Source organism: Blastococcus sp. SYSU D00813 (genome assembly GCF_054050735.1).
Genome location: NZ_JBJGZX010000006.1, coordinates 1 through 56,644, shown reverse-complemented (window position 1 = coordinate 56,644; position 56,644 = coordinate 1). Strand labels below are relative to the sequence as shown.

Genomic DNA, 56,644 nt, shown 5'->3' with positions numbered 1-56,644 from the left:
GGCCGGGGAGTCCAGCGTCAGCCGGGCCACCCCCCGCTCGACGGACACCTGCAGCACGCGGTCGGAGGTCACAGCCCGATCCTGCCGGGCACCCGCGCACGGCGCGGCACACTGGGTGCAGATGGACGCCGCCCTGCCCCTCCTGCCCGCCCCGCCGGCCGCCCCGTTCGCGCTGCCCGCGTCGGCGCGCGAGAGCCTGGCGACGACGCCGTTCGGGCTCTACGTGCACGTGCCCTTCTGCGCCACCCGCTGCGGCTACTGCGACTTCAACACCTACACCTCCGACGAGCTCGGGCCCGGGGCCAACCGCGCCGAGTACGCCGGCACGGTCGTCGCCGAGCTGCGCCGTGCCGCCGAGGTGCTGGGGCCCGACCGCCCGGAGGTGTCCACCGTCTTCGTCGGGGGCGGCACCCCCACGCTCCTGCCGGCCGACGACCTGGTCGCCGTCCTGGCCGCCGTGCGCGAGCTGTTCCCGGTCGCCGCCGACGTCGAGGTGACCACCGAGGCCAACCCCGAGTCGGTGACGCCCGCGTCGCTGGCCCGGCTGCGCGAGGGCGGCTTCACCCGGATCAGCCTCGGCATGCAGTCGGCCGCCGAGCACGTGCTCGCCGTGCTCGACCGCCGGCACACCCCCGGCCGGGCCGCCGAGGCCGCGCACGAGGCACGCGCGGCCGGCTTCGAGCACGTCAACCTCGACCTGATCTACGGCACGCCCGGGGAGACCGACGCCGACTGGGCCGCCTCCCTCGACGTCGTCCTCGCCGCGCCGGTCGACCACGTGAGCGCCTACGCCCTCATCGTCGAGGAGGGCACCCGGCTCGCCCGGCGCATCGCCCGCGGCGAGCTCCCCGTGCCGGACGACGACGTCCTCGCCGACCGCTACGAGCAGGCCGACGCGGCGCTGCGCCGCGCCGGCCTCGAGTGGTACGAGGTGTCCAACTGGGCGACCGGTCCGGCCGCCCGCTGCAGGCACAACGAGCTCTACTGGGCGAACGCCAACTGGTGGGGCGTCGGCCCGGGCGCGCACAGCCACGTCGGCGGGCTGCGCTGGTGGAACGTCAAGCACCCGGCCGCGCACGCCGCGCGGCTGGCGGCAGGGGAGAGCCCGGCGGCCGGTTCGGAGCTGCTCGACGACGACGACCGCGCGCTGGAGGCCGTCATGCTGGGGCTGCGGCTGCGCGACGGGCTGCCGCTGGACCGGCTGTCGGCCGCCGGCCGGCTGCGGGCCGCGGACGCCGCCGCGCGCGGCCTGCTCGAGCCGGCGGCGCTCGAGGCCGGGCGGGCGGTCCTCACCGACCGCGGCCGGCTGCTCGCCGACGCCGTCGTCCGCGAGCTCACCGACTGACCGCGAGCACTCCTGAACCCTGTTCACCGGTCGCCGGAGTCACTACCGTCCGGCCTTCCGGACGCGACGGCGCGTTCCGGCGGGGCGCCCGCCCCGCCCACCGGCAGGTCGGAGGACCACACCATGGCAGGACGGGTCGAGGGCAAGGTCGCCTTCATCACCGGCGCGGCGCACGGCCAAGGCCGCAGCCACGCCCGGCGGCTCGCGCAGGAGGGCGCGGACATCGTCGCCGTCGACCTGTGCCAGGACTACGACACGGTCGGCTACCCGATGGGCACCGAGGCGGAGCTCGACCAGACGGTCAAGGACGTCGAGGCCCTCGACCGGCGCGCCGTGAAGGTGATCGCCGACGTGCGCGACCCGAACGCCATGAAGGCCGCGTTCGAGACCGGCATCGCCGAGCTCGGCAAGGTCGACGTCATCTGCGCCAACGCCGGCATCGCCTCCTACGCCGCCGAGCAGACCCGCCAGCACTACATCGACGTGCTCAACGTGAACCTGGTCGGCGTCGTCAACACGGTGCTCGCCGGGCTGCCGCACCTCCCGCGCGGCGGCTCGGTCATCGTGACCGGCTCGCTGGCCGCGCTCCTCAAGGGCGGCATCGGCGAGAGCGGCAGCGCCTACACGCTGGCCAAGCGCTCGCTCGTCCCGTTCGTGCAGGCCACCGCGGCCGCCGTGGCCAAGGAGATGATCCGGGTCAACGGCGTCCACCCGACCAACTGCAACACGAACCTGCTGATGAACGACGGGCTGTACCGGATCTTCCGGCCCGACCTGGAGAACCCGACCCAGGAGGACGCCCTCCCGGCGTTCGCGACCCTCCAGCAGATGCCGGTGCCCTACGTCGAGCCCGAGGACATCAGCGAGGTCGTCCTCTTCCTCGCCTCCGACGCCTCCCGGTACGTCACCGGGCAGTTCATCAACTGCGACGCCGGCGGCCACCTCAAGACCCTCGACTGACGACCGGGCCGGTCCCCCCTGACGGATGTCAGGGGGGACCGGCGACGTCCCGCACTACCGGCCGGCGGGCGCGCCGCAGCAGGCTCGGGGCCGTGGCCGTCTCCCTGCCGCTAGCGTCGCCGTCCGTGGACCGCCGGCCGAGCCTCCGGCGCCTGAGCTGGGCGCTGCCGTGGCTGCTGTTCCAGTTCTTCCCCGTGGCCGACCTGGTCACCACACCCCGGGCGGCGTGGGTGCGTGCGGTCGCCGCGGCCGGCCTGGCGGCCTTCACCGCCGCCTACCTGCTGGTCTTCAGCCGCTTCTTCGACCGGCGACCCGCGCCGTGGCGGTACCTGGTCGCCGTCGCCGTCCTCGGGGTGGCGCTGGCGGCGTGGCTGGGGCCGGCGTGGGCGGGCCTGCTCATCTACGTGTCGGCCGCCTCGGCGGGCGCGCTGCCCCAGCGGTGGGTCTGGCCGGCGGTGCTGGCCTGCGCCGGGGTCTGCGCGGCCGTGGTCGCGGCCGAGGGGGTCCTCGGCCAGCTCTTCGTCCTCCCGGTCATGTGTGTGCTGACCGCGTTCGCCCTCAGCGGCACGCGGGCGCTGGTGTCGCTCAACGCGCAGCTGTCGGAGGCGCGGGAGGAGCTCGCGCGCACCGCGGTCGCCGAGGAGCGGCTGCGCTTCGCCCGTGACCTCCACGACCTGCTGGGCCACAGCCTGTCGCTCATCGCGCTCAAGAGCGAGCTCGCCGGCCGGCTCGCCGACCGCGACCCGGCGCGGGCCCGCGCGGAGATGGCCGACGTCGAGGCCACCGCGCGGCGGGCGCTGGCCGAGGTGCGCGACGCGGTCGGCGGCTACCGGCAGGTGAGCTGCGGCAGCGCGCTGGCCGAGGCCCGGGCTGCGCTGTCGGCGGCCGGCGTCGGCCTCACCGCGCCGCGGACCCTGCCGGTCCTGCCCGGCGGGGTCGACGCCGTGCTCGGCTGGGTCGTGCGCGAGGCCACCACCAACGTGCTGCGGCACAGCGGCGCCCGGTCGGTCACCGTGACCGTCGAGGCCGGCGACGACGAAGCCGCGCTCACCGTCACCGACGACGGGCGGGGACCGGCCGGCCCGGCCGGTGCGGGACTGTCCGGGCTGGACGAGCGGCTCGCCGCGCTCGGCGGCCGGCTGGAGACGGGGGCCGGTCCCGGCGGGCGCGGGTTCCGGCTGTCGGCACGGGTGCCGGTCCGCACGGCGGTGGCGGCCCGGTGACCGGCCCGGTGATCCGCGTGCTCATCGCCGAGGACCAGTCGATGGTCCGGGGGGCGCTGCGCGCGCTGCTCGAGCTGGAGGACGACATCCGGGTGGTCGCCGAGGTCGGCCGGGGCGACGAGGTGGTCGCCGCCGCCCGCGAGCACGCACCCGACGTCGCGCTGCTGGACATCGAGATGCCCGGCTGCGACGGGCTCGAGGCCGCCCGGGCGCTGGCGGCGGAGGTCCCGGGCACGCGCGCGGTCGTCCTCACCACCTTCGGCCGCCCCGGCTTCCTGCGGCGGGCGATGGAGGTCGGCGCCGCCGGCTTCCTGGTCAAGGACGCCCCGGTCGCCGAGCTCGCGCGGTCGATCCGCGCCGTAGTGGCGGGGGAGCGGGTCATCGACCGCGACCTCGCCGCCGCCGCGCTCGCCATCGGCGCGACCCCGCTGAGCGGGCGCGAGGCCGACGTCCTGCGCGAGGCCGCCGGCGGCGCGACCGTCGCGGAGATCGCCCGCCGGCTGTTCCTCTCCGAGGGGACGGTGCGCAACTACCTGTCGTCGGCGATCGGCAAGACCGGGGCGCGGACCCGGGTGGAGGCGGCGCGGGTGGCCGACGAGCGCGGCTGGCTGTAGCCGGCGGGCCGGCTCGGCCCGACGGCGGTCCTACCTGGCCGGCTCGGCCGGCATGAGGGCGTCGAGGTCGAGCACCCGCACGTGGATGACGGTGCGCTGCTGGAGCGCCGCCCGCAGCGCCCGGTGGAGACCGTCCTCCAGGTACATCTCGCCGTGCCACAGGACGGCGTGCGGGAAGAGGTCGCCGTAGAAGGTCGAGTCGTCGGCGAGCAGCGCGTCCAGCGCCAGCTCGCGCTTGGTCGTCACCAGGGTGTCCAGCCGGATCTGCCGCGGCGGGATCATGGCCCAGTCCTTGGTCGACATGCCGTGCTCGGGATAGGGCCGCCCCTCGCGCACCGCTTTGAAGATCAGGGAACCGACCTCCGTCCGGACCGCCCCGCACCTGCTCCGCCCGCCGGCCAGCCTATCGGCCGCTCCCGCCGGCCGCCGTCGGCGGGAGCACCCCCGGTCCTCCCGCCGCCGCCGGTGGCGGGGCCCCGCCCGCCCGCGAGCCGCGCGACGGAGTGGACCCGCGGTCGTATGCTGGGCTGGCACTCCGTCCGTGCGAGTGCCAGCCCTGCCGACGGTGCGACGGAGCGGTGCGGCGAGGCACTGCGGCCCTCTCGCACGGCAGTCGACCGGTACGGGGAGGTGTCACCGTGGCGCACGACGAACGGCGCCTGCAGGTCCTGCGGGCGATCGTCCAGGACTACGTCTCCACCAACGACCCGGTGGGCAGCAAGGCCCTCGCCGAGCGGCACGACCTCGGCGTCTCGCCGGCCACCATCCGCAACGACATGGCGGTGCTGGAGGAGCAGGGCTACATCGCCCAGCCGCACACCAGCGCCGGGCGGGTGCCCACCGACAAGGGCTACCGGCTCTTCGTCGACCGGCTCTCGGCGGTCAAGCCGCTGTCGGCCGCGGAGCGCAAGGCCATCGAGCGGTTCCTCGACGGCGCCGTCGACCTGCACGACGTGCTGGGCCGCACCGTCCGCCTGCTGGCGCAGCTGACCCGCCAGGTCGCCGTCGTCCAGTACCCGACCCTGTCGCGCAGCGCCGTGCGCCACCTGGAGGTCGTCCAGGTGGCCGGCTCCCGGCTGCTGCTCGTGCTGATCACCGACACCGGCCGGGTGGAGCAACGGGTGGTCGAGTGCCCGGTCGACGTCGACCACGACACCGTCGCCGAGCTGCGGACGCTGCTCAACGGAGCCTTCACCGGCGCCAAGCTCGCCGACGCCGGCAGCAAGGTGCCCGACCTGGTGGAGTCGGCCCCGCCGCACCTGCGCCCGCTGGTCGCCGCGCTCAGCTCGACGCTGGTCGAGACGCTGGTGGAGCCGGGGGAGGACCGCCTGGTCGTGGGCGGGACGGCGAACCTCACCCGCACCGCCCTGGACCTCCCCGGCACGGTGCGGCCGATCCTCGAGGCGCTGGAGGAGCAGGTCGTCGTCCTGAAGCTCATCAGCGAGGTCGACACCGGCGGCACCGTCGTCGTCCGGATCGGCGAGGAGAACGCGCACGAGGCCCTGACGGGTGCCTCCGTCGTCTCCGTGGGGTACGGCTCGGCGGACCGGGCCCTCGGGGGCCTGGGCATCGTGGGCCCCACCCGCATGGACTACCCAACGAACATGGCCGCGGTCCGCGCCGTGGCCCGCTACGTCGGCCAGCTGCTGGCCGAGAGCTGAGGCTGAGACCCCTCCATGGCAACCGACTACTACGGCGTGCTCGGCCTGGCCCGCGGCGCCTCCGACAGCGACATCAAGAAGGCCTACCGCCGGCTCGCGCGCGACCTCCACCCGGACGTCAACCCCGACCCGGAGGCCAAGGAGCGCTTCCAGGAGGTCAACAAGGCCTACCAGGCGCTGACCGACCCGGAGAAGCGCCGCATCGTCGACCTCGGCGGCGACCCGTTCGACAGCGGCGGAGGCGGGGGCGGCAGCCCCTTCGCCGGCGCCGGCTTCGGCGGGCTGGGCGACATCATGGACGCCTTCTTCGGCGGCGGGATGGGCGCGCGCGGGCCGCGCAGCCGCACCCGCGCCGGCGGCGACGCCCTGATCCGCCTGGACCTCGACCTGGACCAGACGGTGTTCGGCACCACCGAGGACATCACCGTCGACACCGCCGTCCTCTGCGACACCTGCGCCGGCGCCGGCACCGCGCCGGGCACCCACCCGACCACGTGCACCACCTGCTCGGGCCGCGGCGAGGTGCAGAGCGTGCAGCGGTCCTTCCTCGGCCAGGTCGTCTCCAGCCGGGTGTGCCCCACCTGCGAGGGGACCGGCCAGGTCATCCCCGAGCCGTGCATGAAGTGCGGCGGCGACGGGCGGGTGCGGGCCCGGCGGAACATCACCGTCAAGGTGCCGGCCGGCGTCGAGGACGGCATGCGGATCCGGCTGACCGGCCACGGCGAGGTCGGGCCGGGCGGCGGCCCGGCCGGCGACCTGTACGTCGAGATCTCCGAGCGGCCGCACCCGGTGTTCACCCGCGACGGTGAGGACCTGCACTGCCGGGTCACGCTGCCGATGACCGCCGCGGCGCTGGGCACGACGCTGTCGCTGACCACGCTGGACGGCGAGGAGGACGTCGACATCCGGCCGGGCACGCAGTCCGGCACGGTGCTCACCCTCCGCGGCCGCGGCGCCCCGCGGCTGCGGGCCACCGGCCGCGGCAACCTGATGGTGCACGTCGAGGTGGAGACCCCGACGAAGCTGGACGCCGAGCAGGAGAAGCTGCTGCGCGAGCTCGCGGTGCTGCGCGGCGAGGACCGGCCCGGAGCTGCCCCGGAAGGGCAGGGCGGGCTGTTCTCCCGGCTGCGCGACGTGCTGAAGTGAGGGCATGAGCACCACCGGTACGGGCCTGCCCGAGCTCGACGGCGCCCCGCTGTTCCTGCTCGAGGAGCTGCCGCCCGGCGACGAGGTGCTCGTCGCCGGGCCGGAGGGCCGGCACGCGGTCGACGTGCTGCGGCTGGCCCCCGGCGAGCGGGTGCGGGTCGGCGACGGCCGCGGCACGGTCGCCGAGGGCGAGGTCGCCGCCGCCGGTCCCGAGGGGCTGCGGGTGCGGGTGGAGAGCCGGCTGGAGGTGCCCCCGGCGCAGCCGCGGCTGGTGCTGGTGCAGGCCCTGCCCAAGGGCGACCGGGGGCCGCTGGCCGTCGAGCTGGCCACCGAGCTGGGCGTGGACCGCATCGTGCCGTGGGCGGCGTCCCGCTGCGTCACGCGGTGGCGCGAGGACCGCGCCGCCAAGGGGGTCGCGCGGTGGCGCGCGGTGGCGCACGCGGCGAGCAAGCAGTCGCGGCGGCCGCGGCTGCCCGAGGTCGCCGAGCTGGCCAGCACCCGCGAGGTGTGCGGCGAGCTGGCCGAGGTCGACCTGGCGGTGGTGCTGCACGAGCAGGCCCGGGCGCGGATCGCCGCCCTCGACGTGCCCACCGACGGCACGGTCGCCGTCGTCGTCGGACCCGAGGGCGGGCTCACCGACGGCGAGGTCCTCGCCTTCCGGGCGGCCGGTGCGGAGCCGGTGCGGCTGGGCCCCGAGGTGCTGCGCACGTCGACGGCCGGGGCGGCCGCCCTGGCCGCGCTCTCGCTCGGGACCCGCTGGCGCTAGACGAGACCGAGCCGGCGCGCCGCCTCCTCCAGCCGGTCCAGGTCCGCGGCGGCGGCCGGGACGAACGCCCCTGCGCCGCACAGCTCCAGCACCTCGGCGTCGGCCGCGTCGCCGGCCGACAGCCCGGTGAACCACCCGGTCAGCCGGGTGCCGATGTCGTCGCCGAGCCGGCCGGGCAGTCCCGGGTGCATCAGCCAGCACGAGTCGGCGTAGGGCTCGGTCCGCGCGTACTCGACCAGGTCCGGCCCGGCGCCCCCCGCCAGCCGCTCCTCCCACGCGCGCTCGCTCACGACCCCGGCCTCCACGGTGCCGTCGGCCACCTGCTGCAGGACGGCGTCGTGCGAGCCGGCCAGCACCGGCCCGCCGGGGAAGCCCACCGGGTCCACGCCCTGCTGCTCGAGGAACCAGGCCGGCATCAGCCGCCCCGTCACCGAGGACTCCTGGCCGTAGGCGAAGCGCCGGGACGCCAGCGGGGTCAGGTCCGGCGACGGCGTCAGGCCGGTTCCTGCCCCGACGACGAACACCGACCGCTGGGCGGCGTCCACGTCGCGCCGCACCAGCGGGACGGCGCCGGGCGCCAGCAGCCGGGCGCGCACCCCGGCCAGCCCGGGGAACCAGGTCAGGTCGACGCCGCCGGTGCGGAAGTCGCGCATCGACTCGTCGTAGTCGGCCGCCGCCACGTACGCGGCCTGCAGCCGCAGCGGGCCCGACATCCGCTCGGCCAGCGCCCAGTACTGGTCGCGGAGCGCCCCGGGCTCCCCGTCGGGCAGGGCGCTGAGGCGCAGCGTCCCCTGCGGGCCGTCGAGGTCCGCGGCCGCGGGGCCGGCGCAGCCGGCGGCGGCCGCCCCGGCGAGGGCCAGCAGCCCTCCGGCGAGGAGCTCACGGCGGGTGAGGGACGGCACGGGCGGGTTCCTCCTCGGGGGTGACGGCGCCGGCCATCCTGACGACGAAACGGAACGAGCGGGATCACCCTCTAGGGTCGTCTTCCGTGAGCGACTGCCTGTTCTGCCGCATGGTCGCCGGCGAGATCCCGGCCGACGTCGTCTCCGAGACCGAGCGCACGCTCGCCTTCCGGGACATCAACCCGCAGGCCCCGACGCACGTGCTCGTGGTCCCCAAGGACCACCACCGCAACCTCGGTGCGCTGGCCGCCGCCGACCCCGAGCTGCTCGTCGCCGTGGTCCGCGCCGCCGCCGACGTGGCCAGGCAGGAGGGGCTGGTCACCGGCGACGGCGTCGAGCCGGGCTACCGCGTGGTCACCAACACCGGTCCGCACGCCGGCCAGTCGGTCGACCACCTGCACCTGCACGTGCTCGGCGGCCGCCCGATGGGCTGGCCCCCGGGCTGACGTCAGCCGCCGGCGACCAGGGCCGCGACGCCCTCCGGGTCCTCCTCCGTCGTGAGGTGGCCCAGGCCGGGGAGGACGACGAGCGGGTCGCCGCCCGGACGTCCACGGAGCGCGGCGGCCAGCCGTCGCGGCGCGAAGAAGCAGTCGTGCGCCCCGACCGCGATGCGCTGCGGGACCTCCCGCCAGGCGTCGGTGACCGCGTGCGGCAGGGGGCCCGGCGCCCCGGCCGCGCGGACGTGCCGCCCCACGAGCGCCAGCCACTCGACCGTCTCCGGCCGCGGGTCGTGGCCCGGACCGGACATGCGCGCGGCCAGGGCCCGGGCCGTGCGCGGGGACGGGCGCGTCAGCCAGTGGAGGGTCACGCCGAGCACGGCGGGGGAGACCCGGGCGGGCACGATCCCCGCGGGGTCGAGCAGGACCAGCCGGTCGACGCCCTCCGGCGGTGCGGCCAGGGCGACGGCCGCGCCCAGCGAGTGGCCGACGAGGACCAGCCGCCCGGGCGACGGCTGCGCCCGCGCCCAGGCGAGGACCTCGCCGGCCCATCGGCCGTAGGCCGCCATCCGGTCGGGACCGGGCCGCTCTCCGGTGCTGAGACCGGGCTGGCCCGGGAGGTCGGGGAGCACGACCCGCCCCCGGCGAGCGAGCGCGGCGACGACCTCCAGGCTGGTCGCGGCGTTGAAGTGCGTGCCTGGCAGGTACACGAACGTCTGCGGTCCCGACCCGGTCACCAGGACCGAGGTGGCACCGGCAGCGGTGGGGATCTCCACCCTCTCGTGCGGGGGTGCCGCCGCCTGCAGCCGGGCGGCGCACCACGCCCGGAGGATGTCCCGGCCCGCCGCGGACCGGTAGACGCTGCCCATCGCGGGAACGTACCGCCGGGTCGGCCGTCCGGGCCCGCCCTCGGCGCCGGTGCGGCGGGGGTGCCAGGGTGACGAGGTGACCGAGAGCCCCGTCCGCGTCGAGCGGGACGGCGACGTCGCCGTCGTCGTCCTGGACGCCCCGCCGCTGAACCTGTTCGACGAGTCCGTCTTCGCCGGCTACGAGACGGCGGTGGCCGAGCTGGTCGCGCTCACCGAGCCCGGCCGGCGCGACCGCGCCCGCGCCGTGCTGCTGGAGGCCCGCGGCAAGGTGGTGTCCGCCGGCGTCGACGTCCACCACTTCCAGGCCATCGCCGAGGGCCCGGACCCCGCCGGCGAGGGGACGGCGCTCTGGGCCCGGCTGATCCGCCTCGCGCAGACCCTGGAGGACCTGCCGGTCCCGACCGTCTTCGCCGCCCACGGCCTCACCCTGACCGCGGCCTTCGAGCTGGCCCTGGCCTGCGACCTGCTGGTCGCCGCGGAGCGCGCGTCCTTCGGGCTGGTGGAGATCGTCGTCGGGCTGACGCCCTCGATGGGCGGGCCGCAGCGGCTGGCCGAGCGGGCCGGGCCGGCCCGGGCCAAGGAGCTGATCTACACCGGCGGGCGGTACCCGGCCGCGGAGCTCGAGCGCTGGGGCGTGGTGAACCGCGTGCTGCCCGACGAGGGGTTCGCCGAGGCCGCCCGCGCCCTCGCCGCACAGGTGGCCGCCGGCCCGACCGTGGCCCACGCCGCGACCAAGCGGCTGGTGGGCACGGCGGTGCGCGACGGGGTCCGCGCGGCCGACGCCGTGATGCCGCAGCTGTCCGGTCCGCTGTTCGCCACCGCCGACCTGCGCGGCGCCGTCCGCTCCTTCCTGACCGACGGGCCGGGCAGGGCCACCTACGAGGGCCGCTGACCCGTTCGGGCGAGGCGGGTTCCGGAGGGCGTTGCGCGGGTATCCTCGACCGGTCCGATCGCCTCAGCAGGAAGGCAGGGTCGAGGGTTCTTGCCCGACTCCTCCCCGAACGTCCCCGTGCCGGGAGCCCCCACGTCGCGTGAGGCCTCGGCCTCCGCCGCCGCGGTGGACGGCGGCGCGGGCGCGTCGGCTCTGGCGGGCAGCGCGCCCGCACCCGTCCGCACCACCATCACCGTCCCCGAGAGCGTCTCCATGGTGGGGCTGCTCGGCTCCGGGGACGAGCTGCTCCGGCTGGTCGAGGCCGAGGTCGTCGCCGACGTGCACGTCCGCGGCAACGAGATCTCGGTGACCGGCCAGCCGGCCGACAACGCCTTCGCCGTCCGCGTCTTCGACGAGCTGATCGCGCTGCTGGGCACCGGCCAGGCGCTGCGGCCCGACTCGGTCCGCCGGGTCATCGGCATGCTGCGCAGCGGCGGCGCCGAGCGGCCGGCCGAGGTGCTCAGCCTCGACATCATCAGCCGCCGGGGCCGCACCATCCGGCCCAAGACGCTGAACCAGAAGCGCTACGTCGACGCGATCGACGCGCACACGATCGTCTTCGGCATCGGCCCGGCCGGTACCGGTAAGACCTACCTGGCGATGGCCAAGGCCGTGCAGGCGCTGCAGACCAAGCAGGTCAACCGGATCATCCTCACCCGGCCCGCGGTCGAGGCCGGCGAGCGGCTCGGCTACCTGCCCGGGACCCTCTCGGAGAAGATCGACCCCTACCTGCGGCCGCTGTACGACGCGCTGCACGACATGGTCGACCCCGAGTCGATCCCGCGGCTGATGGCGGCCGGGACCATCGAGGTCGCGCCGCTGGCCTACATGCGCGGCCGCACGCTGAACGACGCGTTCGTCATCCTCGACGAGGCGCAGAACACCACGGCCGAGCAGATGAAGATGTTCCTCACCCGGCTCGGGTTCGGCTCGAAGATCGTGGTCACCGGCGACATCACGCAGGTCGACCTCCCGGGCGGCGCGCAGAGCGGCCTGCGGGTGGTGCGGGAGATCCTCGACGGCGTCGAGGACGTCCACTTCGCCAACCTGACCAGCTCCGACGTCGTCCGGCACCGGCTGGTCGGCGACATCGTCGACGCCTACGAGCGCTGGGACGCCGCGCACCAGCAGTCGTCGGCACGTCCGGCCGGCCCGGCGCAGGGCGGCCGGACGGTCGGCAACCGACCGCGCCGGCAGGGGAGCTGACGGCCGTGCCCGTCGAGGTGGCCAACGAGTCCGAGATCGCCGTCGACGAGGCCGAGCTGGCCGGCATCTGCCGGTTCGTCCTGGCCGAGATGGGCGTGAACCCGATGGCCGAGCTGTCGGTGCTGTGCGTGGACCCCGAGTACATGGCGACCCTGCACGAGCGGTGGATGGGCGAGAAGGGCCCCACCGACGTGCTCGCGTTCCCCATGGACGAGCTCGACACCTCCCGGCCCGACGACCCGGAGCCGGGGCCCGCGCTGCTCGGCGACGTCGTCCTGTGCCCGTCGGTCGCCGTCCGCCAGGCCCGCGCCGCCGGCCACACGATGGACGACGAACTGGTGCTGCTGGCCACCCACGGCGTGCTGCACATCCTGGGCTACGACCACATGGAGCCCGAGGAGGAGAAGGAGATGTTCGGCCTGCAGGCCAAGCTCCTCGACGCCTGGCGCTCGGCCCCCCGGCAGCCGGTCACCGGGGAGCCCGCCGAGCGGGAGCCCCGCTCCCGGTGAGGCCGCGATGACCTCCTCCCAGATCGTGCTGCTGGTGGTCGCCGTCCTGCTGGTCCCGCTGGCCGGCCTGTTCGGCGCGATGGACGCCGCGCTGCAGCGGGTCTCCGCCGCGCGGGTGCAGGAGATGCGCCGGGAGGGCACCAAGCGGGCGGGCGCGCTCGAGCAGGTCCTCGAGGAGCGCGCGCGGCACGTGTCGCTGCTCCTGCTGCTGCGGATCCTCTGCGAGATGGTCGCCGCGGTCGTGGTGACCGTCGTCCTCTACGAGCTGTGGGGCAGCGGCTGGCAGGCGGTGCTCACCGCCGCCGGGATCATGACCGTCGTCAGCTACGTGCTGGTCGGCGTCGGCCCGCGCACCCTCGGCCGCCAGCACGCCTACGGCACCGCGCTGGCCACCGCCGGCGTCGTCCGGGTGCTCGGCCGGGTGCTCGGCCCGGTGGCCACCCTGCTGATCCTCGTGGGGAACGCGATCACGCCCGGCCGCGGCTTCCGCGACGGGCCGTTCTCCTCCGAGGTCGAGCTGCGCGAGCTGGTCGACATGGCCGAGGAGCGCGGCGTCGTGGAGTCCGGCGAGCGGAACATGATCCACTCGGTCTTCGAGCTGGGCGACACCATCGCCCGCGAGGTCATGGTGCCGCGCACCGACGTCGTCTACATCGAGCGCAGCAAGACCGTCCGGCAGGCGCTGGCGCTCGCGCTGCGCAGCGGCTTCAGCCGCATCCCGGTCATCGGCGAGAACGTGGACGACGTCGTCGGGGTCGTCTACCTCAAGGACCTGGTCCGCCGCTCGCAGAACCTCGGCGACGGCCGCGGCCCGCGGGTCGAGGAGCTGATGCGCCCGCCGACGTTCGTCCCGGAGTCCAAGCCGGTCGACGAGCTGCTGCGCGACATGCAGGCGCAGCGCATCCACATCGCGATCGTGGTCGACGAGTACGGCGGCTTCGCCGGCCTGGTCACCATCGAGGACATCCTCGAGGAGATCGTCGGCGAGATCGCCGACGAGCACGACGCCTTCCAGCGGCCGCCGGTCGAGGAGCTGCCCGACGGCTCGATGCGGGTCACCGCCCGGCTGCCGGTGGAGGACCTCGCCGAGCTGTTCTCCGTCGAGCTCCCGGCCGACGAGGGCGTCGAGACCGTGGGCGGGCTGCTCGCCCGCGAGCTCGGGATGGTCCCGATCGAGGGCTCCGCGACGGAGGTCGGCGGCCTGCGGCTGGTCGCCGAGAGCACCGGCGGACGGCGGAACCGGATCGACACGCTGCTGGTCTGCCGGGTGCCCGAGCCGGGCGCCGACGACGAGGCGGAGCCGGCCCGGCCGTCGGGAGCCACCCGCGCCGAGCAGCCGGCCGGCGTCGGGGAAGGCTGAGGGAGGACCCTCCAGCCCCCACCGCTCGCAGGCTCGCGGCGGGCCCCTGCGGGAGGGCCGGCCGGTCGATGGGCGAGGATGTCCCGGTGCCGGATCTCCAGCCCGAGGACGCCAAGCTCGTCACGCTCGCCCGCTCCGCGCTGGGCCGCACCGGCGCGCCGGAGGGGGCGGCGGTCCGCGACACCGACGGCCGCACCTACCTGGCGGCCACGGTGGACCTGCCCTCGCTGAAGCTGTCCGCGCTCCAGGCGGCCGTCGCCGCCGCCGTCTCGAGCGGGGTGACCGGGCTGGAGGCGGCGGCGATCGTGTCCTCCTCCGACGCCGTCGAGCAGGAGGGTCTGGCCGCCGTCCACGACCTGACGCCGTCCGCCCCGGTGTACCTCGCCGGCCCCGACGGGACGCTGCGCACCACCGCCTGAGCGGGCGCCGCGGGGTTCAGTCCAGCGCCTCGGTGAACGCCCCGGGGTCGCGCGCCCAGTAGGTGACGGCCCGCTCCGCACCGTCGTCCGCGGCGTACCGGACGGACACGCGGGACCGCCCCGGGAACCACCGGCCGGGGCGCGCCGCCGCCGGCCAGTCCGCCGGGGGCCGGCCGAGGTGGACCTCCCGGACCTGTGCCAGCGCCACGACGTCCGCGGCGTCCGGGCGGGTGCCGGCGGTGTGCGTGGACAGACCGTGGTCGGAGACCGTGGTCCGCCGGGTGTTGAGCACCACCACGAGCAGGCCGGCGCCCACCGCCCACGGCAGCTCGTCGCGCACCTCGCCCCACCCGCCGCTCCAGCCGAACAGCGCCAGCCAGCCGACGGCGAGCGCGGCGGCCAGCGCGAGCGGCACCGGGCCCGGCGCCTCGTACTGCCAGTAGCGCAGCGGCTGGGGGACGACGGTCGCCGAGCGCCGCGGGCCCCACCCGGCCACGAACCGGTACCCGCGGACCTGCTCCACGTGCTGCCGCCGCTGCCCGGCCCACGCCGCCGACGACCCGCGCCGCCCTCGTCCCGCCACGTCGCCATCCTCGCGCGCCGGCCGGGCGGCCCGGTCGCGCGGCCCTGTCGGTCGGCAGTGGGAGACTGGACCGGTGAGCACGCCGGAGCAGCCGCACCGCAGCGGCTTCGCCTGCCTGGTGGGCCGCCCCAACGCGGGCAAGACCACGCTGACCAACGCGATGGTCGGCGAGAAGGTCGGCATCGTCAGCAACCGCCCGCAGACCACCCGGCACGCCATCCGCGGCGTCGTGCACCGGCCCGGCGGCCAGTTGGTGCTGGTCGACACCCCCGGCCTGCACAAGCCGAAGAGCCTGCTGGGGCGGCGGCTGAACGACGTCGTCCGCGACACCCTGTCCGACGTCGATGTCGTGGTGTTCTGCGTGCCGGCCGACCAGCCCGTCGGCAGCGGCGACGCGTTCATCGCCCGCCAGCTGAAGGAGGTGACGGCGCCCAAGGTCGTCGTCGTCACCAAGACCGACGCGGCGAGCAAGAAGCAGGTGGCCGAGCAGCTGGTGGCCGCCAGCCGGCTCGTTGAGGCCGCCGAGGTGGTGCCGGTGAGCGCCGTGCGCGGTGACCAGGTCGAGCTGCTGGAGGACCTGCTGGTCGGCCTCCTGCCCGAGGGCCCGCCGCTGTACCCGCAGGAGCAGACCACCGACGAGGACGTCGAGCGGCAGCTGGCCGAGCTGGTCCGCGAGGCCGCGCTGGAGAAGGTGTTCCAGGAGGTGCCGCACTCGCTCGCGGTCACCATCGAGGAGATGAACCGCCGCCCGGACCCCAAGCGCGCCGGCGGCGAGCTGGTCGAGGTGCACGCGCTGCTGCACTGCGAGCGGCCCAGCCAGAAGCCGATGCTGCTGGGGAAGGGCGGGTCGGTCATCAAGGCGATCGGCACCGAGGCCCGTGCCGGCATGGAGACCCTGCTCGACGCCCGCGTCCACCTCGACCTGCACGTCACCGTGCTCGGCGAGTGGCAGGACGACCCGAAGAAGCTGAACCGGCTGGGCTACTGAGTGAGCACCACACCGCAGTCGCTGTACCGCGACGAGGGCGTCGTCCTGCGCACCCAGAAGCTGGGGGAGGCCGACCGCATCGTCACGGTCCTCACCCGCCGGCACGGCAAGGTCCGGGCGGTGGCCAAGGGCGTGCGCCGCACGAAGAGCAAGTTCGGCGCCCGGCTGGAGCCGTTCAGCCACGTCGACCTGCAGCTGTACACCGGGCGCACGCTCGACGTGGTCAGCCAGGCCGAGTCGATCCGCGCGTACGGGCAGGCGGTGGTCGCCGACTACCCGGCCTACACCGCCGGCACCGCCGTCCTGGAGACCGCCGACCGGCTGACCGCGGAGGAGAAGGAGCCCTCCCTGCGGATGTTCCTGCTCGTCATCGGCGCGCTGCGGGCGCTGTCCGAGCGCACCCACCCCGCGCCGCTGGTGCTCGACGCCTTCCTGCTGCGCGCGATGTCGGTGGCCGGCTGGGAGCCGGCGCTGACCGCCTGCGCCCGCTGCGGCGAGGACGGCCCGCACCGGCACTTCTCCGTGCCCGCCGGGGGCTCGGTCTGCCGCGACTGCCGCCCGACCGGCTCGGCCATGCCCAACCCGGTCACCCTCGAGCTGCTGGAGGCGCTGCTGTCCGGCGACTGGGAGCGCGCCGAGGCCAGCGAGACCGCGCAGCGCCGGGAGGGCAGCGGCCTGGTCGCCGCCCTGCTGCAGTGGCACCTCGAGCGCGGCCTGCGCTCGCTCGCCCTGGTCGACCGGTCGTGAGGCGCACCGCCGCGCGGCGCGAGGTGAAGCCGCCGAACCCGCACCCGTCCGGCGTCCGGCCGCCCGACCTCCCCGCGGACAAGGTCCCCGGCCACGTGGCGATCGTCATGGACGGCAACGGCCGCTGGGCCAAGCAGCGCGGCCTGCCGCGCACCGCCGGGCACGAGGCGGGGGAGTCCTCGCTGTTCGACTGCGTCGAGGGCGCGATCGAGCTGGGCATCAAGGCGATCAGCGCCTACGCCTTCTCCACCGAGAACTGGCGGCGCAGCCCCGAGGAGGTCCGCTTCCTGATGGGCTTCAACCGCGACGTCATCCGCCGCCGCCGCGACGAGATGCACGAGCTCGGGGTCCGGGTGCGCTGGGCCGGCCGCCGCCCGCGGCTCTGGCGCAGCGTGATCAACGAGCTCGAGGTCGCCGAGGAGCTCACGAAGGACAACGACGTCCTCACGCTGACCATGTGCGTGAACTACGGCGGCCGCGCCGAGATCGCCGACGCCGCCGCCGCGATCGCCCGCGACGTCGCCGCCGGCCGGCTCGACCCGGGCAAGGTCACCGAGGCCACGGTCGCCCGCTACCTCGACGAGCCCGACATGCCCGACGTCGACCTGTTCGTCCGCAGCTCCGGCGAGAACCGCACCAGCAACTTCCTGCTCTGGCAGTCGGCCTACGCCGAGTTCGTGTTCCTCGACACGCTCTGGCCGGACTTCGACCGCCGGCACCTGTGGGCCGCGTGCGAGGAGTACGCCTCCCGCCAGCGCCGGTTCGGCTCGGCTTAGGAACAGCCCGCAGGGCCTGCCGTTCGCGGCCCCGTCCGGAGGCTCGCGCCGAGCGTGCGAGGCGGGAGAGGGACGGGGTCCTTCCTCAGCCGAAGACCGTGACCTCCGGATCGGCCCACCAGTTGACCAGCTGCACGAGACCCTCGGTGCCGCCGTTGCGGATGCGGACGACCGCCTCCACCGCGTCCTCGGTCTCGGTCCAGATCAGGACGGCGTCGTTCTCCCGGTCGACGTAGCAGGCCACCTGGCCGGCGTTGCCGGCGTCGTCCTGCCACCGGCGATGGCCCTGGGACGCCGGGCAGTCGGCGCCGTTGACCAGCTCCGTGAGGTCGAGCCGCTCGACGTCCTCGCGGAACACGCGGTCGGCGGTCTCACCGTCGGGATAGAGGAAGAACCGGGAGGTGGCCGGCCCCGGCTGGGTGGCGCTGGGGCCGCAGTCGACCGCCGCGACCTCCCCGTCGTCGGCGGCCGGCGCGGGCCGGCACCCGCCCGCGTCGAAGTCCGCCGGCAGGATGGCCAGCAGGTCGTCCTGCTGCGGCCCGGCCACCGGTAGGTCGGGGCGGTCCCGCGCCGCCTCGCCGCCGTCGGTCAGCAGGAGGACGGCGACGAGCGCGGCGACCAGCGCGGCCGCCGTCCACACCGCGACCACCGCCGCACGGCCCCGGCCGCGCCGTCGGCCGCCGGTCGTGGTGCTGCCGCCGGGGGGCGTGGCGCCGCCGGGCGGGGGTGGCACGCCCCCGGACCGCACCGGCTCGGGCTCCGCCGCCGGCGTGGCCGGCCCCGTGCCCGGGGAGGTGACGAACGGCTGGACCCCGACGGCGGCCGGGGGAGCGGGGACGGCGGACGGCGCCAGCCGCACGGTCCCTCCCGCGGTGCCCGGCGCGACGCTCGGGATCCGCGACGTGGACGTCAGGACCTTGCGGGCGGCCGTCGCGAGCGCACCGGCGGAGGGCCAGCGCTCCGCGGGGTCCTTGGCCAGACCCTTCGCGATCACCTCGTCCAGGCCGCGGGGCAGTTCCGGCCGGGCCGCGGACGTCGACGGGGGCGCCTCGTTCAGGTGCGCCCACATCAGCGGCGCCAGGCCGGTGACCGGGAACGGCCGCCGTCCGGTCAGGGACTCGTAGAGCACGCAGGCCAGCGAGTAGACGTCGGACCGGGCGTCGGCGGGGTGCTCGAGGAAGCGCTCGGGCGCCATGTAGTCGAAGCTGCCGACCGCCGAGCCGGCCCGCGTCAGGGCCGGCTGCCCCGGGTCGGGCATCACCGGCTGCGCGATGCCGAAGTCGACGAGGTAGACGAACTCCTCCTCGTCGTCGTCCGCGTCCTCGGCGCGCGTGCAGACCAGCACGTTGGACGGCTTCACGTCGCGGTGCACCAGGCCCTCGGCGTGCGCGGAGTCCAGGGCGTGGGCGACCTGCGAGACGATGCCCACGGCCCGGCGCGGGGCGAGCGGCCCGCGGTCGGCGATGACCGCCGAGAGGTCGGCCCCGCGGACGAGCCGCATGTCGAGGAACAGCCGGCCGTCGATGTCCCCGTAGCGGTGGATCGGCACGATGTGCGGGTCGTTGAGGCGGGCCGCGGCGTAGGCCTCGCGGCGGAACCGCTCGCGGTAGGCGGAGTCGGCGGCCAGGTCCTCGGCGAGGACCTTCAGCGCGACCCGCCGCTGGTGGTCGGTGTCGAAGGCCTCGTAGACCACGCCCATGCCGCCGCGGCCGAGCAGCCCCTCGATCCGGTAGGGACCGAACTCCCGGAACTCCACCGTCGACCTCCCCGCAGACCCGCGCAGCCGAGCTGTTCCCCACGCGCGCGGGACGAGGCGCGAGTCTAGGCGCCGGCCGGCCCTCCGGGGCCCCGGACCTGCGCGGGGACCCCGGCGGAGGACGCCCGGTTCCCCCCTCGGAGGGGTCCCGGCAACGGTTCGCCACTGCCGCGGCGGATCCCGTTGACAGGGGTGGCGGCAGCCCCCGACAGTGCAGGCTCCCCGAGCAAGGACGGAACACCCCCGTGAGCGAGAGCACGATCGCGCCCCAGCACGCCCAGCCGCCGCAGCCCGGCGACCTGAACGACCAGCTGGTCAACACCCACGTCTGGACCGACCAGATGCTGGCCGAGGCCGGCATCCCGATCATCGACGTCCCCTTCGTCACCTTCGGCGGCGGCATCGGGTCGTTCGTGACCGTGGACTACCTGCGGATCTGTGGCGTGCCGACCAGCGCGATGCGCGTGCTCACCCCGCTGAAGACGCCGTGGGAGAGCTACGAGTACCTGACGACGGTCTCCCAGATCCCGCGCGGCGAGCGGCTGCGGTCGGACTCGGCGTCCACGCCGGACAACATCTGGGGCTTCCCCAGCTACGCCCTGCGCGAGGGCCCGAAGCAGTGGTGGAACGTCTTCCTCGAGCCGATCTTCAAGCGCTACTACACGCCCAAGGCCGGGCACGCGTTCACGTCCATGGAGCGGGAGATGTACCGGATCCGGTACCCCGAGATGGTCGTGCACGGGCAGGTCCGCATGGTGCGGCGCCGCGTCGGCGGCGGGTACTTCACGATCCTCACCCCGCCCGAGGGCGCGGCCGGCACCCGCCGCATCGCCTACCGCAGCCAGTGGGTGCACGTGGCCGTCGGCTACCCGGGCCTGAAGTTCCTGCCCGACCTGCAGAAGTACCGGCAGGAGTACAACGACTTCCACAAGGTCGTGAACGCCTACGAGCCGCACGAGCACGTGTACGAGCGGCTGCACAAGCGCCCCGGCACCGTGCTCATCCGCGGCGGCGGCATCGTCGCCTCCCGCGTGCTGCAGCGCCTGATCGACGACCGCGACCAGCGCGGGCTGCAGACGCAGATCGTGCACCTGTTCCGCACCTACGTGGACAAGGCCCACGGTCCGAGCATCTTCAAGCGCCGCCGCGGCGCCGACGGCTGGGCCTACCAGGGCTTCAACTACCCGAAGTCGGTGTGGGGCGGCCAGCTCAAGCAGCAGGTCCGCAAGAGCCACGGCGAGGAGCGCGCCCGCCTCTACAAGGAGATGGGCGGCACCAACACGCCGCTGCGCAACGACTGGCTCGAGCAGCTCGACCGTGGCCGGCGCGAGGGCTGGTACCGCGTGATGATCGGCCAGATCGACAACCTGCGGCCGGTCGGCGACCTCGTCGAGGTCGCGGTGAGCAGCGACCAGGGGCCGCAGCTGGGCACCTTCGACTTCGTCATCGACTGCACCGGCCTCGAGGCCGACATCCGCGAGCACCGGGTCCTCGCCGACCTGCTCGACCACTCCGGCGCCGGCCGCAACCCGGTCGGCCGCCTCGACGTCGGCACGAACTTCGAGCTCCTGGGCACGCAGAACGGCGGCAAGATCTACGCCTCCGGCAGCGCCACCCTCGGTGGCCCGTTCCCCGGCGTGGACACCTTCTTCGGCCTGCAGATCGCCGCGCAGGAGATCGCCGACGACCTGATCAAGCAGGGCTTCGCCAAGAAGCTCGGCCCCGGCCGCTCGACCAGCCAGTGGTGGAAGTGGGTCCGCAACAAGCAGATCTGACGCCCCACCGCTCCCGACCCACCACTGCCTGACCTCACGACCCGAGAGAGACCTCTGTGCTCCCCACCCTGAACGGCCGCATCCAGACCAGGATCTTCCTGCTGGTCGTGGTCGGCGGCCTCTGGACGCTGATCATCACGCCGATCCTGCCGACCGGCGTCGGCATTGGCGCCTCCTACGGCGCCACCTTCTCCGTCCTCATCGTGACCACCGTGCTTGGCGTGCTCTGGGAGCTGCTCTACCACGCCATCCAGCAGTTCCGGTGGGAGAAGGACTGGCCGACCCTCTTCGGCTTCCTGACCGGCATCAACGAGGGGCTGCTGGTCTGGTTCCTCTTCGCCGGCGGTGCCGTCTTCTGGCACGACGGCGTCCCCGGCCCGGCGTTCGTCATCCACTTCGTGACGACGTGGATCATCGTCTGGCTGGTCGCCAACGGCCCGATGCGCGTGCCGTTCATCCACTGGCGGATCAACGGCGGGCGGCTCGTCTGATGGCCTCGCCCGTCGTCCCCTCCGCTCCCGCCCCCGCCGCCGCGGCTCCCGCGGCGGCGGTCGGTGTGCCCCCGTTCGACCAGGTCGGCGTCGCCGTCACGCCCGGCGAGGACCTCGTCGTCCGGCTGCCCGGCGTCGTGCTCGTCGTCGCCGTCGAGGCCACCGCCGCTCCCGCGCCCGCGCCCAGCGCCGGGCTGGGCGGCTGGGGCGTCACGCCGGCCGCGCCCGCGGCTGCCCCGGCCGGTGACCGCCGGCTCGGGGAGCTCGTCGGGCTGTGCCGCCGCGTCTCCGCGGCCGGCCGGCGCGCGCCGGGCCGCCGGCTGCACGAGGAGCTGCGCGCCTGGCTGCCCACCGCTCCGGAGGTGCCGTCGTTCGCCGTCGCCGCCGCGACCGAGGAGGGCCTGGCCCTCGCGCTGCTCGGGAACGGTGTCGCCGAGGTGCCCGACCTCGGGCTGCGGCTGACCAGCGCGCAGGGCGAGAACCCGCTCGCCGACGGCCGGCCCTACCTGGACCGGCTGGTCGACTGGCCGCCCGCCGCGCTGCGGCTGTCGGCGGGCAGCGCAGGCGACATGGGCCCGCACCCGCTGGCCGACCTCGAGGCCGGCGCCGTGCCCGGCGCGGCGGCGGTGCTCTCCCCGGCACCCGCTCCGGCGACGCCGGCGGTGCCGGCCCCGCCGGTGGTCACGGGCGGCACCATGATCGCGCAGCTCCCGCCGCTCCCGGTCGCCGGCCGCGTCACCACGCCACCGGTGCCGGCCCCGGTCGCGGCGGCACCGGTGCCGCCCCCGCCGGCGGTGCACGACCACGCCGGCCACGAACACGCCGGTCACGACCACGCCGGTCACGACCACGCCGGGCACGACCACGCGGGGCACGAGCACGCCGCTCCGGCGGCCGCCCAGCCGCCGGCGCCCGCCGCACCGGCGGCGCCGGTCGCTCCGCCGCCGGTGGAGCTGCCGCCGCCGGCCCGGTCGGTGTCGTTCCTGCAGCCGCCCGCCGCCGACGAGGTCGAGCCGCCGCGCGAGCCGCTGCCGGTCGTGACCGACGAGCAGCCGCCGGCCGCGCTCGCCCCCCAGGAGGAGGGCGACACCCGGCCCAAGGTCAAGGGCATCCTCTGCAAGAACGGCCACCTCAACGACCCGCGGGTGCTCTTCTGCGCGCAGTGCGGCATCCGCACCACGCAGCAGACCGCGGTCTTCGTCGAGGGCGTGCGGCCGCCGCTGGGCCTGCTGGTGTTCGACAACGGGGCCACGGTGAGCCTCGACGCCGACTACCTGCTCGGCCGCGAGCCGGAGACCGACGAGCGGGTCCGCAGCGGTGGGCACCGGCCGCTGCTGGTCGTCGACCAGACCGGCGGGGTCAGCCGGCACCACGCGGAGATCCGGCTGGAGGGCTGGGACGTCGTCCTGACCGACATCGGCTCGGCCAACGGCACCCTCTTCGCCCGGCGCGGGGAGCTGGCCTGGACGTCGCTCATCCCGGGCCAGCCGGTGCAGCTGACCCCGGGCATGACGGTGCGCATGGGCGGGCGGCAGTTCGCCTTCGAGTCCCCGCACGGCGGCTACTGAGCCCACCGGCTCCGACGGCGCCCGCGTCCCCGCTGAGGGGGCGCGGGCGCCGTCGCGTTCGGGGGTCCGCCGGGCCGGGAGGGCCACTCTGCGGGCGTGTCCGTGGGGCGGCAGCCCGGGGTGCCGGCCGGCCGCCCTGCCGGCGTCCTCCGGATCTCGCCGGGCGGATCCGGCCCGCAGCGTCGGCAACCCGCCGGGGGAGTGGGTCCCGCCGGCCGCCGGAGCCGGGCGAGGACGCGGTCCCCGAACGAACGAGGGCCCGGGCCCCCGAACGAACGGAGGGCCCGGGCGCCGGAACGGCGACGGCGCCCGCCCCCGCAGCGGGGACGGGCGCCGTCGTGGACGCCGCGGCGGTCAGGCCGGGGCGGCGCCGCTGCTGATGCCGGCGAGCGTCTCGTCCATGTCGCGGTCGCTGTCCGCGGTGCCGGCGTGGACCACGAGGACCGGCGTCAGGTCGTCGGACGCGGTGACCGCGGCTCCGGCGGGCGCCACCAGCAGCGAGGGCAGGGCGCCGGCCTCCTCCTCCGCGGCCACCAGGACCCCGGCGCGCCGCAGGGTGTCGGTGACCCCGGCGGCCCGGCGCTCGGCCCGCCAGCCGTCGCCGGCCTGCAGCTGCAGCGCGACCGACCGGCCCATCGAGGCCTGGGCCGCCAGGCGCAGCGCGGCGCGGCCGTTGGCGTCGCCCTCCTGCACCACGGACACCGGCCCGCGGGGGCTGAGCCCCGGCTCGCCCAGCTCGCCGCTCACCACGACGACGGTGCCGTGCAGGCCGGCCGGCCACGGCGCGGCGTCGGTCGAGCCCTCGGGGACGCCCCAGCCGCTGCGGACCAGCACCACGTCGGCCGCGGAGCTGGTCGCGAGATCGGCGACCTCGCTCCACGGGTCGTCGCTGAACCGGGAGGCCACGGACGCGCGGAGGCCCCGGCTCTCGACGAGGCGGGCCAGCTGCCGCAGCTCCTCGCTGGCGTTGGCCATGAGCAGCAGGTCGGCGCCCAGGCCGCTGGCGACCTCGGGCTTGGGCTGGGTCCGCTTCACGACACGGGTCAGGACCACCTGGGCGGGCGCCTCGCGGCCCACCAGGTCGCAGGCCAGGTCGACCAGGCCGGCGTCCTTCTGCGGGTCGTCGACCACGACCTGCACGGTGTAGGCGTCGGTGAGCCCCATCGCGGCCCGCTCGGCGGCCGCGATGTCGCGGTCCAGGATCCGCTTGGGGTAGATCACGTTGAGCAGCGGCGAGGCCATCACGGTCGTGACGACGGCCATGATCACCATCAGCGTGAACATGGTGCCGTCGAGGACGCCGAGCTGCAGGCCCGCGTTGAGGATGACGAGCTCGGTCAGGCCACGGGTGTTCATCAGCGCGGCCAGCGCGGTCGCCTGGCGCTTCGGCACCCGCTGCACCCGGGCGGCGGCGAAGGCGCCCACGAACTTGCCGGAGATGGCCACCAGGAGGATGAGGAACAGCTCCCAGAAGCCGGTGGCCGTGATGGCGCCGATGTCGACGTTCGAGCCGGTGATCACGAAGAAGACCGGCAGGAGCAGCAGCACGCTGACCTGCTCGAGCCGCTCGGTGACCTCGTGCGTCAGCTTGGCCGCCCGCTGCCGCGGCATGACCACGCCGAAGAGGAACGCGCCGAAGATGAAGTGGATGCCGATCTCCTCGGCGACCCACGCGCTGACCAGGATGCCGACCAGCACGAGCGCGAGCATGTCGGGCGTCAGCCGGCCGAAGCGCTCGTGGTAGGTGACCAGCAGCCGCAGCAGCGGCTTGACCACGAGGAACATCACCAGCGCGAACACGACCGAGAACGCCAGGATCTGCACGACGCCGGTGAACGAGGTGGCCGCGACGATCGCGACGACCACCGCCAGCAGCGACCACGCGAGGACGTCGTCCACGGCGGCACAGGCCAGAGCCAGCGCGCCGGTCGGGACACGGTGCATGCCCCGTTCGGTGAGGATCCGGGCGAGCACCGGGAACGCCGTGATGGACATGGCGACGCCCAGGAACAACGCGAACCCGAGGAAGCTGACCTCCTCGTCCCCCACGACGTCGTGCCGCTCGTGCAGGTAGACGGCCAGGAGCACGCCCAGGGAGAACGGCAGGACGATCGAGGCGATCGACACCGACGCCGCCACCCGCTCGCGGCCCTTGATGAACGACAGGTCGACCTCGAGACCCACCAGGAACATGAACAGCACCAGGCCCAGCTGGGCGAGCACGTTGAGGTAGGGCTTGATGTCGGTCGGGAAGAGCAGGGTGTCCAGGTCACCCGGCAGCGCGCCGAGGAGCGTCGGGCCGAGCAGGATCCCGGCGATGATCTCGCCGACGACGGCCGGCTGGCCGAGTTTCACGGCGAGGCGGCCCATGAGACGGGCCAGCACGATGATCACGGCCAGGTCCACGAAGACGTAGGCGATGACCTCGGCGATGGGACGGGCTTCCACGGTCGCTCCGGTGGGACGGTGCCGGTCCGTGCTGCCGGACCCGCGGGTGCAGGAGGAGCGACGGGGCGCCCGCCGCGGACGCCGCAGCAGGCGTCGTGCGGGCGCGGATGCTAGCCGCGGCGGAGGGCCCGTGGCGGGTTCCGGCGCGCGCCTGATCGGGCGAACCGCCGGGAGCGATCGCCTTCCCGGACGGGCCGCGCCCGTGCACACTGACCCGCTGCCGCACGGGCGGCGACCCGGCCCCGTCCGGGAGCACCACAGCTGCAGGAGGTAATGCATGGATGCCGTCGGCCTGGCTGGCGCGGCGCCTGCCACGATCGCGGACTACCAGGTGATCCGGGTCCTCGGCGAGGGCAACAACGGACGCTTCTACCTGGCCCGCCCGCCGGCGCGGCTGGGACTGCCCGACGAGTACGTCGCGGTCAAGGTCTTCACCGGCAGCCACAGCGAGCAGGCCTACGAGCGCGGGGTGCGCGAGCTGCGCGCCTTCGCCCAGGTCTCCTCCCCGTACCTGGTCCGGGTCTACGACGCGGTGCTGCAGGACAGCTTCCTGTACGCCATGGAGTACTGCCCCCTGGGCTCGCTGGCCGCGCCCGCGCGGCCGCTGAGCCGGGCGGAGGTGCTGCGGGCGGTCGCCCACGCGGCGCACGCCCTGCACGCCCTGCACGAGGCCGGCCTGACCCACGGCGACCTCAAGCCGGCCAACATCCTGCTCACCGAGGACGGCGGCAAGCTCTCCGACCTGGGCCTCGCGCGGTTCCTCACCCCGGGCGTGACGCTGACCGGCATGGCCAGCGCCGCGTCGGTGGAGTTCCTCGACCCGGCGCTGCTGCGCGGTGACCGGCCCTCCCGGGCCACCGAGGTCTTCGCCCTGGGCGCCACCCTGCACCGGGCGCTGACCGGCAACGGCCTGTACGGGGAACTGCCCGACAGCGAGCCGCTGCTGGCCATCCGCCGGGTCATGAGCGCCGAGCCGGCGCTGGCCCCGGGGCTGACCCACGAGGAGGCGGCCCTGGTCAGCGACTGCCTGGCACCGGTCGGACAGCGGCCGGCCACCGCCGAGCAGGTCGCGCAGCGCCTCGACGCGCTGGCCGCGGCCGCGCAGGGCGCGAACGCCTGAGCCCGCGCCGAGGGCCCCGTCCCGGGAGGGGCGGGGCCCTCGGCGTCAGGGGGACCGGCCGTCAGCGGGACCGGCCGTCAGCGGGGCAGGAACGCCGCGGTCTCCTCCTCGGGGAACGTCCACCACGCGTACAGCGCGTCGAGCCCGGGCTGGCCGCCGTCGATGATCACGACCCAGCCCTGTGCCCCGACGTCGTCCTGCGTCCAGGCCATGATCGCGTCGTTGTCGGCGTCGATCCAGCAGGCGATCCGGCCGGTGCGGCCGTCGTCGGTGTACGTGCCGTGGCCCTGGTCCTGCGGGCACACCTCGCCGGCGGCCAGCGGGGCCACGCCGTTGCGCTCCATGTCGGCCAGGAAGACGTCCTCGGCCGTGGCGGGGTCCTCGTAGAGGTAGAAGACCGAGTCCTCGGGGCCGGGCTGGCCGGAGGAGGAACCGCAGCCCAGGACCGCGAGCGCGCCGTCGTCGGTCGGCTCGCCGGTGTCGCAGTCCACGGCGGTCCACTCCGGCGGGATGATCGCGCGCAGCCGGTCCTCGGCCTCGGGGTCCGCCGGGGAGCCCGGCGTGGTGGCCGGCCCGGTCGGCTCGGTCGACCTCGGCGGGTCGGCGGTGGGCTCGTCGTCGTCCGAGCGGCCCACCAGCAGGACGGCGACGAGCGCCAGCGCCGCCAGGACCGCGACCGCGGCGAGCGCGACCGGGAGCAGCCGCCGGCCGCGGCGGCCCGCGGTGGCCGACGCCCCGCCGCCGGCGAGCGCGGAGCGTGCCGCGGCGGCGAGCTCCCCGGCGCTGCGGTAGCGCTCGGCGGGGTCGTCGGCCAGGCCGGTGAGGACGACGGCGTCCAGCCGCGGCGGCAGCCCGGGACGGACGGCGGACGGCGGCTGCACCTCGGGAGGGGAGGGCCGGGAGCCGGTGAGGCACTCGTGCAGCAGCCCGGCGAGCGCGGCGACGTCGTCCCGCGGGTCGGCGGGCTCCGGGGGCGGGACGCCGAGGCCGGTCAGCCGGACCGACCCGTCGGCGCCGAGCAGGACCTCGGACGCCGCGAGGGCGCCGTGCACCAGGCCGGCGGCGTGGGCGGCGTCCAGCCCGGCGGCCACCTGGTCGACCACGGACACCGCGCGGGCGGGGTCCAGCGGCCCCTCCTCGGCGAGCACCGCGGCGAGGTCCCGACCGGGCAGCGACGGCCGTTCGACGTAGAGCCGCCCGCCGACCTCGCCGGACCGGACCACGGGGACGAGGCGCGGCTCGTCGAGCCGGGCGGCGAGGTCGGCCTCGCGGCGGAACCGCTCCGCGTAGCCCGGGTCGGCCGACAGCTCCTCGGGCAGCACGTCGAGCGTGACCTCCCGGTCCTGCCCGGCGTCGGTGGCGCGCAGGCGCTCCCCCCGGGCGCCCCGGCCGAGGGGGGCCTCGACCCGGTAGGGCCCGAACTGTTCCGACTGCACTGCTGACGTCCCTCCGTGTGCCGCTGCCCGGTCGATCGTCCCCCCGGCAGCACGCGAGGAGGGCCCCGCCTCCCGTGCGGGAGAGGAGCCCTCCTCGTGCCGGTTCAGCCCTCGACGAAGTCGCTGTTGCTCGGCTCGGTCCACCAGTCCCAGAGGGTCGCGATGGCGTCGGGGCCACCGCCGGGGATCGAGACGACGCCGATGGTGCCGACGTCGTCCTGGGTCCAGTACAGGACGGCGTCGCCCTGCTGGCTGGTGTAGGCGGCCACCAGTCCACCGGTGTCCCCGGTGGTGTAGGTGTGCCAGCCCTGCGTCGTCGGGACCTCGGCCAGCGACGCCGCCTCCGGCCGGGCCAGGCCGTCCACGACGTCGGCCTGGAAGACCTCCGCGGCGGCGTCCCCGTCCTCGTAGAGGAAGAAGTTCGACACCTGGGGGCCGGGCTGGACCGGCGAGGGGCCGCACAGCAGGGCCGCGAGGTCGCCGTCGCCGACCGGCTCGCTGCGGGGCTCGCAGGCGTCCGCGTCGTAGGTGGCGGGCAGGACCGAGCGGAGGGTCTCCTCCGGGTCGTCCTCGACCGGCGGGTCGGTCGGCGGCGTCGTGTCGCCCGGCGTCGTGGTGTCGACGGGGGGAGTGGTGTCGTCGGCCGTGCCGCCGCCACCGCCGTTGTCGGAGCCGCCGGCGAGCACGACCACCAGGACGACGGCGAGCACCACGAGGGCCGCGACCCCACCGAGGATCCACGGCAGCCTGTTCGGCTTCCGGCCGGCACCCGAGGGCGAGGAGCCGTGGTAGCCGCCGGGCCCACCAGGACCGCCGGGGCCGTTCGGGCCGAAGCCCGTCGTCCCCCCGGCGCCCTGCTGCGGGAAGCCGGGCGGGCCGGGGTTGGACGGCGGACCGTAGCCGCCGGGGGCGGAGGGCGCGGGGTACCCGGTGCCGGCCGCGGGTGCGTAGCCGCCGGTGGCCGGTCCGTAGCTCGGCGGGCCGGGGTTGGACGGCGGGCCGTACCCGCCGGGCCCGGGGTTGGACGGCGGGCCGTAGCCGGCCGGGCCGGGGTGCGAGGGCGGTCCGTAGCCACCGGGGCCGGGGTTGGAGAACCCGACGGTCTGCGGCTGGAACGGCAGCGGGGTGACCGAGGTCGGCGGGGCGGCGGGGATGACCGCCTCGGCGACGCCGGACTCGCGCAGGGCGGCGCGGGCCGCGGCCGCGAGCTCCCCGCAGGTCGCGTAGCGCTCGTCGGGGTCCTTGGCCAGACCCTTGAGGACCACCTCGTCGAGCTTGCGCGGCAGCCCGGGACGGACCGCCGACGGCGCCTGCGGGTCGTTGTTGAGGTGGGCGTACATCAGCGTGGCCAGGCCGTCGCCGGTGAAGGGACGGCGGCCGGTGAGGCACTCGAAGAGCACGCAGGCCAGCGCGTACACGTCGACCCGCTTGTCGATCGGCTTCTCGAGGAACCGCTCGGGCGCCATGTAGTCGAACGAGCCGAGCGCGGCGCCGGTCTGGGTGAGCGCCGGGCCGGCGGCGTCGGAGGTGGACCGGGCGATGCCGAAGTCGACGAGGTACACGAACTCGTCGTCGCCGGAGCCGGTGACCAGCACGTTCGAGGGCTTCACGTCCCGGTGGACCAGGCCGTCGGCGTGCGCGGAGTCCAGGGCGCGGGCGGTCTGGCTGACGATGGACACCGCGCGGGCGGGGTCCATCGGGCCCTCCTCGGCCAGGACGGCGGCGACGTCGCGGCCGGGCACCAGGCGCATGTCGAGGAACAGGCGGCCCTCGATCTCGCCGTAGCGGTGGATCGGGACGATGTGCGGCTCGTTCAACCGCGCGGCCAGGTGCGCCTCGCGGCGGAAGCGCTCCCGGTAGCCGGTGTCGGCCGCCAGCGCCTCCGAGAGCACCTTGAGCGCGACGATGCGGTCGTGCTCGGTGTCGAAGGCGCGGTAGACCTCACCCATCCCGCCCCGGCCGAGCATGGCCTCGATGCGGTACGGGCCGAACTGTTCCAACTCCACGTGCTGACGTCCCCTCCGTGTGCCACCGCTCGGCCGGCCGTCCGAGCCGGCGCCGGGTAGCGGTCGTCGGCGGAGTGTAGGGACGCGGTCGGACGCCGACCAGCGACCCGGCCGCAGGAATGTGCGCAGCCTCCTCCGTCCGGGCCTCCGGCGTGAGGCCCCCGGGACGGTTCGTGACGCACCTGTGACAACTCGCGCGCGCGAACCGGTAGGCGCGGCCCCGCCGCCTGGCTACCTTGCTGTCCGCTCCGGGGCCGCCCGCCCCGGCAACCCGAGACGAGAGAAGCACCATGAGCCAACCCCCAGGTCAGTACGGCGGCCAGTACGGCGCGCCCGGTCAGTACGGCCAGCCCGGTCAGTACGGGCAGCCCGGCCCCGGCCAGTACGGCCAGCCGGGTGGCTACGGCCAGCCGGGCGGCTACGGCCCGCCCGGTGGCGGCCCGGGCTTCGGCGGCCCGGGCTACGGGCCCGGCGGCTACGGCCAGCCGCCGCAGAAGAAGAGCGTCCTGCCGTGGGTGATCACCGCCGCCGTGGTGGTGCTCGCCGGCGTCGGCGTGCTGCTGTTCTTCCTGCTCGGGGACGACGACGACTCGAACACCGCCTCGAGCACGTCCACGCCGCCGAGCACCTCGTCGTCGGTCTCGGCCGAGGGCATGGGCATGGGGTCGGAGCAGATGGGCGAGGACGAGGACCCGCCGACCATGGACCTGCCCACGGGCGCCGAGGTGCCCATGGAGGAGATGGACCCCCCGACCGGCGGCGGCAGCGGTGAGGAGACCATCACCGGCTCGGTCGACCTGGCCGCCCAGTGGCTGGTCGCCGTCGCGCAGGCCGACACGGCCACCGCGTGGGCGCTGACCGACCCGTCGCTGCAGCAGGCCGCCGCCGAGGGCGCGGCCAGCGCCGGCGTCACCCCGGAGGAGTACCTGGTCGGCTACATCTACGCCAACGTCTTCGAGGGCGAGGCGCCGGCCGACGCCTCGTTCGTGACGGTGGAGTACGACTCGGAGAGCGGCACCGACGTCGTCGTCGTCGAGGTCGTCCTCGAGAGCGGCAGCTCGGTGAACGTCGCGATGTTCGTCAACGAGGCGCTGCTGGTGCAGGACTTCGGCACCCTCTGACCGCAGCGCGTCCCGACGGCCGGTCCCCGCACCCGCGGGGGCCGGCCGTCGGCCGTCCCGGCCCCGGTCTGCGACGATGCCGCCGGCCCGGTGGACGGGCCGGGGAGGCGGTGCGCAGGTGTTCGTGGTGACCCGGCTGCGGGTGCCCGACGGCGACGGCCCGGCTCTCGCCCGGGACGCCGCCGCGCTGCTGGCGGCGCTGGCCGCACGGCCCGGTTTCCGCGACGGGCACGTCGGCGAGGCCGCCGAGGAGCCGGGCCTGTGGGCCCTGGTGACGGTGTGGGACGGCGTCGGCGCCTACCGGCGGGCGCTCTCGGCCGCGGAGGTCAAGATCGCCGGCGCGCCGGTGTGGGTGTACGCGGTGGACGAGCCGGGGGTGTTCCTCCCGGCACCCTGACCGGTCCCGGGCCGGCCGCCGGGGCGCGACTACCGTGGACGGGTCAACCGCCGACCGCCAGCCGGATGGAGCCTGAGAGCCCGTGGCCGAGAGCCCGACCAAGCACGACCCCGCCCGCCTCGACAAGGTGGTCAACCTCTGCAAGCGCCGGGGGTTCGTCTTCCCCTCCGGCGAGATCTACGGCGGCACCCGCTCCGCCTGGGACTACGGGCCCCTGGGCGTCGAGCTCAAGGAGAACATCAAGAAGCAGTGGTGGCGGACCGTCGTCCAGAGCCGTGACGACATCGTCGGCCTGGACTCCTCGGTGATCCTGCCGCGCCAGACCTGGGTGGCCTCCGGTCACGTCGGCGTCTTCACCGACCCGCTGACCGAGTGCCAGAGCTGCCACAAGCGCTTCCGGGCCGACCACCTCGAGGAGGACTTCGAGGCGCGCAAGGGCCGGGCGCCGGAGAACGGCCTGGCCGACATCACCTGCCCGAACTGCGGCACGAAGGGCGCGTGGACCGAGCCGCGCGACTTCAACATGATGCTGAAGACCTACCTCGGCCCGGTCGAGGACGAGTCGGGGCTGCACTACCTGCGCCCGGAGACCGCCCAGGGCATCTTCGTCAACTTCGCCAACGTCATGGGCGCCGCGCGGAAGAAGCCGCCGTTCGGCATCGGCCAGATCGGCAAGTCCTTCCGCAACGAGATCACCCCGGGCAACTTCATCTTCCGCACCCGCGAGTTCGAGCAGATGGAGATGGAGTTCTTCGTCGAGCCGGGCAGCGACGAGACCTGGCACCAGTACTGGATCGACGAGCGGACCCGCTGGTACACCGACCTCGGCATCTCCCCGGACAACCTGCGGCACTTCGAGCACCCGAAGGAGAAGCTGTCGCACTACTCGAAGCGCACCGTCGACATCGAGTACCGCTTCGGCTTCCAGGGCTCGGAGTGGGGGGAGCTCGAGGGCATCGCCAACCGCACGGACTTCGACCTGTCCACGCACACCCAGCACTCGGGCACCGACCTGTCCTACTTCGACCAGGCCACGAACACCCGCTGGACGCCGTACGTGATCGAGCCGGCAGCCGGCCTCACCCGGTCGCTCATGGCGTTCCTCGTCGAGGCCTACACCGAGGACGAGGCGCCCAACGCCAAGGGCGGCGTGGACACCCGCACGGTGCTGCGGCTGGACCCGCGGCTGGCCCCGGTCAAGGCCGCGGTCCTGCCGCTGTCGCGCAACGCCGACCTGTCGCCCAAGGCCCGCGACCTGGCCGCCGCGCTGCGGCGGAACTGGAACGTGGACTTCGACGACGCCGGCGCCATCGGCCGCCGCTACCGCCGCCAGGACGAGGTCGGGACGCCGTTCTGCCTCACCGTCGACTTCGACACCCTCGAGGACCAGGCGGTGACCGTCCGCGAGCGCGACTCGATGAGCCAGGAGCGCATCGGGCTGGACCAGGTGGAGTCCTACCTGGCCGCCCGCCTCCCCGGCTGCTGAGTGGTCCGCCGGCCGCCACCGCGGCCGGGTGCCGTACCCGGCGGGCGTGGGGCTCCACCGCCGCGCCCGCCGGGGACCTCCCGGGTCCGCCACCGGTCACGGCCCTACATGCTCCGTCGCGGGTCCAGGGCGCGGCCGGCGTCCTTGGCCATCGCGTCCTGCTCGAAGGCGGCGACCAGCTCGCCGTCCTCGGTGAACACCGAGCCGCGGCCGTAGACCCGGCCGGTCGCCGCCTTCGTCGCCTCCTGGGTGACCAGCAGCGGCCGGCTGACGTCGAAGCGCTCCAGGAAGTGCACGGTGTGCCCGATGACGCCGGTGTTCAGCGTGACGTGCGCCTGCGAGTAGTCGACCGTGTCGGCGTGCGGCCGGATGGCCAGGCCGATCAGGTACCCGCAGGTCGCCCACACCAGCACGGCCTGGTTCGCGGCCACCGACTCCAGCGGCCGTTCGAAGCGGTGCCACGCGGCCTCCACCGGCACGTCGCCGGCCATCGGCTCGCCCGGCACCCGGCGCAGCTCCGCGCCGGGGAAGGCCTGCGGCGCCGGGTCGGGGGCCAGCTCGCCGAACGACGGGACGTCGGGCATGGCCGGCCCGTGCCGCATGAGGTCGGGGTCGACGACGTTGAGCAGCACCGTCGCCCGGGTCAGCAGCCTGCCGTCCTGCCGCGCCGTCACCGTGTCGCTGGCCCAGGTGCGACCGGCCTGCAGCGACTCCACCTCGACCTCGATGGGGGAGAGGTAGGAGCCGGCGCGGGCGAACACCGCGTGCACCGACCGGACGTCCTTGCCGCCGGCGTGCCGGTCCGAGGCCATGAGCACCTGGCCGAGCAGCTGCCCGCTGAAGACGACGTCGCGGCCCTCGGCGGACTCGGCGGGCTGGAAGACGTGGTAGCGGCGCTCGGCGACCTCGGTCAGCCGGAGCAGGTCGGGCAGGTCGGACACGCGTCGTCTCCTCGTCGAGTCGGGTGCGGTGGCGCGCATGCTGCCAGCGGCTGCCCGGGGTGACCCACGTCGCCGCCTACGCTGGGAGCCGTGACCAGCACCCTCGAGCCGGCGACGGCGGTCGCGCCGCTGCGGCTCGGGCCGCTGACCGTCGACCCGGCCGTCGTCCTCGCGCCGATGGCGGGCATCACCAACCCGGCGTTCCGGACGCTGTGCCGGGAGTTCGGCGCCGGCCTCTACGTCTGCGAGATGATCACGACGCGGGCGCTGGTCGAGCGGAACGCCAAGACCCTGCAGATGGTGCGGGCCACGCCCGAGGAGGCCGCCGCCGGCTTCTCCGTGCAGCTGTACGGCGTCGACCCCGCGACCGTCGGCCGCGCCGTCGAGATGCTGGTCGACGAGGAGGTCGCCGGCACCCGCCCGGCGCACATCGACCTGAACTTCGGCTGCCCGGTGCCCAAGGTGACCCGCAAGGGAGGCGGCTCCGCGCTGCCCTGGCGACGCCGGCTGCTGGCCGACATCGTGCGGTCGGCGGTGCGGGCGGCCCGCGACGTCCCGGTGACGATCAAGACCCGCATCGGCATCGACGCCGAGCACGTCACCTACCTCGACGCCGGCCGCATCGCGCAGGACGAGGGCGCCGCGGCCGTCACGCTGCACGGCCGCACCGCCGACCAGCTGTACAGCGGCACCGCCGACTGGGCGCCGATCGCCCGGCTGGTCGAGGCCGTCGACATCCCGGTGCTGGGCAACGGCGACGTGTGGGAGGCCGACGACGCGCTGCGGCTGGTCGCCGAGACCGGTTGCGCGGGCGTCGTCATCGGCCGGGGCTGCCTGGGCCGCCCGTGGCTGTTCGGCGACCTCGCCGCGGCCTTCGCCGGCCGGGCCGAGCGCGCGCTGCCGACCCTGCGGGAGGTCGCCGCGGTCATGCAGCGGCACGCCGAGCTGCTGTCGGCCGAGCAGGGCGAGCTGCACGGCTGCACCGACTTCCGCAAGCACGTCGCCTGGTACCTCAAGGGCTTCTCGGTCGGCTCCGACGTCCGCCGCGCGCTGGCGATGGTCAGCTCGCTCGACGAGCTGGCCGGGCTGCTGGCGCGGATCCCCGACCAGCCCTACCCGGCCGCCGTGCTCGGCGGGCCGCGCGGGCGCACGAGCTCCCCCCGGCCGGTCGCCCTGCCCGAGGGCTGGCTCGACGACCGCGACGACCCGCGCCCGCCGGCGGGCGCCGAGCTGCTGGTGGGTGGCGGATGAGCACCGCGTCCGAGGGGCCGTTCCTCTACGACGAGGGGCCGGAGGACCTCCACACCGGCACGCCGCGCAACCGCAACGGCCTGCTGCTGGCGATCATGCTGGGCACCGTCGTGCTCGGCGTGGTGATGGTCCTCCTCATCCCGGTGGTCAAGGGGACGGCGGAGGAGCAGTCGACCGGCGCGGTGAACGCCTTCTACGCGGCGCTGGCCGACGGCGACCTCGACTCGGCCGGGCAGCTGCTCTGCCAGGCCGAGCGGCAGCGGCTGGCCGACACCGACCCCGCGGAGGAGTACGTCCGCGGCACCGGCCCCGAGGTCACCGGGACCGCGGAGGGCGAGGTCGACGGCGACACCGTGCAGCGGGTCACCGTGCGCTGGGACGACGGGGCGACCGCCACGCTGACCGTGGTCAACGAGGACGGGCCGCACGTCTGCGGCATCGAGTAGCCGCCGGGCAGCCGCCGGGAGCCGTGGCGTAGCGCGGTCGGGCGACGCGCCGCACGGATGGCGCGGGGATGCCTTCTCAGACCGGTCCCGTGCTGCCACCATGGCGCCGCCCTCGGGACGGATCGTGTCCCTGGGCTCGCTCGAGAGGAAGACCGTTGTCCCAGCCGCCGTTCCCCCCTCAGCCTCCTGCGCCGGGTGGGGGCAGTCAGCCGCCCGCCGCCCCGACCCAGATCGGGTTCCCCGGACAGGTGCAGCTGGCGCCCCAGCCGCAGTACGCCCCGACGCCGCAGCAGGCGCAGAGCCTCCAGGGCGGTCCGCTCGCCACCGGCTTCCCGAACTACCGGTCGCCGCAGCCCTCGCCGCCGTGGATGACCGGGAAGATCGTCGGGGCGGTCGTCGTCGTCCTGACCATCGCCTTCGCGGTGATCGGCTTCCTCATCGTCTCCGGCCGCGGGGCCAACAGCCCCGAGGGCGCCGTCGAGCAGTTCGTGCAGCAGGTCTCCGAGCGCGACGCCGAGGGCGTCTACGACCTGCTCTGCGAGCCGGCCCAGCGCGAGACCTCGGAGTCGGAGCTGCGGGAGGCCCTGCAGTTCGCGCCCCCCGGCGAGGTCGGGGTCGAGATCAACGAGGTCACCGACAGCACCCTGGGCGAGCTCAGCGGCCAGAACGTCAACGCCACGCTGACCTTCCAGGGGCAGTCGCAGGAGGCCAACTTCTTCGTCATCGAGGACAAGGGCTGGCGGATCTGCGGCGGCGACGGCGCCGGCTTCGCCATCTGACCCGTCCCACCCCGCACGACCCCGCAGCGCCGCGCGACGCCCCCACGTCGCGCGGCGCTGCGTCGTCCCGGCCCATGCGCCATGATCGACTCCCTCCCCGCCCCGGGCGACGCTGCCCGGGGCACCCACGGGGCACGGAAGGCGGAGGTGGCGGCCGGTGTCGACGACGGGGACCCAGCAGAAGTGGGTCTACGACTTCAGCGAGGGCAGCAAGGAGCAGAAGGACCTGCTCGGCGGCAAGGGCGCCAACCTGGCCGAGATGACCAACCTCGGGCTGCCGGTCCCGCCGGGCTTCACGATCACCACCGACGCCTGCCGGTACTACCTCGAGCACGGCAGCACCCCGCCCGACCTCGCCGCCCAGGTCTCCGAGCACCTGGCCGCGCTGGAGAAGGCGATGGGCAAGACGCTGGGCGACCCGGCCGACCCGCTGCTGGTCTCGGTGCGCTCGGGGGCGGCGGCCTCGATGCCCGGGATGATGGAGACCGTCCTCAACGTCGGGCTCAACGACGAGTCGGTGCGGGGGCTGGCCGCGCAGTCGGGCAGCGAGCGCTTCGCCTGGGACTCCTACCGCCGGCTGATCCAGATGTTCGGCAAGACCGTGCAGGGCATCGAGGGCGAGCTGTTCGACGAGGCCCTCGACGCGGTCAAGGCCGACCAGGGCACCGACCTGGACCTCGACCTGGACGCCGAGCACCTGCGCGAGGTCGTCGACCGGTTCAAGGCGATCGTCCGCGCGCACACCGGCCGCGACTTCCCGCAGGACCCCCGCGAGCAGATGGACCTGGCGATCAACGCCGTGTTCGACTCGTGGAACTCCGACCGGGCGATCCTCTACCGCCGCCGCGAGCGCATCCCCGGCGACGCCGGCACCGCGGTCAACGTGTGCTCCATGGTGTTCGGCAACCTCGGCATGGACTCCGGCACCGGCGTCGCCTTCACCCGCGACCCCGGCAGCGGGGAGCAGGGGGTCTACGGCGACTACCTGCAGAACGCGCAGGGTGAGGACGTCGTCGCCGGCATCCGCAACACGGTTCCGCTGGTCGACCTCGCCGACATCGACCGGGGCGCCTACGACGAGCTGATGGGCATCATGGCCCGGCTCGAGTCGCACTACCGCGACCTGTGCGACATCGAGTTCACCGTCGAGCGCAACAAGCTCTGGATGCTGCAGACCCGCGTGGGCAAGCGCACCGCCGGGGCGGCCTTCCGGATCGCCACCCAGCTGGTCGACGAGGGCCTCATCGACCTGGACGAGGCCGTCCGCCGGGTCACCGGCGACCAGCTGGCCCAGCTCATGTTCCCGCGGTTCGTCTCCGGCGGGGACGCCACCCGCCTCACCCAGGGCATGAACGCCTCGCCCGGCGCGGCGGTCGGCAAGGCGGTGTTCTCGTCGGAGACCGCCGTCGCCTGGGCGCAGCGCGGGGAGGACGTCGTCCTGGTCCGGCGGGAGACCAACCCCGACGACCTGGCCGGGATGATCGCCGCGCAGGGCGTGCTCACCAGCCGGGGCGGCAAGACCTCGCACGCGGCGGTGGTGGCCCGCGGCATGGGCAAGACGTGCGTGTGCGGCGCGGAGGAGCTGCAGGTCGACACCAAGGCCAAGCGCTTCACCGCGCCCGACGGCACCGTGGTCGGCGAGGGCGACGTCATCAGCATCGACGGGTCGACCGGCGCGGTGTGGCTGGGGGAGGTGCCGGTCGAGCCCTCGTCGGTGGTCCGCTACTTCGAGGGCGAGCTGGACCCCGAGGCGGAGGACGCCGACGACCTGGTGCGCAGCGTCCACCGGCTGCTCACCCACGCCGACGCCGTCCGCCGGCTCGAGGTCCGCACCAACGCCGACACCCCCGAGGACTCCTCGCGTGCCCGCCGCTTCGGCGCCCGGGGCATCGGGCTGTGCCGCACCGAGCACATGTTCCTCGGTGACCGGCGGCGGCTGGTCGAGCAGTTGATCCTGGCCGAGGGCGACGACGACCGGCAGGCCGCGCTCGACGCGCTGGAGCCGCTGCAGAAGCAGGACTTCGTCGAGATCCTCGAGGCGATGGACGGGCTGCCGGTGACCGTCCGGCTGCTCGACCCGCCGCTGCACGAGTTCCTGCCCGACCTCACCGAGCTGTCGGTGCGCGTCGCCGTCGCCGAGGCCGAGGGCCACCACGACGAGGGCCAGCTCCGGCTGCTCGCGGCCGTGCGCCGGATGCACGAGGAGAACCCGATGCTGGGCCTGCGCGGCGTCCGGCTGGGCCTGGTCGTGCCCGGCCTGTTCGCCATGCAGGTCCGGGCGATCGTCGAGGCCGCCTGCGAGCGGAAGGCGCAGGGCGGGGACCCGCGGCCGGAGATCATGATCCCGCTGGTCGGTGCGGTGCAGGAGCTGGAGGCGATCCGCGAGGAGTCCGAGCGGGTCATCGAGGCGGTGTGCGAGGAGCACGGCGTCGACGTCCGGCCGCTCATCGGCACGATGATCGAGGTGCCGCGGGCGGCGCTGACGGCCGACGAGATCGCCGGCTCGGCGGAGTTCTTCTCCTTCGGCACCAACGACCTCACGCAGATGACGTGGGGCTTCTCCCGGGACGACGTCGAGGCGGCGTTCTTCCACGCCTACCTGGACAAGGGGATCTTCGGCGTCTCGCCGTTCGAGTCGCTGGACCGGCCGGGCGTCGGCCGCCTCGTGGAGCTGGGCGTGGAGCGCGGCCGGGCCGCCCGGCCGGACCTGAAGCTGGGCGTCTGCGGCGAGCACGGCGGCGACCCCGACTCGGTGCACTTCTTCCACGCGGTGGGGCTGGACTACGTGTCCTGCTCGCCGTTCCGGGTGCCGGTGGCGCGGCTGGAGGCGGGCCGGGCGGCCCTGGGCGCGGAGCCCGCCGGCGGCTGAGGGAGGACCCCGAGGCCCCCCGCGACTCGCGAGCTCGCCGCGGGCCCCTGCCTCGGGGCCGGCCGTGGGTGGGGCGTGGTACCCATGACCCGTGGGGGTGCGGATGGGGAGCCTGGTGGCCCGGCTGGTCGGCGCCGCCGTCCTGGCCGCGCTGCTGCTGGTCGCCTCGACCGCCACCGCCATCTGGTGGACGGCGCGGCAGGACTCGCGGCCGGCGTCCGACGCGATCGTGGTGCTGGGCTCGGCGCAGTACAACGGGGTCCCGTCGTCGATCTTCGAGGCCCGGCTGGAGCACGCCCTGAAGCTGTACGCCGACGGGGTGGCGCCGGTGATCGTCACCGTCGGCGGCAAGGCCGCCGGCGACCAGTTCACCGAGGCCGAGGCCGGGCAGCAGTACCTGGCGGAGTCCGGCGGCGTGCCCGCCGACGCGCTGCTCGCCGTCGAGGAGGGCGTGGACACCCTGGAGAGCATGCGGGCGGTCGGGCGGGCCTTCGCCGAGCGGGGCTGGGACACGGCGGTCCTGGTCACCGACCCGTGGCACGCCATGCGGGCCGAGCGGATGGCCGAGGACGCCGGCATCCAGGCCGAGAGCTCGCCGACCCGGCAGGGCCCGGCGGTGCAGACCCGGACCACGCAGTTCCGCTACATCATGCGGGAGACCGCCGCCTACCTCCTGTACCGGGTGACCGGCGAGAGCGTGGCCGGCGCCCCGGGGATCGGCTGAGGAGGGCGCGTGCTGGAACTGGGCAGGGCGGGCTCCGCGGGTGTCGAGAAGGGCGTGCTGCCGGTGCTGCGCGACGGCGCGGTCGTCGCGCAGCTGCGGGCGGCGAACTGGAGGGAGGCGGCCACGGCCGTCGTCGGCGGGCGCGAGTGGGTCTTCGCGAAGCAGAAGCGGGAGCTGACCGGCCGCTGGTCGGCCGACCCCGAGGGCACGGCGCGGCTGCGGGCCTCCCAGACCTCGATGTGGAAGGGCACCTGGGAGGCCGACCTGGAGGGGACGCCGGTCTCGGTGGCCGCCCTGTCGGCGTGGAAGAGGACCCACCGGTACACCAGCGGCGGCCGGACCGTCGGCGAGAGCGGGTCGACGGGGGGCTGGTCGCCGCGGCCGACGCTGCGCTGCGACGACGCCGTGCCCGTGGACCACCAGGTCTTCCTGCTGTGGCTGGAGCTGGTCCTCGACCGGCGCAACCAGTCGGCCGCGACCGGGGCGATCGTCGCCGGTGGTGCCGCGGCGGCGGGCAGCTGATGGCCGGCCGAGGGCGGATCCGGGCCGCCGACATCGCCGCGGTCCGCGAGCGCAGCCGCATCGACGAGGTCGTCGGCGAGCACCTGCAGCTGAAGCGGGCCGGTGGCGGCAGCCTCAAGGGGCTGTGCCCGTTCCACGACGAGAAGTCCCCGTCGTTCCACGTCACCCCCTCGCGCGGGCTCTACCACTGCTTCGGCTGCGGGGAAGGGGGTGACGTCATCTCCTTCATCCAGAAGGTCGACCACCTCAGCTTCTCCGAGGCGGTCGAGCTGCTGGCCGGCCGGTCCGGCGTCCAGCTGCACTACGAGGACGACGGCGGGCGACCGACCGGCGCCCCGGACCGGCGCGACGTCGGCCAGCGGGCCCGGCTGGTCGCGGCCAACACCGCCGCCGCCGAGTTCTACGCCGAACAGCTGCGCACCCCCGACGCCGCGCCGGCCCGGCAGTTCCTCGCCGACCGCGGTTTCGACCGGCAGGTCGCCCTCGACTTCGGCTGCGGCTTCGCCCCCGGCGGCTGGGACGCGCTGACCCGCCACCTGCGGGCCAAGGGCTTCACCCAGGAGGAGCTGGTCACCGCGGGCCTGGCCAAGGAGTCCAGCCGCGGCACGCTCATCGACCGCTTCCACCGGCGGCTGGTCTGGCCGATCCGCGACATCACCGGCGACGTGATCGGCTTCGGCGCCCGCAAGCTGATGGACGACGACCCGGGCCCGAAGTACCTCAACACCCCCGAGACCCCGCTCTACAAGAAGAGCACCGTGCTCTACGGCCTCGAGCGGGCCAAGCGCGACATCGCCCGGCGGCACCAGGCCGTCGTCGTCGAGGGCTACACCGACGTGATGGCCTGCCACCTGGCCGGGGTGACGACGGCGGTCGCCTCCTGCGGCACCGCGTTCGGACCCGAGCACATCAGCGTGCTGCGCCGACTGCTGATGGACCAGGACGAGTTCCGCGGCGAGGTCGTCTACACCTTCGACGGCGACGCCGCCGGCCAGGCCGCGGCGATGAAGACGTTCAAGGAGGACCAGCGGTTCGTGGCGCAGACGTTCGTCGCGGTCGAGCCCGACGGCCGCGACCCGTGCGAGCTGCGGCAGGCCCACGGCGACGCCGCCGTCCGCGACCTCGTCGCCCGGCGCACCCCGCTGATCGAGTTCGTGCTGCGCACGCTGCTCGCGGAGTACGACCTGGAGACCGTGGAGGGCCGGGTCGCCGCGCTCGACCGGACGGCGCCGCTGCTGGCCCAGGTCAAGGACCACGCGCTGCGCCCGGCCTACGCCCGGCGGCTGGCGGCGCTGATCGGCGACACCGACGAGGCCGAGGTGCTCGAGCGGATCCGCCGGATCCAGGGCGGCGGGGACGCACCGCAGCGCGGCCGGCCGCGGGCGCCCAAGCGCACCCCGGACGACGCCGCGCTCGAGGTGGAGCGCGAGGCCGTCAAGGCGGCCCTGCAGGTGCCCGAGCTGGCCGGCCCGTCGTTCGACGCCATCCCGCCGGAGGCCTACACCGACCCCGATTACGCGGCGGTGGCCGCCGCCGTCACCGGCGCCGGGGGAGCGGCGGGCGCGCAGGTGTCCGGCCCGGCCTGGCTCGACGAGGTGGCCGGGCACTGCGCCCGGGAGACGGCCCGCGCCCAGCTGACCGCGCTGGCCGTGGAGCCGCTGCGGTCGGTCGGCGAGGCCGACGCCGGTTACGTGCTCGCCGTGCTCGCCCGCCTGCAGGAGATGGCGACCGTCCGCCAGGTGGCCGCGCTCAAGGGCAGGCTGCAGCGGATGAACCCGGTCGAGCAGGCCGACGAGTACACGAAGGTCTTCGGGCAGCTGCTCGCGCTGGAGCAGCAGGCCCGGTCGCTGCGGGAGCGGGCGATGGGCGGGCTCACCCCGTGAGCCCGGCCGACCGGATGCGCCGCCGGTTCACCCGGCCGCCGGAGCTGGTGCGCGCCGTCGTCCTCGCCTCGCCCGACCCCGAGGAGCGGGTGCTCGCCTGGGGCGCGCTCGTGCGCGGGGAGGGCTGGCTGGCCGCCACGTCGCGCGGGCTGCGGCGGGTGCCGGCGGGTCTGGCGCTCGACGCGGCCGGGGAGGTCGGCGTGCTGCCCTGGCACGAGGTCGGCTCGGCCCGCTGGGCGGCGACGGCCGACGGCGGCGGGACCTTCACCGTGGTCCCGCTGGCGGAGGTCGAGCCCGGCGTCCAGGCACGGCAGCCGGCGACGCGCCACGTGCTCGCCGACGCCGGCGACCTGCCCGCGGTGGTGCGCAAGCGGGTCGACCAGACCGTCGTCGACAGCCGCCGCTCGCCGCTGCCCAGCGGCGGGACGGTGCTGCTCGTGGCGCGCCGCGTCCCCGGCCAGGCCGCGCGGGAGTGGACCGTCGTCTTCGACGACGATGCCGACCGGGACGACCCCACCTCGCGCGAGGTCGCACGGCAGAAGCTGGCCGACGCGCTCGCGGCCGAGCGGCCGGACTGAGTCAGCTCGGTGCTTCGCTCCCCATGCGGGCCTTCACCGAGTTGACGACCGAGTCCGCGTGCGCCTGCGCCATGCCCGCGACCTCCTGCAGGCGCGGGTCCTCCTTGGCCTGCGACCAGGCGCGACGGATCTGCTCGTAGCGCTCGCGTCCGGCGCGGGCGCCGAGGACGTAGCCGGCACCGAGGCCGACGAGGAAGGGCAGCTTCGCCACGGGGACCTCCGGGGGCTCGGGAACTGGCGATCACCGTACGCCGGGGGAGGGCCGGCGCGGAGGGGTGCCTCCGCGGGACGACGAACCCGGTGAGGTACTCTCATCGGGCGCGCGGGTCGCACCCGCCCATCCCCCGTAGCTCAATTGGCAGAGCATGCGACTGTTAATCGCAGGGTTATTGGTTCGAGTCCAATCGGGGGAGCACCTGCGCAGGCGGGACGCCTGGACGCCCGTCCGCCACGGAGGGCCGGCGTGCGGCCTCCCGTGGGCGAGGAGGGGCCGGCGTGGACGGCGGGACACTGCTCGCGGCCGCGATGGCGACGGCCTCCGGGCTCCCGGCGGTGACGCACGAGCACCCCTTCGGCCCCGAGTGGGACGTGTTCAAGGTCGCCGGCAAGGTGTTCCTGCTCGCGACCGAGGTGCCCGGCGAGCCGGTGGTGACCCTGAAGTGCGAACCCCAGCACAGCCGGGCGCTGCAGCAGCGGTACGCGGAGATCGTCCCGGGCTACCACATGGACAAGCGGCACTGGCTCACCGTCCGCGCTGGTGAGGCGGTGACGCGGGAGCTCGTCGACGACCTGGTGCGCAACTCCTACGAGCTGGTGGTGGAGGGGCTGCCCAGGAGCAGGCGGCCGACCGTCGCGGGGCAGCTCCCCGGCGAGCCGGGAGCCGCCTGAGCCGGCGGCCTGGGCGGCTCGTCCGCGCACCGCCGTCCCGCCCGCCACCCCGCCCGGCGGCGAGGAGGCCCGGGGTCAGGACTTCTTGCCGCTCTTCTTCCCGCCCTTCTTGCCCAGCTCGCTCTGGGCGGCCGAGCTCTTGCGCGGGTTCTTCTTCCCCTCCTCGTCCGCCTTGGCGTTCGCCTTCTTCGCGGTGTCGCTGCCCTTGCCCTTCTTCTCGGCCATGCCGACCTCCTCGTCCGGGTCGCCGTCCGGGGCCGGACGGTCGGGCGCTGCCCCTACCCGGGGCGGACCAGCCAGAACACCGCCGGGCGGGCGACGTTGCGCGCCACCTGTCGGCGCATCGTGTCGATGGTCGGAGGCTGCGGGCACGGGCGGGTCGCCGGACGGACGTCTCCGCGGGAGATGTCGAGATCCCGGGACCGGCTCCGTCCCAGGGATGTCCGCGGCCAGGATGGGCCGCACACACCGAGGAGAAGACGATGGCCAAGTACCTGCTGCTCAAGCACTACCGCGGCGCGCCGGCGGCGGTGAACGACGTCCCGATGGACCGGTGGACGCCGGAGGAGGTGACCGCGCACATCCGGTACATGAACGGCTTCGCCGACAAGCTGAGAGAGACCGGGGAGTTCGTCGACGGGCAGGCGCTGGCTCCCGACGGCCTGTGGGTGCGCTCCGACGGCGAGGGCCGGCCGCCGGTCACCGACGGGCCGTTCGCCGAGACGAAGGACCTGATCGCCGGCTGGATGATCATCGACGTCGACAGCCGGGAGCGGGCCGTCGAGCTGGCCGGCGAGCTCTCGGCGGCCCCGGGGGCGAACGGGCAGCCGATCCACGAGTGGCTCGAGGTCCGGCCGCTCTACGGCGAGCCGCCCCTGATCACGGAGTGACCGTGCCGCTCGACGAGGAAGTGCTGCGCAGCCTCGTCCCGGGCGTCATCGGTGTCCTCGGCCGCCGCGGAGCCGACTTCGCGGCGGCCGAGGACGCCGTCCAGGAGGCCCTCGTCGAGGCCCTGCGCGTGTGGCCGGACGACCCGCCGCGCGACCCCCGGGGCTGGCTGGTCACCGTCGCCTGGCGCAAGCACCTCGACGCCGTCCGCGCCGACGCCGCCCGGCGCCGCCGCGAGGAGCGGGTCGAGGAGGAGCCGCCGCCGGGCCCGGCCCCGGTCGTCGACGACACGCTCGAGCTCTACGCCCTGTGCGCGCACCCGTCGCTGACCCCGGCCTCGGCGGTCGCGCTCACCCTGCGCGCGGTCGGCGGCCTCACCACGAAGCAGATCGCGCAGGCCTACCTCGTCCCGGAGGCGACGATGGCCCAGCGCATCAGCCGGGCCAAGCGCACCGTCTCCGGCGTCCGGTTCGACCGGCCGGGCGACCTCGGCACGGTGCTGCGCGTGCTCTACCTCGTCTTCAACGAGGGCTACTCCGGCGACGTCGACCTCGCCGCGGAGGCCATCCGGCTCACCCGACGGCTGGCCGCGCTGACCCCGGACGAGGAGGTCGCCGGCCTGCTCGCGCTCATGCTGCTGCACTCCGCCCGGCGGCCGGCCCGGACCCGGCCGGACGGCAGCCTCGTCCCCCTCGCGGAGCAGGACCGCAGCCGCTGGGACACCGCGCTGATCGCCGAGGGGGTCACGGTGCTGCAGGCCGCGCTGGCCCGCGACCGGCTGGGGGAGTACCAGGCCCAGGCCGCGATCGCCGCGCTGCACGCCGACGCCCGCACCGCCGCCGAGACCGACTGGGTGCAGATCGTCGAGTGGTACGACGAGCTCGTGCGGCTCACCGGCAGCCCGGTCGCCCGGCTCAACCGGGCGGTCGCGGTGGGGGAGGCCGACGGCCCGCGGGCCGGCCTGGCCGCGCTCGCCGGACTCGACCCGGCACTGCCCCGCCTGACCGCCGTCCGGGCGTACCTGGTGGAGCGGGACGGCGACCCGGCGACGGCGGCGCGGCTCTACGCCGAGGCGGCGCGGGCGGCGACGGACCTGGCCGAGCGGGACCACCTCACCCGGCAGGCCGCGCGGCTCAACGCGGGCCTGCGCGGCTGAGGGCACCCGCCGAGCCGCACCCACCCCCTCGGGGTGAGTGCGCTCAACAGAGTGGCGTGCCGGCCCGATGTCCTGGGCATGTGGTCGCAGAAACCCTCGCGCCGCCCCGACCGGAGGACCTCCCGCTGGGGCTGGTGGTGGCGCGGCGGTGACGCCGTCGGATACGGCCGGCTGATCTGGCTGGGGTCCGTGCTGACGCCGCTGTCGGCCGTCCTCGTCCTGCAGGTCGAGGAGGTCGACACCCCTCTCCTCGCGACGGTCGCGGCCGCGCACGTGGTGGCGGTCGCGCTCAGCTTCCTGCCGTCCTGGCGGCGCTGGTCGCCGTGGGCCCTGCTGGCCTTCCCGGTGTTCTCCACCGCGTCGGTCGCGCTGGTCGCCACGGCCGTCCCCGGGGTGACCGGCGTCTACGGCGGGTTCTTCGCCCTCTGCTTCGCCTACGCGGGGCTGTTCCTCCCGCCCTACGGCAGCTACGTCCTGCTGGCCCCGGCGATGGTCGCCTACTTCGGCACCCTGCCCGAGGTGGGCGGCACGGCCGTCGTCCGCGCCGTCTTCCTCGCCGGCGCCTGGGTGGTCCTGGGCGAGCTGCTCGGGCTGCTCCGCCGCCGTCACGAGGCCCTGTTCCAGGAGCTGCGGGTGGAGAACGAGACCGACGCGCTCACCGGGCTGGCCAACCGCCGGGGCATGGAGCGCTTCCTCGCCGGCGCCGAGGGTGGCGACATCCTCCTCGTCTTCGACCTCGACAACTTCAAGCAGCTCAACGACGCCCGCGGGCACGCCGAGGGCGACCGCGCGCTGCGGACCTTCGGCCGCCTGCTGGCCGGCGAGCTGCGCACCCGCGACCGCGCCGCCCGCTCCGGCGGTGAGGAGCTGGTCGTGCTGCTGCGCTGCTCCACGGAGAACCGCTGCGGCGTCTCGCTGACCCGGCGGCTGCGTCGCGCGCTGGAGGGCGCCTACCCCGGCCTCACCTTCAGCGCCGGCATCGCCGTGGTCGACCCCGACCGCTCGGTGGACGACGCCCTCGAGGCGGCCGACCGCGCCATGTACGCCGCCAAGGCCGGCGGGCGCGACCAGGTCTGGGCCGCCGACCCCGATCGGTCGGGCGAGCTGCGCCCGGTCGCCGACTTCGGGTTCCGTCGGGCGCCGGTGCCCGTCGCCTGACCGGCCGCTGCCGAGCCGGCCCCCGACGGCGACGACGTCCCCGCCGGGCGGCCGAGCGTGACCGGCAACGACTCGAAGCCGCGCAGGATGATCGTGCTGCGGCGCCGGCCCGCGCCGGCCGGCGCGAGGTCGGGGAAGCGCTCGAACAGCGCGCGCAGCGCGACCTCGCCCTCCATGCGGGCCAGCGCGGCGCCCAGGCAGTAGTGGATGCCGCTGGAGAAGGCGACGTGCTCGCGGGCGTTGGGCCGGGTCACGTCGAAGGCGTGCGGGTCGGGGAAGACGCGCGGGTCGCGGTTCGCCGCGGCGAGCACGAGGAGCACCAGCTCGCCCTCGGTCAGGTGCACCCCGTGCACCGTGGTGTCCCGCTTCACCCGCCGGCCGGTCCGCTGCACCGGTGACTCCAGGCGGAGCATCTCGTCGACGGCGTTGCTCCACAGCGAGGGGTCCTCGGCCAGCAGCCGCCGCTGGTCCGGGTGGGCGAACAGCAGGGCGGCGCCGTTGCCGACGAGGTTGACCGTGGTCTCGAACCCGGCACCGAACACCAGGGCGGCGGTGGCCACCAGCTCCTGCTCGGTGAGCCCGCTGCCGTCGTCGTCGGCGGCCGTGACGAGGGTGGAGAGCAGGTCGTCGCCCGGGTTCTCGCGCAGCCGGCGCAGGTGGCCGCGGAACCAGGCGTCGAGCTCGCCCAGGTTGCGCTCGACGCTGCGGTGGGTGGACCAGGGCAGGCCCATGTCGAGGCTGGGCGTCGCGCCGTCGCCCCAGGCGAGGAACTGCCGGCGCATGGCCACCGGCACCCCGAGCATCTCGGAGATGACCGTGACCGGCAGCAGGCTGGCGTAGCGGCCGACCAGGTCCACCGGCCGGCCGCCGTCGGCGTCGCGCGCGAGGTCGTCGAGGAGCTCGGCGGCGATCTGGGCGGTGCGCTCCCGGAAGTGCGTGACGGCGCGCGCGCTGAACGCGCGGCTGACCAGCCGCCGGTAGCGCGTGTGCTCGGGCGGCTCGACCGCGAGCATCGACGGCGGGTCGATGGGGCCGATGCTCGGCCGGGGGCCGGCCAGCCGCAGCGCCGTCCGCAGCACCGGGGGGAGCCCGTCGGCGCGGTTGCCGCCGATCTGCCCGAAGTCCTCCGAGTTGCGCAGGACGTCGGTGCAGACGTCGTGGTGCACGCTCACCCGCGCGAACGCGCCGCCGGCGAAGGGCGCGTCGGTGCGCAGCCGCTCGTAGTGGTCGTAGGGGTCCTCGCGCACGGCGGGGTCGCTGAGCACCTCGGCGTCCGGGTTGCCCTGGCGGGCCCGCGCGCGGATCGCCATGCGCATCGCCCCGTGCGTCGCAGCCCACCGGACCGCACTGCGCACCACCACGTCGACCACCTTCCCCGCGACCGTGTCGTCCCGTTCCTTCCTACGAGGTCGAGGCGCCGGACGCCATGCGGGACCGCCGACCGGCCGACCGCGCCCGAAACGCGGACGAGGGGCGCCTCGCGGCGCCCCTCGTCGTCGTGCTGTGCCGGTGAGCGGGGGCCGGCCGGGTGGCCGGCCCCCGCGCCCGATCAGGCGTGCAGGTCGAAGCGGTCCAGCTCCATGACCTTGACCCACGCGTCGACGAAGTCCTCCACGAACTTCTCCTTCGCGTCGTCGGCCGAGTAGACCTCGACGATCCCGCGCAGGATGGAGTTCGAGTTGAACACCAGGTCGGCCGCGGTGGCCGTCCGGACGACGTTGCCGTCGGCGTCCAGCCCCTCGTAGACGCCCTCGGTCTCGGTCGCCGTCCGCCAGGAGACGCCCAGGTCCAGCAGGTTGCGGAAGAAGTCCTGCGAGAGGACGCCCACGCGGTCGGTGAAGACGCCGTGCTTCGTGCCGCCGGTGTTGGCGCCCAGCACCCGCAGGCCGCCGACCAGGAGGGTCATCTCCTTGGCCGTCAGCTCCAGCATGTAGGCCTTGTCGACCAGGAGCGTCTCCGGGTTCAGCTTGACGCCGGGCTGGATCCAGTTCCGGAAGCCGTCGGCGCGCGCCTCGAGCCAGCGGAAGTTGTCGACGTCGGTCTGCTCCTGCGAGGCGTCGGTGCGGCCCGGGTGGAAGGGCACGGTCACCTGGACGCCGGCGTCGGCGGCGGCCTTCTCCACGGCCGCACCGCCGGCGAGCACGATGAGGTCGGCCAGCGAGACCTTCTTGCCGGTCTGCTGCTCGAACTCGTCCTTGACCCGCTCCAGCACCGGCAGCACGTCCTGCACGCCCTGGTTGACCGCCCAGTCGATCTGGGGCTGCAGGCGGATGCGCGCGCCGTTGGCGCCACCGCGCTTGTCCGTGCCGCGGTAGGAGGCGGCGGCGGACCAGGCGGTGTGGACCAGCTGCGGGACCGACAGGCCCGAGGCCAGCACGCGCTGCTTGAGGTCGGCGATCTCCGCCTCGCCCACCAGCTCGTGGTCGACGGCCGGCACCGGGTCCTGCCAGATCAGGTCCTCGGCGGGGACGTCCGGCCCGAGGTAGCGGACCTTCGGGCCCATGTCGCGGTGCAGCAGCTTGAACCAGGCCCGCGCGTACTGGTCGGCGAAGTACTCCGGGTCGTCGCGGAAGCGCTCGGAGATCTTGCGCAGCTCCGGGTCCTTGATGAGGGCCAGGTCGGTGGTGGCCATCATCGGCGGGTTCTTCTTGCCCTCGATGTGCGCGTCGGGGACGAGCTCCTGCGCCTCGGGGTTCGTGGGCTGCCACTGCTTGGCGCCGGCCGGGCTCTCGGTGAGCTCCCAGTCGAAGGAGAACAGCGTGTCCCAGTAGGAGTTGTCCCACCTCGTGGGCGTCGGGGTCCAGGCGCCCTCGAGACCGCTGGTGATGGTGTCGGCGCCCTTGCCGGTGCCGTGCTGGCTGATCCAGCCCAGGCCGTTGCCGTGCACCGGGCAGCCCTCGGGCTCGGGCCCGACCAGCTCGGGGTTGCCGGCGCCGTGGGTCTTGCCGAAGGTGTGGCCGCCGGCGATGAGGGCGACGGTCTCCTCGTCGGTCATGCCCATCCGGCCGAAGGTGACGCGGATGTCGTGGGCCGAGGCGACCGGGTCGGCGCTGCCCTTGGGGCCCTCGGGGTTGACGTAGATCAGGCCCATGGTGACCGCGGCGAGGTGGCCCTCGTCGAGGTTCAGCGGCTCGTCGTTGGCGTAGCGCTCGTCGCCGAGCCAGGTGTCCTCCGGACCCCAGAAGACCTCGCTGGGCTGCCAGTTGTCGGCACGGCCGAAGGCGAACCCGAAGGTCTTCAGGCCCATGTCGTCGTGGGCGACGTTGCCGGCGAGCAGCAGCAGGTCGGCCCAGGAGAGCTTGCGGCCGTACTTCTGCTTGACCGGCAGCAGCAGGCGGCGCGCCTTGTCGAGGTTGGCGTTGTCCGGCCAGCTGTTCAGCGGCGCGAAGCGCTGGCCGCCCTCGCCGCCGCCACCGCGGCCGTCGGCGATGCGGTAGGTGCCGGCCGCGTGCCACGACATGCGGATGAACAGCGGGCCGTAGTGGCCCCAGTCCGCCGGCCACCAGTCCTGCGAGGTGCGCATGACCTCGACGATGTCGCGCTTGACCGCCTCGACGTCCAGGGTCTGGACGGCGGCGCGGTAGTCGAAGTCCTCGCCCAGCGGGTCGGAGTCCTTGGAGGGCTTGTTCAGGACCGACAGGTCGACCTGGTTGGGCCACCAGTCCCGGTTGCTCTGCGGCCGCCGGTTCGTGACCTGGGTCGGCGGCTTGATCGCCGGGTTCTCGCTCTCGCTGTTGCTCAGGGACTCGTTCTTGTCCGCCTCGCTCAAGGACGCGGTCTGCTCGTTGGGTTCGGTCACGTCGAGCCCTCCCTCTTCTCGGATTTCCTCGGACTTCCGGTCCGGGGACGGCGCGGCCGTCCACCGAACGCGTTCGGGTGCGCCGTGTCCGGCGCGGGGGGCCGCGGTCACCCGGCCGCGGCGACGCACGCCGGGCAGCGGCCCCAGTAGATGACCTCGGCCTCGTCGATCTGGAAGCCGGCGTCGTCGGCGGCGCTCAGGCAGGGCGCGTAGCCGACGGCGCAGTCGACGTCGACGATGACCCCGCACGACCGGCAGACGACGTGGTGGTGGTTGTCGCCGACGCGGGCCTCGTACCGGGCGACGGAGCCCGGCGGCTGCAAGCGGCGGACCAGCCCGGCGCCGGTCAGCGCCTTCAGGACGTCGTAGACCGCCTGGTGGGAGACCTCCGGCAGCCGCTCCCGGGTCGCCCCGAGGAGCGAGTCGGTGTCGGCGTGCGGGTGGTCGTGGACGGCGGAGAGCACCGCGACCCGCGGGCGCGTCACCCGCAGGTCGGCTCCCCGCAGCATGCGCTCGAGGTCCTGCGTCGTCGGCACGGCGTCAGTCTGTCCCGTCCTCAGTCTTGAGTCAATCAAAATCTGGGCGACGTCCCCGGGGACGACCGTAGGGCGTCGGTATGGTCCGCACCACACGGCCGAGGAGGGTCCATGCCGCGCGTGCCACTGGTCGACTACCTGGTCCTGGACGGCGGGCCGCGCCTGGTCGCCGCCGAGTGCACCGACTGCGGGGCCCGGTTCTTCGACCGGCGCAGCGCCTGCGCGAGCTGCGGCGGGCTGGACTTCCGCTCGGCCGACGTGCCGACCGAGGGTGTCCTGAAGACCTTCACGATCGTCTCGTTCGCCGCGAAGGGGGTCGACGTGCCGTTCGTGGCCGGCGTCGTCGACTGCGGCGGCACCAGCGTCAAGGGCAACGTCGTCAACACCCCGCCCGACCCCGAGCGCGTCACGCTGGGCATGCGGCTGCGCCTGACCACGGTGCCGGTGGGCGTCGACGCGGACGGCGTCGAGGCCGTCGGCTACGGCTTCGAGCCCGTCCACTGAGGGAGGCCGCCATGGCGGAGAACGTCTGGGTCCTCGGCATCGAGATGACCCGCTTCGGCAAGCACCGGGACAAGGACACGCTCGACCTCGGCGCGGAGGCCGCGATCGGGGCGATGCGCGACGCCGGCGTCGGCATCCGCGACATCGGCGTCCTGGCCGCCGGGAACCTGATCGGCGGCAACGGCTTCGGGCAGCTGCTGCAGAAGCAGATCGGCCAGACCGGCATCCCCGTCTACAACGTCGCCAACGCCTGCGCCACGGGTGCGACGGCGCTGCGCGTGGTCGTCATGGCGATCAAGTCCGGCGAGGTCGACACGGGCCTGGCCGTCGGCGTGGAGAAGCTGTCGGGCGCCGGGCTGCTGACCGGCAACGCGCGCAGGGAGGAGGGCGGGCACTGGGTCCGCGACGGCCGCTACGGCGCGGTCGCCCCGCTCGACGGCCGGGTCGGCACCGAGACCATGCCGGGCGTCTTCGCCCAGATCGGCATGGAGTACGGCTACCGGTACGGGGGCGTGGACTTCGAGCTGTTCGCCCGGATCTCGGAGAAGAACCACGCGCACTCGACGCTGAACCCGAAGGCCGCGTACCAGAAGCGGCTGACCCTCGCGGAGATCATGGACGACGTCATGATCGCCTACCCGAACACCCGGCCGATGTGCTCGGCCAACTGCGACGGCGCGGCCGCCGCGGTGCTGGTGAGCGAGTCCAAGCTGCGCACGCTGTCGCTGGAGCAGCAGCGGCGGGCGGTCAAGATCAGCGCCTCGGTGCTGACCAGCGACCCCTGGCAGGAGTCGTGCCAGGTGCTGCCCGACATCAACACCCTGACCCGGCAGGCCGCCCGCACCGCCTACGAGCAGGCCGGCATCGGCCCCTCCGACCTCGACCTGGTCGAGCTGCACGACTGCTTCGCCACCGCGGAGCTGGTGCACTACGACAACCTCGGGCTGTGCGAGCCCGGTGGGGCCGCCGACTTCTTCCGCTCCGGCGCGACCTGGCGCGACGGGAGGACGCCGGTGAACGTCTCCGGCGGCCTGCAGTCCAAGGGCCACCCCGTCTCGGCCACCGGCATCGCCAACGTCTGGGAGGTGGCCACCCACCTGCGCGGCGAGGCCGGCGACCGGCAGATCGAGGGCGCGAGGGTCGGCCTCGCGCACGTCATCGGCCTCGGCTCGGCCTGCGGCGTGCACGTCCTGGAGAAGGCGGCCGCCTAGGTCTGTCCCCAGCCGCCTCCGGAGGTGCACGAGGGACCGGCCACCCGCGTCCCGGAGGCGCCCGGCACGACCGCGGACCCGCCGGCCGTCCACCACCGGGCCGGCGGCCGGCCCCGCCTCCGAACGCCGGCCCGGCCGCTCCTGCGGCCTGGTCGAGGAGGGCGACCTGCTGTCGCCGGTGTCCGGCGGCGGGTGTCGGGGCAGCACCGGCGCGACGTCGTCACGTGGTGTGCGAGGTCGTGGGCGGGCCCGCGGAGTGCACCGGGTCCCGCAGCGGCCACGGGAACGAGCTCCGCCACCACCGCGGGCCGAGGACCACGACCCGCCGGGAGAACGCCGTCCTCCCTTCCGCTCCTGAGAATCACGTTCTATGGTTCCGCCTGTCTGTGTTCTGTGTTCTGCACCACAACCGAGGGTGGGGTCAGCGATGGGTGAACGGCAGGCCGGCGGCGGACTCGAGGGGCGGGTCGCGTTCATCACGGGCGCCGCCCGCGGTCAAGGGCGGTCGCACGCGCTGGCGCTGGCGAGGGCCGGCGCGGACGTCGTCGCCCTCGACATCGCCGCCCAGATCCCCACGGTCGCCTACGCGATGGCGACCCGCGAGGACCTCGACGAGACCGCGGCCCTCGTGGAGAAGGAGGACCGCCGCTGCCTGCCGATCGTCGCCGACGTCCGCGACATCCACGCCATGCAGCGGGCGGTCGAGCAGACGATGGCCGGGTTCGGCCGGATCGACATCGTGCTGGCCAACGCGGGGATCCTGATCACCGCCCGGGGCGAGCAGACCCTGGCCCAGGAGGAGGCCTCCTGGGCCGACGGGATCGGCGTGATGCTGACCGGCGTCTACAACACCCTGCGCGTCACCGCCCCGCCCATGGTCGAGGGCGGCCGCGGCGGCTCGATCGTCATCACCAGCTCCACCGCCGGCCTCAACGGCATGCACGACGGCACTGGGGGCATGGCCGCCTACACGGCCGCCAAGCACGGCGTCGTCGGGCTCATGCGGGGCTACGCCAAGACCCTCGGGAAGCACGACATCCGGGTCAACACCGTCCACCCGATGGGCGTGGCCACGCCCATGGTCATCAACCCGCAGTTCGAGGAGTTCTACCGGGGTGGCGAGGCGATGCTGGAGACCCAGCCGCGACTGCTCCCGATCCAGATCCTCGACCCGGACGACATCAGCAACGCGATCCTGTGGCTGGTCTCCGACGGCGCCCGCGCCGTCACGGGGGTCACCCTCCCCGTCGACGCCGGGGTGACGACGCCGTGACCGCCGGGACCGCGCCCACCGTGGACTCGCGGGCCGTCCCCGGGACGCTCGCCGAGGCCCTCACCCCCGAGTGGCTCACGGCCGCCCTGCGCACCCGCTTCCCCGACGTCGAGGTGCTCGACGTGACGCCGGGGCCGGTGGTCAGCCGGGTGTCGTGCAACGCGCGCTTCCGCATCCAGTACACGGGCGCGCCGGGGGAGGCGCTGCCGCGCGACCTGTGCGTGAAGGGCTACTTCTCCGACATGGGAAACGGCGAGGCCGCGGCCGCCGGCCTGTCGGAGGCGATGTTCTACGGGTCGCTGGCCCCCACCACCGGCGTCCGCACGCTCCGCCCGGTGTACGCCGCGGTGGACCCCGACACCCGGGCCAGCGTCGTGCTCACCGAGGACGTGCTCGCCCAGGGAGGCGACTTCCTGGACCCGCTGAGCGAGTACACCCCCGACCAGGTCGCGCAGAGCCTCGAGCAGTTCGCCACGCTGCACGCCGCGACCTGGCTGGACCCGGCGGTCGAGGCCCAGCCGTGGCTCGCGCCGTCGCTGCGCCACCTCCTGGCCAACCGCGGGCTGCCCGAGATCCGGGGCAACTTCGAGGGGCCGATCGGGGCCGGCGTCCCCGAGCGGGTCCGGGACGCGCAGCGGCTCGTCGAGGCCTACACCGCCGTGATCGGGCGGACGGAGACGGCGTCCCCCTGGAGCGTCGTCCACGGCGACGCGCACGTCGGGAACGTCTTCCTCGACGGAGCCGGCCGGTCCTGCCTCGTCGACTGGCAGCTGGTCCAGCGGGGCCCCTGGTACCTCGACGTCGGCTACCACATCGGCTCCACGATGCCGGCCCAGGTGCGGCGGGGCGTCGAGCGTGACCTGCTGCGGCACTACCTCGACCGGCTGGCCGAGCGCGGGGTGGACCGGCCCGTCGAGGACGAGGCCTGGCGGCTCGTCCGGTACGGCATCGTGCACGGCTTCTACCTGTGGGCCATCACGCTGCGGGTGGCTCCGCCGATCACCACCGAGCTGCTCACCCGGCTCGGCACGGCGGCCGAGGACCACGACGCCCTGGCGTCGGTCCTGCGGTGAGCCGGCGCCCCGGCCTCCGGCCCCGGTGACGGCGACGAGGGACGGGGGGACGGGGGTCGAGGTCGGGTTCGTGGTCGGCGGCGACGTGGCCGACGCGGTCCGGCTGGAGCGGCTGGGGGCCGACTCCCTCTGGACCGGCGGCCACGTCGCCTCCACCAACCCCTCGCCGGAGGCGATGACGGCGCTGGCCCGGCTGTCGGCCGTCACGGAGCGGGCGCGGCTGGGCACCGCCGTGCTGCTGCTGCCGCTCTACCCGCCGGCGATCGTGGCCAAGCAGGTCGCCGACCTCGACCGGGCCACCGGGGGGCGGATCGTGCTCGGGGTCGGCGTGGGCGGGGAGTACCCGCAGGAGTTCCGGGCCTGCGGGGTGCCCGTGGCCGAGCGGGGCCGCCGCACGGACGAGGCGATCCCGCTGCTGCGCCGGCTGTGGACGGGGGAGGAGGTCACCCACGACGGGCCGTTCCACGCCATGGCCGACGTCCGGATCCACCCCGCCCCGGTGCAGCCGGGCGGGCCGCCGGTGGTCGTGGCCGGCCGGCGGGACCCGGCGATGCGCCGGGCGGCGCTGCTCGGGGACGGCTGGATGCCCTACCTGTTCTCGGCCCGCCGGTACGCGGCGTCGGTGTCCACGATCGGGCGGCTCGCCGCCGCAGCCGGCCGGGACCTGGCGTCCTTCGGCTGGTACGCCTTCGTCTTCGTCAACGTGGACGACGACGGTGCCCGCGCGCGACAGGAGGCGGCCCGGACCCTCGGCGGCACCTACCGCCAGGACTTCTCCGACGTGCTCGGGTCGGTCGCCGCGGCGGGGACGCCGGCGGAGGTGACCGCCGTGCTGCAGGCGTTCGTCGACGCCGGCGCGCGCCACCTGGTGCTCGTGCCGGCGGTGGGCACCGGCGACCGCGGGGTCGTCGTCCGGCGGTTGCTGGACGAGGTGACCCCGGCGCTGCGGGCGGCCCGGCCGGGGACTCAGCCGGCCGTCGTCGGGGGGGGGGGGCGCGGGGGGGGGGGGCCCCCCCCCCCCACGCCGGGTACGACCAGGCGTCCCAGGTGGTCCCGTACCGCGGGGACGGTGATCTCGGCGGTCGGGTAGACCTGCCAGCCGATCTCGTCCCGCAGGAC

General features: G+C 75.0%; 54 protein-coding genes, 1 tRNA gene and 1 pseudogene (1 of these 56 cut by a window edge). 41 read left to right on the top strand and 15 right to left on the bottom strand.

Features of this window, described 5'->3' with window-relative positions:
• Window positions 1-72, bottom strand: partial view of an enoyl-CoA hydratase-related protein gene (locus tag ACI8AX_RS06040; protein ID WP_456548883.1) — the 5' portion only. The gene continues 690 nt to the left of window position 1, outside the view; the window shows 72 of its 762 coding nt (coding positions 1-72); its start codon is at window positions 70-72; its stop codon lies off the left edge, out of view.
• Window positions 73-121: 49 nt separating this feature from the next.
• Between ACI8AX_RS06040 and hemW the strand changes: the two genes are divergently transcribed.
• The 4 genes from hemW (at window position 122) to ACI8AX_RS06020 (ending at window position 4,142) form a co-directional block, all read left to right on the top strand.
• Window positions 122-1,345: a radical SAM family heme chaperone HemW gene (gene hemW, locus ACI8AX_RS06035; protein ID WP_456548882.1), complete on the top strand. Its 1,224-nt coding sequence runs from the start codon at window positions 122-124 to the stop codon at window positions 1,343-1,345.
• A 123-nt stretch (window positions 1,346-1,468) separates the two neighbouring features.
• Window positions 1,469-2,305 carry a mycofactocin-coupled SDR family oxidoreductase gene (locus ACI8AX_RS06030; protein WP_456548881.1) on the top strand — a complete coding sequence of 279 codons (837 nt, stop codon included), beginning with the start codon at window positions 1,469-1,471 and terminating at the stop codon, window positions 2,303-2,305.
• Between the two features lie 125 nt (window positions 2,306-2,430).
• Window positions 2,431-3,528 carry a sensor histidine kinase gene (locus ACI8AX_RS06025; RefSeq protein WP_456548880.1) on the top strand — a complete coding sequence of 366 codons (1,098 nt, stop codon included), beginning with the start codon at window positions 2,431-2,433 and terminating at the stop codon, window positions 3,526-3,528.
• Window positions 3,525-4,142 (top strand): response regulator transcription factor, encoded by a 618-nt coding sequence (locus ACI8AX_RS06020; RefSeq protein ID WP_456548879.1) that lies wholly within the window; start codon window positions 3,525-3,527, stop codon window positions 4,140-4,142. Before ACI8AX_RS06025 ends, ACI8AX_RS06020 begins: the two co-directional genes overlap by 4 nt.
• 30 nt (window positions 4,143-4,172) lie before the next feature.
• On the opposite strand, the gene ACI8AX_RS06015 is transcribed toward ACI8AX_RS06020, so the two are convergent.
• Window positions 4,173-4,676: a type II toxin-antitoxin system VapB family antitoxin gene (locus ACI8AX_RS06015; RefSeq protein ID WP_456548878.1), complete on the bottom strand. Its 504-nt coding sequence runs from the start codon at window positions 4,674-4,676 to the stop codon at window positions 4,173-4,175.
• A 104-nt stretch (window positions 4,677-4,780) separates the two neighbouring features.
• Between ACI8AX_RS06015 and hrcA the strand changes: the two genes are divergently transcribed.
• From hrcA to ACI8AX_RS06000, 3 genes are read left to right on the top strand one after another with little or no spacing between them, the layout of a single operon-like run.
• Window positions 4,781-5,803, top strand: a complete 1,023-nt coding sequence (gene hrcA, locus ACI8AX_RS06010; RefSeq protein ID WP_456548877.1) for a heat-inducible transcriptional repressor HrcA — start codon at window positions 4,781-4,783, stop codon at window positions 5,801-5,803.
• A gap of 15 nt (window positions 5,804-5,818) precedes the next feature.
• The gene (gene dnaJ / locus ACI8AX_RS06005) at window positions 5,819-6,949 is read left to right on the top strand and encodes a molecular chaperone DnaJ (protein ID WP_456548876.1); all 1,131 of its coding nucleotides are present in this window, start codon (window positions 5,819-5,821) and stop codon (window positions 6,947-6,949) included.
• Between the two features lie 4 nt (window positions 6,950-6,953).
• Window positions 6,954-7,715 carry a 16S rRNA (uracil(1498)-N(3))-methyltransferase gene (locus ACI8AX_RS06000; protein ID WP_456548875.1) on the top strand — a complete coding sequence of 254 codons (762 nt, stop codon included), beginning with the start codon at window positions 6,954-6,956 and terminating at the stop codon, window positions 7,713-7,715.
• On the opposite strand, the gene ACI8AX_RS05995 is transcribed toward ACI8AX_RS06000, so the two are convergent.
• Window positions 7,712-8,617 carry a PhnD/SsuA/transferrin family substrate-binding protein gene (locus ACI8AX_RS05995; RefSeq protein ID WP_456548874.1) on the bottom strand — a complete coding sequence of 302 codons (906 nt, stop codon included), beginning with the start codon at window positions 8,615-8,617 and terminating at the stop codon, window positions 7,712-7,714. The two genes, ACI8AX_RS06000 and ACI8AX_RS05995, sit on opposite strands and share 4 nt — an antisense overlap.
• 86 nt (window positions 8,618-8,703) lie before the next feature.
• On the opposite strand from ACI8AX_RS05995, the gene ACI8AX_RS05990 reads away from it, so the two are divergent.
• On the top strand, window positions 8,704-9,063 hold the full coding sequence (locus tag ACI8AX_RS05990; protein ID WP_456548873.1) for a histidine triad nucleotide-binding protein: 360 nt from the start codon (window positions 8,704-8,706) through the stop codon (window positions 9,061-9,063).
• A 2-nt stretch (window positions 9,064-9,065) separates the two neighbouring features.
• Here ACI8AX_RS05990 and ACI8AX_RS05985 read toward each other — a convergent pair whose 3' ends face one another.
• On the bottom strand, window positions 9,066-9,923 hold the full coding sequence (locus tag ACI8AX_RS05985; RefSeq protein ID WP_456548872.1) for an alpha/beta fold hydrolase: 858 nt from the start codon (window positions 9,921-9,923) through the stop codon (window positions 9,066-9,068).
• Window positions 9,924-9,999: 76 nt separating this feature from the next.
• Between ACI8AX_RS05985 and ACI8AX_RS05980 the strand changes: the two genes are divergently transcribed.
• The 5 genes from ACI8AX_RS05980 (at window position 10,000) to ACI8AX_RS05960 (ending at window position 14,348) form a co-directional block, all read left to right on the top strand.
• Window positions 10,000-10,815, top strand: coding sequence for an enoyl-CoA hydratase/isomerase family protein (locus tag ACI8AX_RS05980; RefSeq protein WP_456548871.1), 816 nt, complete (start codon window positions 10,000-10,002; stop codon window positions 10,813-10,815).
• Window positions 10,816-10,932: 117 nt separating this feature from the next.
• Window positions 10,933-12,060, top strand: a complete 1,128-nt coding sequence (locus tag ACI8AX_RS05975; RefSeq protein WP_456548870.1) for a PhoH family protein — start codon at window positions 10,933-10,935, stop codon at window positions 12,058-12,060.
• A 5-nt stretch (window positions 12,061-12,065) separates the two neighbouring features.
• Complete coding sequence (gene ybeY / locus ACI8AX_RS05970; RefSeq protein WP_456548869.1) at window positions 12,066-12,569, top strand: rRNA maturation RNase YbeY; 504 nt, start codon at window positions 12,066-12,068, stop codon at window positions 12,567-12,569.
• A gap of 7 nt (window positions 12,570-12,576) precedes the next feature.
• Window positions 12,577-13,929 carry a hemolysin family protein gene (locus ACI8AX_RS05965; RefSeq protein ID WP_456548868.1) on the top strand — a complete coding sequence of 451 codons (1,353 nt, stop codon included), beginning with the start codon at window positions 12,577-12,579 and terminating at the stop codon, window positions 13,927-13,929.
• An 86-nt stretch (window positions 13,930-14,015) separates the two neighbouring features.
• Complete coding sequence (locus ACI8AX_RS05960; RefSeq protein ID WP_456548867.1) at window positions 14,016-14,348, top strand: cytidine deaminase; 333 nt, start codon at window positions 14,016-14,018, stop codon at window positions 14,346-14,348.
• A gap of 16 nt (window positions 14,349-14,364) precedes the next feature.
• On the opposite strand, the gene ACI8AX_RS05955 is transcribed toward ACI8AX_RS05960, so the two are convergent.
• Entirely contained in the window at window positions 14,365-14,931 is a 567-nt protein-coding gene (locus ACI8AX_RS05955; protein ID WP_456548866.1) for a hypothetical protein, read from the bottom strand.
• Between the two features lie 73 nt (window positions 14,932-15,004).
• On the opposite strand from ACI8AX_RS05955, the gene era reads away from it, so the two are divergent.
• From era to ACI8AX_RS05940, 3 genes are read left to right on the top strand one after another with little or no spacing between them, the layout of a single operon-like run.
• A complete protein-coding gene (gene era, locus ACI8AX_RS05950) occupies window positions 15,005-15,919 on the top strand; it encodes a GTPase Era (RefSeq protein ID WP_456548865.1) in 915 nt (304 codons plus the stop codon).
• A complete protein-coding gene (recO, locus tag ACI8AX_RS05945) occupies window positions 15,920-16,666 on the top strand; it encodes a DNA repair protein RecO (protein WP_456548864.1) in 747 nt (248 codons plus the stop codon).
• Entirely contained in the window at window positions 16,663-17,442 is a 780-nt protein-coding gene (locus tag ACI8AX_RS05940; protein WP_456548863.1) for an isoprenyl transferase, read from the top strand. The genes recO and ACI8AX_RS05940 overlap by 4 nt, the downstream gene beginning before the upstream one ends.
• Before the next feature lie 85 nt (window positions 17,443-17,527).
• On the opposite strand, the gene ACI8AX_RS05935 is transcribed toward ACI8AX_RS05940, so the two are convergent.
• Complete coding sequence (locus ACI8AX_RS05935) at window positions 17,528-19,198, bottom strand: serine/threonine-protein kinase (RefSeq protein ID WP_456548862.1); 1,671 nt, start codon at window positions 19,196-19,198, stop codon at window positions 17,528-17,530.
• Window positions 19,199-19,443: 245 nt separating this feature from the next.
• Between ACI8AX_RS05935 and ACI8AX_RS05930 the strand changes: the two genes are divergently transcribed.
• From ACI8AX_RS05930 to ACI8AX_RS05920, 3 genes are read left to right on the top strand one after another with little or no spacing between them, the layout of a single operon-like run.
• Window positions 19,444-20,973 carry a hypothetical protein gene (locus ACI8AX_RS05930; RefSeq protein ID WP_456548861.1) on the top strand — a complete coding sequence of 510 codons (1,530 nt, stop codon included), beginning with the start codon at window positions 19,444-19,446 and terminating at the stop codon, window positions 20,971-20,973.
• Window positions 20,974-21,029: 56 nt separating this feature from the next.
• Complete coding sequence (locus tag ACI8AX_RS05925) at window positions 21,030-21,464, top strand: hypothetical protein (protein ID WP_456548860.1); 435 nt, start codon at window positions 21,030-21,032, stop codon at window positions 21,462-21,464.
• The gene (locus ACI8AX_RS05920; RefSeq protein ID WP_456548859.1) at window positions 21,464-23,032 is read left to right on the top strand and encodes an FHA domain-containing protein; all 1,569 of its coding nucleotides are present in this window, start codon (window positions 21,464-21,466) and stop codon (window positions 23,030-23,032) included. The genes ACI8AX_RS05925 and ACI8AX_RS05920 overlap by 1 nt, the downstream gene beginning before the upstream one ends.
• Before the next feature lie 354 nt (window positions 23,033-23,386).
• On the opposite strand, the gene ACI8AX_RS05915 is transcribed toward ACI8AX_RS05920, so the two are convergent.
• On the bottom strand, window positions 23,387-25,480 hold the full coding sequence (locus tag ACI8AX_RS05915; protein WP_456548858.1) for a cation:proton antiporter: 2,094 nt from the start codon (window positions 25,478-25,480) through the stop codon (window positions 23,387-23,389).
• 277 nt (window positions 25,481-25,757) lie between these two features.
• Between ACI8AX_RS05915 and ACI8AX_RS05910 the strand changes: the two genes are divergently transcribed.
• Entirely contained in the window at window positions 25,758-26,600 is an 843-nt protein-coding gene (locus tag ACI8AX_RS05910) for a protein kinase domain-containing protein (RefSeq protein WP_456548857.1), read from the top strand.
• Window positions 26,601-26,677: 77 nt separating this feature from the next.
• Here the strand turns inward: ACI8AX_RS05910 and ACI8AX_RS05905 are convergent, their stop codons facing one another.
• Both ACI8AX_RS05905 and ACI8AX_RS05900 read right to left on the bottom strand, forming a co-directional pair.
• The gene (locus ACI8AX_RS05905) at window positions 26,678-28,036 is read right to left on the bottom strand and encodes a serine/threonine-protein kinase (RefSeq protein WP_456548856.1); all 1,359 of its coding nucleotides are present in this window, start codon (window positions 28,034-28,036) and stop codon (window positions 26,678-26,680) included.
• Between the two features lie 104 nt (window positions 28,037-28,140).
• The gene (locus tag ACI8AX_RS05900) at window positions 28,141-30,042 is read right to left on the bottom strand and encodes a serine/threonine-protein kinase (protein WP_456548855.1); all 1,902 of its coding nucleotides are present in this window, start codon (window positions 30,040-30,042) and stop codon (window positions 28,141-28,143) included.
• 290 nt (window positions 30,043-30,332) lie between these two features.
• Between ACI8AX_RS05900 and ACI8AX_RS05895 the strand changes: the two genes are divergently transcribed.
• From ACI8AX_RS05895 to ACI8AX_RS05885, 3 genes are all read left to right on the top strand, one after another.
• Window positions 30,333-31,163, top strand: coding sequence for a hypothetical protein (locus ACI8AX_RS05895; protein ID WP_456548854.1), 831 nt, complete (start codon window positions 30,333-30,335; stop codon window positions 31,161-31,163).
• A 127-nt stretch (window positions 31,164-31,290) separates the two neighbouring features.
• Entirely contained in the window at window positions 31,291-31,560 is a 270-nt protein-coding gene (locus tag ACI8AX_RS05890) for an antibiotic biosynthesis monooxygenase (protein ID WP_456548853.1), read from the top strand.
• An 82-nt stretch (window positions 31,561-31,642) separates the two neighbouring features.
• Window positions 31,643-33,046 (top strand): glycine--tRNA ligase, encoded by a 1,404-nt coding sequence (locus ACI8AX_RS05885; protein WP_456548852.1) that lies wholly within the window; start codon window positions 31,643-31,645, stop codon window positions 33,044-33,046.
• Between the two features lie 104 nt (window positions 33,047-33,150).
• Here the strand turns inward: ACI8AX_RS05885 and ACI8AX_RS05880 are convergent, their stop codons facing one another.
• A complete protein-coding gene (locus ACI8AX_RS05880; RefSeq protein WP_456548851.1) occupies window positions 33,151-33,987 on the bottom strand; it encodes an acyl-CoA thioesterase in 837 nt (278 codons plus the stop codon).
• Window positions 33,988-34,077: 90 nt separating this feature from the next.
• Here ACI8AX_RS05880 and dusB point away from each other — a divergent pair, with 90 nt between their 5' ends.
• The 8 genes from dusB (at window position 34,078) to ACI8AX_RS05840 (ending at window position 43,039) form a co-directional block, all read left to right on the top strand.
• Window positions 34,078-35,238, top strand: a complete 1,161-nt coding sequence (gene dusB / locus ACI8AX_RS05875) for a tRNA dihydrouridine synthase DusB (RefSeq protein WP_456548850.1) — start codon at window positions 34,078-34,080, stop codon at window positions 35,236-35,238.
• Complete coding sequence (locus ACI8AX_RS05870; RefSeq protein ID WP_456548849.1) at window positions 35,235-35,684, top strand: Rv0361 family membrane protein; 450 nt, start codon at window positions 35,235-35,237, stop codon at window positions 35,682-35,684. The genes dusB and ACI8AX_RS05870 overlap by 4 nt, the downstream gene beginning before the upstream one ends.
• Before the next feature lie 248 nt (window positions 35,685-35,932).
• Entirely contained in the window at window positions 35,933-36,463 is a 531-nt protein-coding gene (locus tag ACI8AX_RS05865) for an Rv0361 family membrane protein (protein WP_456548848.1), read from the top strand.
• A 157-nt stretch (window positions 36,464-36,620) separates the two neighbouring features.
• Window positions 36,621-39,332 carry a pyruvate, phosphate dikinase gene (gene ppdK / locus ACI8AX_RS05860; protein WP_456548847.1) on the top strand — a complete coding sequence of 904 codons (2,712 nt, stop codon included), beginning with the start codon at window positions 36,621-36,623 and terminating at the stop codon, window positions 39,330-39,332.
• Window positions 39,333-39,423: 91 nt separating this feature from the next.
• On the top strand, window positions 39,424-40,056 hold the full coding sequence (locus tag ACI8AX_RS05855) for a YdcF family protein (protein ID WP_456548846.1): 633 nt from the start codon (window positions 39,424-39,426) through the stop codon (window positions 40,054-40,056).
• Window positions 40,057-40,065: 9 nt separating this feature from the next.
• Entirely contained in the window at window positions 40,066-40,578 is a 513-nt protein-coding gene (locus tag ACI8AX_RS05850) for a hypothetical protein (RefSeq protein WP_456548845.1), read from the top strand.
• On the top strand, window positions 40,578-42,461 hold the full coding sequence (gene dnaG, locus ACI8AX_RS05845; protein ID WP_456548844.1) for a DNA primase: 1,884 nt from the start codon (window positions 40,578-40,580) through the stop codon (window positions 42,459-42,461). Before ACI8AX_RS05850 ends, dnaG begins: the two co-directional genes overlap by 1 nt.
• Entirely contained in the window at window positions 42,458-43,039 is a 582-nt protein-coding gene (locus tag ACI8AX_RS05840) for a hypothetical protein (protein ID WP_456548843.1), read from the top strand. The genes dnaG and ACI8AX_RS05840 overlap by 4 nt, the downstream gene beginning before the upstream one ends.
• 1 nt (window position 43,040) lies before the next feature.
• Here the strand turns inward: ACI8AX_RS05840 and ACI8AX_RS05835 are convergent, their stop codons facing one another.
• Window positions 43,041-43,250, bottom strand: a complete 210-nt coding sequence (locus tag ACI8AX_RS05835) for a hypothetical protein (RefSeq protein ID WP_456548842.1) — start codon at window positions 43,248-43,250, stop codon at window positions 43,041-43,043.
• 129 nt (window positions 43,251-43,379) lie between these two features.
• Here ACI8AX_RS05835 and ACI8AX_RS05830 point away from each other — a divergent pair.
• Both ACI8AX_RS05830 and ACI8AX_RS05825 read left to right on the top strand, forming a co-directional pair.
• Window positions 43,380-43,452 (top strand) — tRNA-Asn (locus ACI8AX_RS05830).
• 82 nt (window positions 43,453-43,534) lie between these two features.
• Window positions 43,535-43,927, top strand: coding sequence for an MmcQ/YjbR family DNA-binding protein (locus ACI8AX_RS05825; protein ID WP_456548841.1), 393 nt, complete (start codon window positions 43,535-43,537; stop codon window positions 43,925-43,927).
• Window positions 43,928-44,002: 75 nt separating this feature from the next.
• Here the strand turns inward: ACI8AX_RS05825 and ACI8AX_RS05820 are convergent, their stop codons facing one another.
• Window positions 44,003-44,152: a hypothetical protein gene (locus tag ACI8AX_RS05820; protein ID WP_456548840.1), complete on the bottom strand. Its 150-nt coding sequence runs from the start codon at window positions 44,150-44,152 to the stop codon at window positions 44,003-44,005.
• Window positions 44,153-44,409: 257 nt separating this feature from the next.
• Between ACI8AX_RS05820 and ACI8AX_RS05815 the strand changes: the two genes are divergently transcribed.
• The 3 genes and pseudogenes from ACI8AX_RS05815 to ACI8AX_RS05805 form a co-directional block, all read left to right on the top strand.
• Window positions 44,410-44,817, top strand: coding sequence for a YciI family protein (locus ACI8AX_RS05815; protein WP_456548839.1), 408 nt, complete (start codon window positions 44,410-44,412; stop codon window positions 44,815-44,817).
• Between the two features lie 2 nt (window positions 44,818-44,819).
• The gene (locus ACI8AX_RS05810; protein WP_456548838.1) at window positions 44,820-45,971 is read left to right on the top strand and encodes an RNA polymerase sigma factor; all 1,152 of its coding nucleotides are present in this window, start codon (window positions 44,820-44,822) and stop codon (window positions 45,969-45,971) included.
• Between the two features lie 78 nt (window positions 45,972-46,049).
• Window positions 46,050-46,991, top strand: a pseudogene (locus tag ACI8AX_RS05805) (diguanylate cyclase domain-containing protein); the annotation flags it as partial.
• Here the strand turns inward: ACI8AX_RS05805 and ACI8AX_RS05800 are convergent.
• The 3 genes from ACI8AX_RS05800 to ACI8AX_RS05790 form a co-directional block, all read right to left on the bottom strand.
• Window positions 46,922-48,490 (bottom strand): cytochrome P450, encoded by a 1,569-nt coding sequence (locus ACI8AX_RS05800; RefSeq protein WP_456548837.1) that lies wholly within the window; start codon window positions 48,488-48,490, stop codon window positions 46,922-46,924. The pseudogene ACI8AX_RS05805 and the gene ACI8AX_RS05800 overlap by 70 nt on opposite strands.
• Before the next feature lie 188 nt (window positions 48,491-48,678).
• Window positions 48,679-50,928 carry a catalase/peroxidase HPI gene (katG, locus tag ACI8AX_RS05795; RefSeq protein ID WP_456548836.1) on the bottom strand — a complete coding sequence of 750 codons (2,250 nt, stop codon included), beginning with the start codon at window positions 50,926-50,928 and terminating at the stop codon, window positions 48,679-48,681.
• Between the two features lie 107 nt (window positions 50,929-51,035).
• The gene (locus ACI8AX_RS05790; RefSeq protein WP_456548835.1) at window positions 51,036-51,464 is read right to left on the bottom strand and encodes a Fur family transcriptional regulator; all 429 of its coding nucleotides are present in this window, start codon (window positions 51,462-51,464) and stop codon (window positions 51,036-51,038) included.
• Window positions 51,465-51,575: 111 nt separating this feature from the next.
• Here ACI8AX_RS05790 and ACI8AX_RS05785 point away from each other — a divergent pair, with 111 nt between their 5' ends.
• The 5 genes from ACI8AX_RS05785 to ACI8AX_RS05765 all read left to right on the top strand — a co-directional run bounded on the left by ACI8AX_RS05785 (window position 51,576) and on the right by ACI8AX_RS05765 (window position 56,615).
• Window positions 51,576-51,968, top strand: coding sequence for a Zn-ribbon domain-containing OB-fold protein (locus ACI8AX_RS05785; RefSeq protein ID WP_456548834.1), 393 nt, complete (start codon window positions 51,576-51,578; stop codon window positions 51,966-51,968).
• Window positions 51,969-51,979: 11 nt separating this feature from the next.
• A complete protein-coding gene (locus ACI8AX_RS05780; RefSeq protein ID WP_456548833.1) occupies window positions 51,980-53,179 on the top strand; it encodes a thiolase family protein in 1,200 nt (399 codons plus the stop codon).
• 427 nt (window positions 53,180-53,606) lie between these two features.
• On the top strand, window positions 53,607-54,452 hold the full coding sequence (locus ACI8AX_RS05775) for a mycofactocin-coupled SDR family oxidoreductase (RefSeq protein ID WP_456548832.1): 846 nt from the start codon (window positions 53,607-53,609) through the stop codon (window positions 54,450-54,452).
• Complete coding sequence (locus ACI8AX_RS05770) at window positions 54,449-55,525, top strand: phosphotransferase (protein ID WP_456548831.1); 1,077 nt, start codon at window positions 54,449-54,451, stop codon at window positions 55,523-55,525. Before ACI8AX_RS05775 ends, ACI8AX_RS05770 begins: the two co-directional genes overlap by 4 nt.
• Window positions 55,526-55,595: 70 nt before the next feature.
• Window positions 55,596-56,615, top strand: coding sequence for an LLM class flavin-dependent oxidoreductase (locus ACI8AX_RS05765; RefSeq protein WP_456548830.1), 1,020 nt, complete (start codon window positions 55,596-55,598; stop codon window positions 56,613-56,615).
• Window positions 56,616-56,644: the final 29 nt, after the last annotated feature.

What these genes read in the sequence shown, in the direction of transcription:
- hemW (WP_456548882.1), top strand. Translation starts at nt 122, where the DNA reads ATGGACGCCGCCCTGCCCCTCCTGCCCGCCCCGCCGGCCGCCCCGTTC.
- ACI8AX_RS06030 (WP_456548881.1), top strand. Translation starts at nt 1,469, where the DNA reads ATGGCAGGACGGGTCGAGGGCAAGGTCGCCTTCATCACCGGCGCGGCG.
- dnaJ (WP_456548876.1), top strand. Translation starts at nt 5,819, where the DNA reads ATGGCAACCGACTACTACGGCGTGCTCGGCCTGGCCCGCGGCGCCTCC.
- ACI8AX_RS06000 (WP_456548875.1), top strand. Translation starts at nt 6,954, where the DNA reads ATGAGCACCACCGGTACGGGCCTGCCCGAGCTCGACGGCGCCCCGCTG.
- ACI8AX_RS05985 (WP_456548872.1), bottom strand. Translation starts at nt 9,923, where the DNA reads ATGGGCAGCGTCTACCGGTCCGCGGCGGGCCGGGACATCCTCCGGGCG.
- ACI8AX_RS05965 (WP_456548868.1), top strand. Translation starts at nt 12,577, where the DNA reads ATGACCTCCTCCCAGATCGTGCTGCTGGTGGTCGCCGTCCTGCTGGTC.
- ACI8AX_RS05920 (WP_456548859.1), top strand. Translation starts at nt 21,464, where the DNA reads ATGGCCTCGCCCGTCGTCCCCTCCGCTCCCGCCCCCGCCGCCGCGGCT.
- ACI8AX_RS05910 (WP_456548857.1), top strand. Translation starts at nt 25,758, where the DNA reads ATGGATGCCGTCGGCCTGGCTGGCGCGGCGCCTGCCACGATCGCGGAC.
- ACI8AX_RS05895 (WP_456548854.1), top strand. Translation starts at nt 30,333, where the DNA reads ATGAGCCAACCCCCAGGTCAGTACGGCGGCCAGTACGGCGCGCCCGGT.
- ACI8AX_RS05870 (WP_456548849.1), top strand. Translation starts at nt 35,235, where the DNA reads ATGAGCACCGCGTCCGAGGGGCCGTTCCTCTACGACGAGGGGCCGGAG.
- dnaG (WP_456548844.1), top strand. Translation starts at nt 40,578, where the DNA reads ATGGCCGGCCGAGGGCGGATCCGGGCCGCCGACATCGCCGCGGTCCGC.
- ACI8AX_RS05820 (WP_456548840.1), bottom strand. Translation starts at nt 44,152, where the DNA reads ATGGCCGAGAAGAAGGGCAAGGGCAGCGACACCGCGAAGAAGGCGAAC.
- ACI8AX_RS05815 (WP_456548839.1), top strand. Translation starts at nt 44,410, where the DNA reads ATGGCCAAGTACCTGCTGCTCAAGCACTACCGCGGCGCGCCGGCGGCG.
- ACI8AX_RS05785 (WP_456548834.1), top strand. Translation starts at nt 51,576, where the DNA reads ATGCCGCGCGTGCCACTGGTCGACTACCTGGTCCTGGACGGCGGGCCG.
- ACI8AX_RS05780 (WP_456548833.1), top strand. Translation starts at nt 51,980, where the DNA reads ATGGCGGAGAACGTCTGGGTCCTCGGCATCGAGATGACCCGCTTCGGC.
- ACI8AX_RS05775 (WP_456548832.1), top strand. Translation starts at nt 53,607, where the DNA reads ATGGGTGAACGGCAGGCCGGCGGCGGACTCGAGGGGCGGGTCGCGTTC.